The following is a 56047-nucleotide window of genomic DNA, read 5'->3' as shown; positions in this document are numbered from 1 at the left end:
AGCCTATCCTCTGGGTCCTCGCCATCAAACGAGGGATGAGCAGAATGATCACGGGCGCGAAGACCATCCCGAACATGAAGTCGCTCACCTCGTGCGAAAGCATGAACGGTATCCCAGACACGAGGGTTGCGGCGACGTGGGCGAGGGTCACGGTCGGCCAAAACTGGACAAGCGCCGTGGCGAGGTTCGTTTCCAGGTCCCAGAAGAATGCGCAGAGCACGAGGATGCTGCCGATGAATATGCTCTTTCCGGACGGAACCCCCGGGCTGCCTTTCCAGAACTTGGCAGCAAGAAACCCGGCCAAGGCGTATACGACTTCCCCCGCGATCAGGAAAGGAGCGATGTAGCCCGGCATCCCCCAGGGAGAAAGGTACGCCCAAAGGAATTCGGAAAGGATGCCGACGGAAGCGCCCACCCTGAATCCATAGACGTAGGCAGAAACGAAGACAAGCGTGTCGACGAGCTTGACGTTGGGGATGCCGGCCAGTACGAGGTCGGAACCCACTATCAGAGCTGCGAACACAGGTATGACAGCGAGGGTCCGCGTGTCGCTCATGCTGGGTGGATAATCCAGCCTGCCCTTAACCGTTTTCCTAGGCAGGACTTCTGCCGCACTTGCGACAGAAGAGGCTGCCAGGGGACAGCTCTGCACCACAGTACTTGCACAGAGCCTTGGGCGGTAGTCCCTTTGCAGACCCCTCGTTCCTGGGGAGGCTTCTTCTCCCGAGCCAGACCGCAGCTTCTACCATGGTTATTACCGGGATGAAGATCACCAGGTCCAGGAGAGGGCCGCCGTCGGGGGTCAGGAAGAGGCCGGTGACTGCCCAGACAGCGAACCAGATTATGACCCGGTTCCGGGAAAATGTGTTCGGGTCGAGCACCCTGAGCCTGATGAGAGCGTAGACGAAGACCGGAGAGGTGAAGGAGACGCCTGTGGCTCCGACTATGAGGAAGACGACATAGTAGAAGGCGGCTCCGTCGATTTGGAACGAAATGTTGGCGGCCTGGAGGAATGGCGCAAGCGCTATCACCAGGAACTTCGCTATGACGAAGAAGCCGAAGAGGACCCCGACTGCGAACAGGGTCGAAGTCGAGATTACGAAGGGGTAGAGCAACTTCCTCTCGCTCTCCTTCAGGGCAGGGTCGATGAACTTGTACAGCTCAAAGGCTGCGACCGGCATGGTGATGACGGCCGAAAGCAGCAGGGCGGCTACGAAATAGATCTCCATCCCTTCCCCGAGGCCTCCTGCGGCTATCAGGGACCATCCCGAAGGGAGGATGTAGTCGTGGACCGCGTGGATGAAGGCTGCGATGACTGTGTTGTTGAGGAATTGAAGAGTGAGGTAGTCTCCCAGGCGCTGGAACTGTTGGACTGGGTTGGCCGGAATGAAAACGAGGATTATGAGAGCGACCACAAAGGCAAGGAAGACCTTCTTGAGCCGAGCGCTCAGCTCCTTCAGGTGCTCACCAAGCCCCATGACCTCTCGGCTCATTCTTACGTAGTTCTCGCCCGGTGGTGGGCTTATTACGTTTGGGGCTTGGCTCTTGCCACTATTTCCTGTGAAATCTGTTCCCTGGTCTTGCCCTCAGTGCTTATTCCAAGCGTCCTGGCCGTGCTCACCAGGACCTCGTCGCCCGTAGCTGGACCCGCCTGGGGTGTCGTGATGCTTGAGACCGTGCCAGCCATCGCGTTGTTCATTTCTTTGGAGGCTGAGTCGAACTCGCGCCTGGCTTTGCCAAGGGCCCTTGCCATTTCGGGGATCTTCTGAGGACCCCACAGGAAGATGATGACAGCGATGATACCAACCACTATGATTTGCAGTGGGTCTCCGAGTGCCATCCTATCTCAGGGTCAGTTGGCTACTCGGGTTTATAGGTTCTCAGTAAGATTCGCATCGGGGAGACTACGGCGCGCGATCTGCAGTAGGATTGGACGTCATCTGAGAGGCCCTGGCCTCCCTCTCGGCTGGTTTCATCTCCGTCGACTCCATTATCGCGGACTTCCCCAACACCTCCCTTGCCAAAGGTATGATGACTAGCATCGCGACGAAGACAACGACGGCCAGATAGAAGACGTATTGGAAGGCTGCCAGTGTCGGGAGGGAAGCGGGGAAGGTCCTGCCCCCCTGCGAGACGACGACGACTGCCGTGTAAGTGCTGAGAATCGAACCAGCTATGGGGGCCCCTAGGCTCGCACCCAGGTTCCGGAAGACGGTGTTCAGGGAGGTGGCAAGGCCCATGTCGCGAAGCTCCACCGTCAGGGTGAGTAGGTTGATCACTGAGGACTGAAGTATTGATAGCCCTGCCCCGGCGACGAACATGCCGCCTAGGTATTGGTAGTAGGTGGTTGCCCAGGTAGTGTAGTAGAAGCCCAACGCTGACAGGATTGCTCCGACGGCAGCTACGCGCTTTATGCCCGTCCTCGACACGATGATCCCGGTCAGCGGAGCGAAAATGATGAAGGCGACGGCGAGCGGGAAAAGAGAAAGGCCTGTGTTGAATATGTCGAGGTGGAACCCGATCGGGCTGAACAGTTCGAACTTGTATACGTAGGCCTGGAACGCCAGGAACATTCCGAGGCTAGCCACAAGGATCAGGACATTTGAGGCGAGGACGTTCCTGATGCTCAGCAGCCTGAGGTTCAATATGGCCTCGGTTCCCTTCGATGAATACCAACGTTCGAAGAGGAAGAGCGGTGGGAGGATCACCAGAGACCCAGCAAGTAGGCCTAGGGTCGAGAACGAAGTCCATCCCCAGCTGGGTCCCTCCGCTAGGGCGAGGACGAACATGACTAGGGACGCACCGAGGATTGCGGCTCCGATGAAGTCGATCTTCTGGTTGGGTCGGATGTAGTGCGACTCCTTGACCTTCCAGATGATCATACCCGTCCCAATCAGGACGAAGGGAACTGCGGTGTGGTATGTCGTGCGCCAGCCGAAGTCGTTCGAGATGAGAGCTCCCAGGGGGAGGGAGACGGCGAAGCCGACCCCGAACATTCCGCTAATTATCCCCTGTGCCTTCGGGACCATATCCCTGGGGAACTCTTCCCTGACCAGGCTGAAGACGAGCGGGAAGATGGCCAGACCGATCCCCTGAACGGTCCTCGAAGCGAGCATGAACTCGAAGGTCGGAGAGAATCCGGTCACAGTGACAGCAGCTGCATAGATAAGGAGCACGTAGGTCAGTATCTTCTTCTTTCCATAGACGTCTCCAAGCTTCCCGACGATCGGGTTGAGGGCTGTTCCGGAGACAGAATAGAGGGCCAGGACTAGGCTGACCTGGGCTGGACTGACTGCGAATTCGGCTGCGATGGTAGGGAGAGACGGCGTGAGCATTCCCTCCACGTAGAGGATCGTGATTACGAGCCCGGCGAATAGGAAGAGGGTCCTGTAGGCGTAGGCTGTGTCGTATTCCTTGGGAGCCTCAGTCGGAGTGGACAAAGGTTGATTTCGGGGTCTCAATTTCTCTGGTTTGTAAAGAATTCCCCGGAGGAGGAGCAATGAATCCATGCACGTTGACCTAGGAGTTCAACGGGTGCTTTGAACCATGAAAAGGATTCAGCAGCATCCTACCAAGGGACAAAGGGAAGAATCAATAATGGCGATTCGCGCTCACTAGACTAGGTTGCCGAAGCAAGGTGAGACGCTGTGACCGAAGAATCATCAACGAATGAATACGAAGCCCCCGCCCTACAGGCAGAAGATGTGGTCATCTTTCCCCATACAGAGGTCTCCATAACCTCCCGGGACCAGAGGAACATGACGGCCCTGCTCCAGGCGTCCAAGGAGCGTCAACTCATTGTTGCAGTGCCTAGGTATGATTCAAAGGATTTCACGGGTTCGATAGGCACTCTCGCCCACGTTCGAAAGACAGCCATAGTCAGGGGAGGAGTGAACGCGTCCGTGAAGGGGCTGTGGAGGGTGCGTGTCGAGAAGGTCCTTGAGGAGACGGCATACGCGAGAATCCGCTTCACCAAAGTGAATGAAATCGATGATGCTTCCGCAGGGGAATCGAAAGCCATGCAGGTCGTGCTTGACCAGATCGAGGAGTTCGTCAATCTGATCCCAGGCATCCCTTCCGAGATAACCGACCGCTTGCTTAGCGCGGAGACGCCTGGCAAATTGGCTGACCTGTGTGGTTATTCCCCTACCTTCACCTCTGAGGAAAGGATTGACCTGTTGAAGACCCTGGGGGCGGAGGAAAGGCTTGAGATAGTCAGGAAGAACTTTGAGAGGCAGCTAGCCGCCCTTAAGGAGATCTCAAAATTCAAGCCGATTCCCGAATGTGAGACTTGCGCGGAGCTTGCGGACAGGGCATTCGAATCTGGACCGAACCAGAGCGGGGAGATAGCTTCAGAGTTTCTGAGTCACGTCGTCCAAGAGCACCCTGGGGAGCTTTTGGGGCTCATCTCCGAAAAGTATGGGTCCACGTTCATGAGAAGAAGGGCCATGAAGTGAGGTCCCCTGCTTCGACTAGAACCCCACCCTGGTGAGCAACGGGGTGCCCCGACCGGGACTCGGGGTTCAGTCGGCGCCCGATCTTTGGATAGCCCTGGTCATCTCAAGGTTTCAAGACCTCCTTGGCGGTCGGAAACCCGATTCTCTATACGTATGAATGCTGGATACTGGTAAAATACTACTGTTCAACAGAGCGCTATGTGGAGTCGCCTCCTGATGACCTGAAGAACATCCTGGGTCCGAACGAGCAGATTCAGCTCTACATTCAGGAGAAGATCTATCACCCGAGGATCAACATCGACTCGATAGTCATTACCAACGAGAGGATAATCCTCAGGCACCCTCATGCCCTGGGCCTGAAAAAGGACTATACCGACTACAACTACCAGGACGTCGCCAACGTGGTCCTGAAGAAGGGGGTCCTGCGCTCGGGTCTGAGATGCACCCTCAGGCTCGGAGGTGAGCCACTGATGCTGGACGACCTTCCCAACTCCGATGCCGAGAAGGCCTATGGGATCATCCGGGAGAATCTCGTCAGGTATCAGACACCCTTCACGGCTGTCGCTGCGGGGGTCCCGCCCGTCCTGAGGCAGTCCCCTTCTCCCAGCCCCTCCTCACCCGCGTGCAAGAACTGCGGTTCGCCCTTGGTCGCCGGGCAGAAGTTCTGCGGCACCTGCGGCCAACCTGTCTGAGACTCATCAGTTGAAGACTCGACAGGGGCAATGAGCCCTTCGGACGAAATCATGGTCGGATTTGGGCGCTAATTCGTTGGTAGTTCGAGAACCTTCATCGGACCACGAATAAATACGCCACCGATAGCAACGAGAGACATGGACGTTATCAGAGTGTCGAAGACGATCAATGCTCCCCTGCGATATGTGTATGACTGGTGCACCGACTTCCGTGATACTGACCCTCAAATCACGGGCTCGAAGAGTCAGAGGAGGATAGTGGAGAAGACAAGGAAGAGGACGATCTACGTTCAGATCTACGAAGGCGCCGACGGAAGGGAGAAGGTGGCTGTGGACATCGTCACACTGAAGCCGCATACGTCATGGCATCTAGACTATTTTGGGGAGGAGGACGACGAAACTGGCGAATATCGCCTGAAGAAACTGGGGGAGAGCAAGACCAGGCTCGACATGGTTTTCACGGAAAAGTGGAAGGACATCGCCAAGGTCCCCTCCATCGAAGAACAGATGCAGAGCACCAACGAGGTCTGGGACAAGTATGTGGCAGCACTGGAGAAGGAATACAAGTCCAGCAAGTAGTAGCAAGAACCGCAGATCCACGGTTATGCTTAATACCTGACCGACAGGAAGAGTCAGCATGCGATTTCTAGTAGTCGAAAGGATGAGCCATGGGGTCCTCAGCGACAAGAAGGAGTTCGAGAGACTCGCGAAGGCCGACCTCGAATACAAGCTGAAGTTGCAAAAGAAGGGAAGGATAGTGGGTGGTCCCTTCCTTGACATCATCGCCGCTGGCTATGTCCTGGAGACTGAGACGATAGAAGAGATGGGAGAGATCTTCTTCAACTCACCGACAAACTTCGCCGTGGAGCGGGAGGTGCACCCGCTCGGCAGCTTCAAGGACAGTCTGGAAGGACTCTCTGAGATGTCCAAGAAGAAGTAACGGCATTTCGCATTCTAACCTGTTTTTTACAATAGCCCCTGCGGGGGGCTCGTGTGTGTGCTGCGCAAAGGGTGCGCGGGCTTGCGCTAAGCTGTGCGTGCAGTGCGTGCGGCAGCTAGACTACGCCCACCGCAGTTCTCATTGCCGCTCGCACTAATCGCAATTATCATAGGAAAGCAGCCTAGTTTGTTGCTAGGCGGGGTTCTGTTAACTTGGCGGGCCATTAGGCTTGTTCCTCCGATTTCTTAGGAGTGTTAACTGGCTGGACATGCTTCGCGTATTCCTTCATTCGTTTCTCGTTCTCCGCTTGATATTGTTGGTCGCTCATCATTAGGTTTGTTTTCAACTTCGGCAGATACTCACTGATTCTCTGAAGTAAATACTCGGCCATTTTCCGCGAAATTGCCTTCTTTGGCGATTTTACCTGTTTCCCAACGCCTTTTGTGCCGACGTATACGGAGTCTTGTCTCCTTGATTCCATTGAGACAATTTGTTCGACAATCTGCTTCTTCCCTTTGACATTGACTGTGTCAGTATTGCCAGTCCGCATCAGCGTGTCGTAGACTTCGGCAACTTTCGCTCTCCCCTCCTTGTTCGCTGCTTGAGTAAGAAGGAATAGCGTGAAGAGGATTTGTTTCCCTTTGTGATGTGTCAAGAGTGGATGTTTTCCATTCTTGTCCTCAAAGACAAGTTCTTCTGGCTTGACCATTCCTTTTGCGACGAGGTCGCAGAGTTGCGACTTCTCCAACTCTTCTATTGAGGCAACGGCCAGAGTGAACGCCCTCGGAGACTCTTTCTGATGTAACAGTTTTGCTTCTTCGTAGAGGTCGACTCCATTGTCATATGCCAGTCGAGAAATCGTTCGATAGTCTGTGTTAGGGTCGGCCAACTCAGTGGGTCGCTTCCCTATGGCTCGCATTCTGTATTAGGGTTGTCCACTTATTCGGCCCGACGACCTTGATTCCTGTGAGAGCCGCGCTCCGACCTGCCTGCTTAGCGGCGATCAGCCCTCTGACACTCAAGAGAATCCTTATCAGAAGCAAACCCTAGATTTCACTTGAGTGCGTTGAAGAGCTCGACTGCGATTTTGATTGTTGTCGCGGTGTTTTTAGTGATGGTGTCGGTCTTAGGGGTGGTGATATATCTCAAGAACGGGGCTTCTATTTTTCAGGGAAATGTGAGAATCAGCGGTAGTTTCACGGCTACGACAGGATATGAACCCACTCCGACACGGATTGATTTCACTTCGGGTTCGGGAAAGAACTACTCAGCCTACGCCATGAATATTCAGGGCAGCACAGCCCAGTACGCGGTAGACCTACCTAACAACGCCCTTTATCATGTCACAGTCGTCTCCACTCCCTACAATGGCCCTCCCAACCATTGTGACGCTGGCACCATTCACGTTTACGGATCCAATGCTGCTGAGAACGTCATCTGTTGAGCACTTCTCCACCATCTCGGTGTTAAATACGACAACCGAGCATGGCTCTTTGAGATGTCACACCGGCGCGGCGCCTTCAGGACATTCTGGCCGCCGCTTGCTTTCTCCGGCTTTGTCCTTGGGCTTTCATTCACGTATGGATGGGCAGCGTCCTTTTTCCTTCCCTCACTTGTCGCCTTCGCTCTGATCTTCGCCCTTTGGTTCAGACGAGTCACCCGTCACTAGGGCTGAGCTGCCCCTTCACCCCTCTCTCCCGCCCTCCTCCGCAGCGAGCGAGGCGGAGCCGAGCGAGCCAGCCCATTCGCTCGCTGACTCTGGCACAACGTAGCACAGCTTAGCGCAAGCCCGCGCACCCTTTGCGCAGCACACACACGAGCCCCCCGCAGGGGCTATTGTAAAACATTCTAACCTGTTCTGAAATTCTGAATCAATCATTGGTAGGGCCCTTGGCTTTGGTTGAAGTGTCGGGAACTTCTATATGGATGAGCTCAAGTGTCCAGCTGTGACATCCTGGGAGGACCTCTTGAGACGCGAGGAGGAGTAGATTTGTTCATTCTTAGTTCTCGATGGGATTTCGTCAGGATTTGGTCTTTCACAGCCTGCGTCTCAAGTAATTGTTCCCCTGCAACGGGCCTCAGAGCGAATTCCAGCCTCTGACCCCTGCCAAGCAGGAAGCTGGCGAACCTTCGAGTATCGGGGATTCTAGCCTTCAAAGAACTTCCTCGCCTAAGGGAGAACTATCCCCTTGGACCTGGCCAGAAGAGACAAGAGCCGCCCCAAGCTGTGATAACCTGGAGGCTTTGGCGTCGGCGGAAGCGGGATATTTTTCACGAGTGCTTCAAGGAAAGTCACACCACGTGGTAGCTTTAGTGGCATTTGCGGGAATAGGTCATGGAAGACTGAAGACTTCGTGTGGGGTCTTCTCGCCAAGCTGGTTGTAAAGATCTCCCATACTAGAAGCCGTGTCGCCACGATGGCTCTTTGATTCTCATTCATCAAAGGCAGCTCTTGGAAGCACCCGAACTTGTTCCAGAGGTGGACCAATCTTTCCCATCCCTTTACTGTAAGACCGTACTTGAACCACTTCCCAACCCTCTGTCGCGCTAGAAGTCCCTGGAGGTGGTACCTAGCAAGGCGCACAGAGATGTTCTCCATAGTTGCGCCCTGAAAGAAGATCTCCCTAGCACGGCTATGGTAGATACCATAGGCCGTTGCCCACCCTCGGGTTAGGAGGAAGGCTTCGAGCGTATCAACCTTCGCGCGGTTTCTTTCGGCCCTTACCAACCCTCTAACTTCCTAACCCGCGTCGGGGACATGGACGTGTTGTCCAGATTCAACAACACCTTGATGTTGTCAGCTTTGAACAACATAAACCCTTCTGACCGAAACTACACCGATCGTGACGAGGACGAAAGTCTCGTAGACAATCAGGAGCTTGAATCGTAGGTTCACAAGATTGGACCTGACTCCGAGCAAAAATCGGGAACAAACTCCCAAATATGAAGAACGCCACAGTTCAAATCAGCGGCCTCCCTTACTCTAAGCAGATGGACGTGCATGAAGGACTCTCAGCGCTCGAGCTGCTCGTATTGCGTGCGATCCCCCGCGCCAGGAACATTGAAGACCTAGCCAAGTTAACGAAGGTACCTCCGGCGACTCTCGGACGGACCTTGGCCAAACTCCAGATTGAAGGATACATAGGAGGCAGTGGTGGTCTAACCGAGAAAGGAAAGGACGCCACTGGGGTGTAGGCTGGCGGAATTTGGCAGCTCAGGCGTGCTCTCCATTCACTTCGAAATCCGCGTCGGTCTGATCTTGAGCAGAACCCTGGAGATTCCGGGCTGCCTCCACGGATACTTCGCGAGCCCCCTGTACTTCATGGCCATCTTGTCGATGTGGTCTTCGGCCCCGATCTTCGTTATCTCGACGACCGTGCCACGGATGAGGACCTTGTTGTAGGGATTTTCTTGATCGAAGATGCTGACGGCGACTCGCGGGTCCCGGGTCACGTTCTTCAGCTTGATGCGCCTCTCTGCCGTGTTCACCAGAATGAGACCTTCGTCATGATCCACCCAGACCGGGGTGACCTGGGGTGACCCATCGCGCATCAGAGTTCCGAGGTTTGCAAAGTTCTTCCCCTCGATCAACCGCACTGCGTCCTCCCAGAATTCGAGGGTCAAGGCCGACCTACCCCTTGATCCTCTTCCCGAACAGCGATAGAATCAGCTCGACCGCCAGGTCGGCGGTGTGGTTCGCCGTGTCGAGGATCGGATTGACCTCGACGAACTCAGCCGAAGAGACCTTTCCAGAGTCGTGGAGCATCTCCATGGCTAGGTGCGCCTCTCTGTAGGTCAGCCCGCCGGTGACGGGGGTGCCCGTTCCTGGGGCCTCTCTGGGGTCGAGCACGTCCACGTCGAAGCTAAGGTGCACCCCTTCGACGCCCCTGCACGCGACCTTCACCGCCTCCTCCATGACCTTCTTCATGCCCAGCTCGTCTATCTCCCTAATTGTGAAGACGGTCATCTTTGAGCGCGCAATCGCCTTTGCCTCTAGGGGGTCGAAGCTGCGCCCGCCAACCAAGACCGTGTTCCCTTCGAGAGCCTTGGGTGAGATCCCACCCAGTCGTGCCAACTTTGGGTGGCCGTAACCAAGTATGGATGCCAGAGCCATACCATGGACGTTGCCGCTGGGCGTCGTCTTGGGGGTGTTGAAGTCGCCGTGGGCGTCGAGCCAAATAATGCCTCTCCGAGTGATAGACTGGGCTAGCCCAGCAGCGGTCCCGATCGAAGTGCTCTGGTCGCCTCCCAGGACCAAAGGGAAATACTTCTCTCGAACGCAGGACGCGACCTTGTCGCCAACAAGCTCGCACTCCCTGACCACGTCTTCCAGGTAGCGGGCCCGCTCGTCTCCGAGCTTGGCCATCGACATGTCAGTGGTTTGGATGTTGCCGAAGTCAACGACGGTGTGACCCAATGCCTCGAGCCGCTCCCGAAGGCGTGCGATCCTGATTCCAGTGGGCCCCATGTCGACCCCTCTGCGCTCTTGTCCCAGGTCTACGGGCGATCCTATGATTCCAATCTTCAACGACGGCTCATGCTCCAGCGTGGGTTGATATTAACGGGACTATGGCCTTTCTTCGACCCTGGTGAGGCTCGATAGCCACGCTTTTCCCCCATGGTCATGAAAAGAAGATTCGAACGACGCGGGTTTGATGTAATCGACGCGCCACCCCTTTGCGAAGCTTTCCCGTATCTCTTCCCTGGAGACCCTTCGTGGCCCTCCCCAGTCCGCAGGTTCGCGGTCGCTGAAGCAGAGCATCAGATACCTCCCTCCGGGCCTGAGCACCTCGGAGAGACTCCTAACGTATGCCGCCCTCTGCACGTCGGGGAAGACGTGGAAGAGCCCTGAATCGATGGCGCAATCGAAGCGCCTCCCCAAAGATCCGAGGGAGAGAGCGTCCCACACGAGGAACTCGGCCGAAGAATGCCTCTGGGTTGCCTTCGACTTGGCCTTTTCAATCGCGAGCGGAGCCGAATCAACACCGAGTGTCGGATTCCCCCTCGCTGCCAAGAACAGAGAATGCTCTCCCGTCCCGCACCCGACATCGATGACCTCGCCCCGAACTTCGCCCCTTTCTGCAGCTTGGACGAACTCCGCCTGAGGCCTCCCGATGTCCCAGGGAGGTGTGCCCCGATAGCTGTCGTTGAAGGTGCTCAAGGTCGGACTAGATGCCTCGCTTGAGCGTATCCGCGAGTAGCTCGATCATCGAAGTGTTCTCCGGGACCAGCGTCTGGAAGTAGAACTTTTGGAACCCCGAGTCGATCTTTGCGCGGAGGTGCTCGACGAACTCCTCAGGCGTACCGCAGGGAGCATTTCTGGCCCTCAAACGCTTCAGGAGGTCCTGGGCGGAGATGCCCGACCCGAACTTCGATACCTGAAGCCCCGCGCTCTCCTCGAGCTCCGCATGGTTCTTTCCGATCATGAAAGGCCCCATCTCCGAGATCTGGACGCGCCTTGAATCGGATGCTTCGTCGAAGACCTTCCTCAGGCCCAGGTACGACTCATTGCTGGAGCCTAAGAGGTTCCATTCGTCGGCCTGCCGGGCGGCGAGCCTCACTACAGGCTTTGACTTGCCACCAATTATCAGGTGCAAATCCCCCGCTGGCCTGGGCAGACAGTCGGTGTGCGCTGAGAAATACTTCCCGTCGAAGTCGGCCCTACCCTGGCGGACAAGGGCGACGACGATAGTCAGTGCCTCCCGGAACTGAGCGAGTCGTTCGGAATACGCCGGGAACGGGTATCCGTGGGCTCGGAACTCTGCCTCATACCAGCCCGCACCCACTGAAAGCTGAAGCCTTCCGCGGGAATACGAGTGTAAGGTGGACGCCATCTTGGCCAGCAGCGCCGGGTTCCTGAAGCCGACTGGTGTCACCATGGGTCCGAATCTTATTGAGGAAGTCGAAGCGGCGATGGCGCCCAGGCTCGTCCAGCACTCGGGCGAATCTATTCCTCGCCTGTCGTCAGTGGGGAGGAGATGGTCTGACCTGAAGAGGTAGCCGAAGCCCAGGTTCTCTGCCAGCATCGCGGTTTGCACGAGTTGATCCATACTCATGCCGAGCTGGGGCTCAAGCATCAGCCCACAATCCTTAATCGATAACATACGATAGTGATTCCAGTGCAATTGGCATAAAAGCTGTATAATAGACCTACGGATTCTGGGCCTCTTGCATTTTCTCGCTACGCGTCTTGCTGTGCAAGAAGGGTTAAAGGAATCTCAGGCCCGCAATCCAGCCATGAATAAGGCAGCGAGGAATGTGGACGAATACATATCGGCAGCCCCCGAAGAAGCGCAGGCCAAACTGAGAGAGGTTCGAGCAGCAATCAGAGAAACGGCACCAACCGCCCACGAAAGCATCAGTTACAGGATGCCATACTACGCCTACAAGGGGCGGCTGGCTTGGTTCGGTCTTCACCAAGCGCACATTGGACTCTATGTTCGTCCTCCTGTCATTGAGGAACACAAGAATGAGCTGGCGGGTTACGTGACTACCAAGTCAGCTGTCCGCTTTCCGCTGAACAGAAAAGTCCCCGTTGCACTGGTAATGAAGCTGGTGAAAGCCCGGATGAAGAAGAACGAGGCCGAGGAAGTCTTCAAGGCTTAATATCGTCCTTCGAAGAGCGGGACCATGAACAAGTGGAGCATCGTGGGGGTGCTCATGTTGATTCTGGGCTTTGCCGTCCTGATTCTGCTTGCGAGCTTCCTGGTTGCGGTTATCGTAGTGCTTCTGGAGTTCATCGCGGTCGCGGTCGGAATAATTCTGATCCTGGGAGGCCTGGCTCTCCTGTTTGGCCGCAGGTGGATGAGGAGAGGCTGGCGAGAAGGTCCCCATCCCGCTAGCACGTAGTGTTGATCCATCTATCAGTTCAGTTCGCCGATCTTCTCGTTAAGTGAACTGCGATCTGATTGCGATTCACGGACAGATACGAGCTTTCTACCGGTATCCCTGTTGACCGCTGCCGTATCGCCTGAGCTCGGGGGATTCAGACGGCTTGAGACTGAGCCTCCCCGTGGAGCCCATACGGTTGATGTCGAGTCCGACGAAGCCGCCCGGGGGAATCTTGGAGAGCGCGAAGAGGAGGTCCTTGGTATGCCTGACCTCGGCCCCGTCGGCACTGATGATGACGTCCCCTGACCGGAGGCCCCCTACGCTCGCGGGACTCCCCGGTGTGACGTCAGCCACTAGGAAACCGGACGCCGCCTGGACCCCGTATCTCCGGGCGAGAGGTGGCGTGAGGTCGACTCCTGAGATTCCTATCCAGGGCCTCCTGACCCGGCCCTTCTCCAGTATCTCCTGTGCTATCCTCTTGACTGTGTTGATTGGTATGGCGAACCCCATGCCTTGGGCGTAGGGTATCATCATCGTCGTAATCCCGATGACCCTGCCATCGAGGTCTGCGAGGGGGCCTCCGCTGTTCCCTGGATTCACAGCTGCGTCCGTCTGCAGTAGGCCCTCGAAGATGAAGTCCGACCCAGGGAGAGGCCTCCCTTTGGCGCTCACGACCCCGGTCGAGACGGTCGGCCCGCCTGGAAGCGCGAGGGCGTTCCCTATCGCTAGGACGAACTGCCCCACCTTCAATGCTTCTGAGTCTCCCAGGTCGGCAGCTGGAAGGTCACTGGAGTCCAGTCTGATGACGGCCACGTCGGTCGCCTCGTCCGAGCCAACGACTTCGCCAACTAGCGTCCTCCCGTCCTTGAAACCCACGTGAACCTGGCTCGCCCCGTCGATTACATGGTTATTCGTAACGATCAAGCCCTTCTTGTCGAGCACTATCCCCGACCCCTGGCCCTCTAGGGGGACTACCCCGTAGAAGCGCCTCTCTAGGCGCGTGCTGCTCACACTGACTATGCTCTCGCTCACTTTCTCGACGGCCTCCGTGACCCGATTCTCGAATTCGGATGGTATGCTCGTCACCTTAGTCCCCAGCTCCTGACCTTTTCGGGGACCACCCTGACAAAAGTGAGGCCCTCTTCTGACTGGACGGCCTCGGCCCGACCGCGAATCTCGACACCTTTGACTTTCCAAGGATTGGCAGAAGCAACCACGTCTACCACGAAAGCAACCTTGTTGTTCCCTGCGAGGTTCCTGAACTTTAGACTTTTCGTGAGGTTGCGTCCTCCAAACGTTATCCCACTGCCGTCGAAGCTGTATCCAACGGGGACGACGTGCGGTTGGCCAGACAGCGAGACAGTGGCGACCCTTCCCAGGAAGTTCTCTGCGAGGAACTCGGCCTCGCTTTCAGAGAAGGTTGGGGCTGCGTCCTTCTTCTTGGACTCCGAAATCAATTCTTCTGATGCCTCGGTCGGACAGGTTTATATGACTAGTAGTAAGACGCTACTTAGTAGGTTGGGTAGACTTGAGTAAGTCAATTGAAGCAGACATGGAAATCAACAGTTCGTGCAAGGTTGTGCACGCTACGTGGAATGAGATTACGCGGACCTGGACGCTACCCACCATTCATGCTCTCGGCCAGAAGGAACCGGCTCGGTTCAACGAGCTGAAAAGGAGGATCAACGGAATCAGCGCCACCTCGCTAGCCGAAAGGCTCACCCAACTTGAGAAGTTCGGAGTGATTCAAAGGAAGGTCATCACCGAGACCACGCCTCCCCGCGTGGAGTATTCGCTCACCGTAAAGGGGCACGAGGTCTACAAGATACTGTGCGACCTTGCAACCTGGTCGGAGCGCTGGGCAGGGAAGGAACCGAACAGCAGGGAAATCCTGGTCCCGCAGTAGTCCATCACACCACAATTGGTCTCTGGGTCAGTAGAGGATCACATGCTCGGGCTGGAGCTCATTAGGTCAGTCCCTCGCGAGCTTACTGGTCGAACTCCGGTATAGAACCAGACCCAACACAAGGGCCAGAACGACAGGGATGAAAGCGAGCAAGGGTACACTCGCCGGGCCCGAGGTCAGAACGTTACGCTGCGACGCCTCGACCCCAGCTGTGCTCCCGTTGGAGAGGGATGAGTAGAGAGCGTCAAGCGGAGCCGCATTCTGCACGTTCGATTGCGGCCCATATTGGGCGCCGGCTGTCGTCGAGTTGGTCCCGATAGTCACCGGCGGAGGAGAGCTGCCGCTGGAAGTGCCCATCGTAGTGGTCGTCGACGACGATGTAACAGTAGTTGTCGTCTGGCCCTTCTCTGTTAGCTGGGCGTTGCTGGCGGAGAAACTTCCGAAGGTTCCGTAGGAAAGTCCTGCTGATGCGACAACCGCGAGCGCGAGAACGACCCCCACAAGCAGCCCCAAGCCGAACCGTTTTCCAGCCATGGTCATGAGACACGTTTCCCCCCGTAGTTAGTTCTAGTCCTCAGAACGGTTTCCGTCTCCAGACCCGCCACGCTTCGTACCAGAAGACCGCGGCCCCGCCGACCGTCCCTATCACCGCGTAGAGGTCCAGGAACCCCCGGTCGAAGTACAGATAGGAAGCGGTTATCGTTGTGAAGAAGGCCGCGTAGAAGCCAAGCCGAGGAAGAGTAAGGCCTGCGATGCTCACGAATGAATGGAGGATACCCGAGTCGACCTTGTGTGCGAGCACGTAGCGCTCGTACTGGTCCTTTTCGACCACGCCCAGGCTGAGAAGCTTGTCGAGGTGATGAAACGCGACGCTGGGGCTAGAGAAGCCAAGCTCCTTCTGAATCTCGCGCACCCCGGCCGCCTTGCCGTACCTGAGAAGGTAGAGATAGACCTGGAGGGTCTTTCCTCTGAGCTCGTAGTCGACCCTGTCGCGCTGAGCCTCAGACAACGTGTCTCATGCACGGGCTGCCATGATAAGGGCTTTGTTCGCGCGCCGAGAACAGTTCGTTCTCCGCAATGGGACTAATTCGGTGCCTGTGATACCCCAAGCCGATGAACCGGCTCGGAAGCACCTCTGCCAGGACTGTGATCGCCCTCTTCGGCGCATTCATAGTGATCAGCGGTTTCGGGCTGGCTCTGCTCTCCAACACTTCAGGCACTTTTGGCACCTTCAGCCCGGCGGGGTCCGCACCCAGCACCCTGCCCCTGGGCGCAAATGGCTCGCTGAACGATCTGGCCTCTGTCTATGGAGGATCGTCCTACTCCAACGGGCCCTCACCCGTAGGCGGCACCCAGGTCATCCAGACCGTTACGGAAATGTCGACCACGACCGCCACATTGCCCCCATCCGTCAGTGGGTCGAGCTCGAGTCAGGGTTCAAACCCGACGCAAGTCAACTCGACTCTAGGGACCGGCGCGCTAATCGAGTTCTCCAGCGACGTCACCGTAGAGTCTGCGACCCCACAGCAGGCCGCAGCGCGAGTGGTCGGGATGGCCTATTCGGTCGGAGGATACGTGGCCTACCAGTCCACCTTCAAGGACGCAGCCTACGTGGTGATCCGGGTCCCGGCCTCCGAGTACCAGGCGGTCCTCACTCAGGTCGAGGGAATCGGAAACGTCACAAGCCTCGTCTCGAACTCCAACGACGTAAGGGTCCAATACACCGACCTCAATGCGTCGCTCGCTTCTTTGCGCACCGAGCAGGCCGCACTTCTGAGGCTCCTCAACCAGTCGACCACAGTCAACTCGACCCTGCAGATTGAAACGCAGCTTCAGGGAGTGAACCAGCAGATCAATTACATTCAGAGCCAAATCCTACAGACCAAGACTCTGATTGACTTCTCCACAATCGATGTTACGTTTTCAAGGAGCGCACAGAAGACTCCGCTGTCCATGACGTTGAGCGCGACGCCGACCAACGGGACAGCCCCGTTGAGCGTCACCTTCAACGCCATCGTCAAGGGAGGAGCACAACCCTACATTGTCAACTACAACTTCGGAGATGGGACCTCCTATCAGGGACAGATCCTAATCCATACGTTCGACGGGTCTGGCGACTTTAGGGTCACTGTCACCGCAACCGACCAGAACGGCACCGTCACCATGACATCGACCAAGGTCCACATTGTGGCAGCCCCCAACCAATTCGGAGCGGTCGGCTTCCCGACCACTATTGCCAACCTCTTCGTCAACGTCCTGGAAGGGATAGTCGAGGTCGCGGTGGTTGTACTGCCGCTTGCGGCAGTGGCCGCTGTGGTTGTGATCCCCCTCAGGCGTCGAACCAGGTCTCAGAAGACCGTCAAGCAGAGCCAGTAGGCGAAACCGCTTTCGTCTTTTTTATTTTCCTGTAATAGTAATACACTATGAAAGGTCCTGAAAGAAGGAAGAGCGCGACCACGGCAAGCATCGAGTAGGAAAGGAAGTTGGCGGTGCCCGCCGGGACGTTGGACAGGATGGAACCCATCAAGGTAACCGACGACAGCGACCCTGCGCCTCGGGTTATAGAGCCTTGCCCTTCGCCGGCAATCGATATTAGTCAGCGGCAGAAGTACGGTCACATGCGAAGTTCCAACGTCGAGCCGGCCGATGTTCTGAAGAAGTACAAAGTGGTGGCAGTCGTCGGCGCCTCAAAGAATCCGGATAAGGAGGCGAACAGCGTGCCCGCCTACCTCATGCAACATGGCTACACCGTAATACCAGTCAACCCGACGGCCGAGGTCATCCTGGGGGCAAAAGTGTACCCCGAGTTGGCAAGTATTCCCGAGGAGTTGGCGAAGAGCGTGGAGGTGGTCGAAGTGTTCAGACCTTCGGAGGAGTTCCCCGACGTCTCCCGCCAAGTGGCCGCAATGAAAGAGAAGTCAGGACGCCCCTTCGTCTTCTGGGGGCAGCTAGGGCTTGAGAACGACGAGGCGAAGCAGATTCTTCAGGAGGCCGGAGTGGATTACGTCATGAACGCCTGCATGAGGACGGAACACAAGATGATCGGGATTAGATGAACCCCGGGAGCAAGGTCAATGCAGTGTGGCACGCAGACAATCCCATGCCTAGGAACCCTAGCAAGGATGAGCGTGTCAGGTGGCACTACGAGCACGCCCGGGCATGTGGGTGCAGAGAGGTCCCCGAAAACCTGGCAGAAGATGTCAGGGCGCTGGGAAAAAGGACAGACGCCGCTCGGTCTAATTAACAGGCGAAGCGCTCCACTGGCCTCCGATTGATCAATCCAATCTATGCCCTGATACCGGCCTTCATCTGGTCGTTCTGTCCCATCTACTACAGGGGCTTCATGAAGAAGCTCGGTTTCCTCAGCCTGAACCTGGTCAGGACCTCCCTGTCCGCTGCGGTCCTTCTCCTACCCGCGGTCTACTTCGGATTTAGCGGGGGCCTGGTGTATGCCATCCTGAGCGGCCTGGTGACCCTGGCCGTCGGGGACAGCCTCTTCCTCCTGTCTATCAGGGAGACGGGAGCATCGGTCGCCACGCCCGTGGTCTACTCCTACGTGCTTCTCGTACAGCTCACTTCATTCACCCTGGGACAGGCTGTCCCGGGGGCCAACATTGTAGCATCGATTATGGTCGTGGCAGGGGTGGCGGTGCTTTCCAGAGGGGGTGGTGGACAACCAAGGACCAAGGGCATCGCATTCGCCCTCGGCGCCGCCGTGGCATGGACAGCAGGGCAGGAGTCCATTCAGCTGGCGACCGGGGCTGGGACGAACGTTTTCGCTATTGCATTTGGGAGGACCGCAGCCGCGGCCGTAGCACTTGGAGTTGTCACACTGCTGACTCGGAAAGGCCAGAAGTGGCCTTCCGACCTCGGAGGAAAGGAATGGGGGTTCGTTGCACTGATTGTAATCAGCGACCTGGTCGTTGGTTCGCTCTTCTTCGTCTACTCGATCGCGCTGATCGGTGTTGCTCTGACCGTAATCATCACAAGCCTGAATCCACTTCTCACCCAGGTCTTCTCGCGGGCCCTGGGCAAAGAAGCCCCATCAGGCTGGGATTTCACGGGCGGGGTACTAATCGTCGTAGCAGTGATTATTTCAATCTCGCTCTGATTCCAGTCATTTCTTGAGGTAGGCGTCAAGTACCTCTTCATTATTCTCCGCATGGAAGAAGACCGGGATGTTCTGGGTCGCCGTGGCCTTGAAGCTCGTGAGCAGCCAGTCGCCGTTCTGGAACGCGAGGGTCCTCTCCATGAACGCGTCGTCGATGGCGAAGGTGTCCGAGATGAGCTGGCGGTCGTAGGGGCGGGGCATTGTTGAGACGAAGTAGCTGTGGAGTTGCTGGAGGGCGTTGGTATTCAGGTGTGCGACCCTCTGGGTGCTGATCCAGCAGTTCAGGTGGTACTTCCTGCCGTGGCGGAGGAGCCGCTCCACAGCCCTGCTTGACTGCTCCGTCCCGTCCTCCTTCCTGACCACCTGAGGTATGAACTCTTGTGCCTCGTCGATGATGAATAGCACCCGCGGCGTCAGTGTGAAGCTGTGCTTCCGTTTCCTGAAGACCTCGTTGATGACATTGGCGGTCTCGAGCCTGGCGTCCTCGGCCTCTGGGAGGTTCACGACGAATACCTTGGGAGATTCCTTGCCCGTCGAGAGGATCTCGTCAGCGAGCTTGGACCAGGAGTAGCCTTCTCCGTCGATCTTGGTCTCTGGGATGGCGTCCACTACCTTCCCAAGGCTATCGAAGGTCTTCTTCAGGGAGCTGTTCGTCCCCAGGTCCACCAGGAGGGGGTCGATCCTCGATATCAGCTCCCGCGTCTTGGCGCTGAACCTTGCCTCGAGCTCCAGCCTGTTCTCCTTTAGGAACTGTTTGATCGTTTCGACAACCTGGGGCACTAGGATCTTCTGTTGGACGGCGCCATACCTATCGTTCAATGTGTTGGACAGGACCTCGACTAGACCTTCGTAGGTGCCGAACCTGGCCACTTCCTCTTCACCTGCCAGGCGACTCTGGAGGAACTCGACCTTGCCGTCCCTGAAAAGAGTCGAGATCTTCGGATAGAATTCCTCCTCCCTTGTAGCGAGGCCTTCCGGAGTAGCGTGACGCTTGAAGTACTCGGCCGGGAGGTTCTTGCTGTCCTTGAACGAGTCGGTGAAAAGTATCCTGCTTGGGAGTTCGTTCAGAACGTCGAGAATGTGGATACCGTACTCCGCGGACACGTCGAAGATGACCACCTTCAGGTCGGGGATGACCCTCAGGGCCTTCCTTACCACCGTAGCAGTCAGATTGCTCTTCCCGCTCCCCGTGAATGCAAAGACCCCTCCCATGTAGTGGATGAGGCTCTCGAGGTTGACCGAGAACGGGATAGACCCTTCAGTGAACCCGAGCAGGCTGCCGAGGGTGTATCCTTCGGTGTCTCCCTTCGGAGGCTTGTAGCAGATCAATTGCTGGATGGACTCCTTGCTAAGGAGTTTGACCGTGCTCCCAGTCAGTGGGGCTATTGCCCTGCGCTCGTAGGTCACTTCTTCGGTGGCCTTCATGACATATCCGATTGGGGCCGCGACTACCTCGATCCAAGTGCTCTTCGACCCTTTCTCCCACTCCTTCTGTATGAGGTCCATGAACTCCTTTCGGATGGCCGCGGGCTGCGACTTGTCGAGGGTCAGCATGGAGTAGTGCATGGGGTACACGTCTGCGATCTCGTAAAGAGAATAGGAGCTTTTCGACCCGAGGGCCTGGACGTTGGGAATCGCCACTAGCTGCCCCATGGCGAGCCGTTTGATCACGTTGGGAGTGTAGTCGCATTCGATGTGAGCAGTCCGGAAGGTGACCGAACTCCCATCGACGGTGTTGCGGGTGGTCGAGACAATGTCTCTGAGCCGGGCTTGGAATTCTCCTCCTATGTCGTCGAAGGCCTGCAGGGTCAGACCCTCCTCTTCCCCTCGACCTGGCTGCGGTAGTCCCGGAACCGCCTAGAGAACAGAACCTGCTGGTCGAGGTCCGACTTCGCCATCTCTATCGCGACGGCCCCCAAGTATGCCTGGCGAGTCTCGTTCAAGACGGACTTCGCCTTCTTGTCAGCGAGAAACAGAGGGTAGTTGTGCCCGAGAGCCTCGGGTATCACTTCCTGGGCCATCTCCGTCAGCATGGCCATGACCATGTTCGTCATGAGGGAGCCCCTCTTGGAGTTCAGTATGGGTCTGATTTCCTCGTCCACCGCCCCGTCCCTATTGTGAAGGAGGATCTCGTCCCAGTGGTCGAACGCGGGATAGACAGGCCTGTCGTAGGTGAACACATGGCTTCTAACCTCCGGGCTCGAGTCACTGCTCCAGAGCTGAATGTAGGTCTTGACGTACACGCGCTCGGGATAGATTATGTTGCCATATGCTCCATTGACTCTGGCTTCCCCCTGAGCAAGGGAGGCGTCGGCATAAGGCGCCATCGTTCTAAAGGCCGCGTCGATATCGGCGGTGTGCCAGGGAGTCGGGATTTCGGACGCGTTGACCACGCTGTTCGTCTGCAAGAGCATCTTGTCGCTATTGAAGTTGGGAATCTCGCGCGTGGGTTTCATCAATCCTGCCGAAATCATAAGAGGGATTGCAGCCTTGACGAGCTCGAAGGCGTTCGTGTCCTTGATGAACCCGATCGGCAGGATCCCGTCGGCCCATGCTTTCCGGGTCAGAGCTTGGATGAAGACCAACACCATGAAGTCGAGGTCGTCGGCTGTGACCCAGACTTGTTTCCCTGACTTGTCGATGCGCAGTGGGTGGCCTCCTTCTGGGTCGAATATGTGTCCGCTGACAGTAAGCGTGGCGTTGAGAACCCTTTCCCAGAAACGGGCGACCTCTGGCCGGAGCTTGAAGCTCACGCCCGATCGCTCGAAGATGCCGAAGCGTCTGTCGAGCTCCATCAGATCGTCCTGTAGGTTTGATTGTCTGCCGGGGTCCGCTCCGGTCTTCTGAATCAGCTCAGTCGCGGTGAGTTCATCTCCCCCGAATAGGCGCATGACAGCAGCGAACTTCAGTAGCTGGCTCCGAGGCGCCGGGAGAGATAGCCCAGCGTTTGAGATGAGCATCCGTGCCAGCTCCAGGTCGAAGGCCGTGACCCTTCCACTTGCAGTCTCCACCCCTTCGAGGGCACAGAGGTGCCCGGCGATGAGGTCCCGGGTGCTCCACACTAGGTGAGATACGTCTCCCGCCAGGCTCCGGTCGAGGAGGAGTATCTTCGTGCCGAGGTTTCCAGCCACTGCCTTGTAGGCGAGGTAGTATTCCGCCAGATGCATTACGGCCGTAGGTAGGCGCTCCGAGTCCACCTCGATACCGGACTCCCGTTTCTGTCCAAACACCTGAGCGGCGTCTTCTTCTGAAAGGGGGATTGCGACCGATACCGAGAAGCTTGCCATCTCTGGCCTAGGCTCTCCCACTTCGACCGCACTCGGTGTGAAATGGACAGTCCCGGAGTAGGCGAAAGCCCCGACATAGAATACCATAAGGTCGAGCTGAAGGTCGACCGAGACCGTCCCATCGATGGCCAAGTACCCAACGGTCTGGGAACCGAAAAATTCCTTGGCCGTAGAGTTGGCAGAGGGGAGGTCAACCCCGAAGCGGAGGAGACCCAGCAGGTCCGGGCCGCAGTCCCTGAGGCCCGCCATTTTTGCCTTGAAGGAGTTGAGGATAAACCTGGTCGACGCCTGGACCTCCGAAATGGTGCGAGATTCGGCGGTGGCTTCAGAATCGGACAATGGGGCGCACTGCCGAAGTTCCGACTTTAAACGTTGAAGCTCCCAGCGGAAAAAGGGGAGGTCGGATTCCTGAAAGTGATTTGAAGGGAACGCTAATTAGGTTCCTTGAGGACGAATCTCTTGGCTTGAAGTTCCTGCTAGAACACAAGTTCCCACGAAAGCTAAGGTATGCAAGGGTCTTCCTTGAGGCCGGGTCTGCTGAGATGTTCTTCTCACTTGACGGCTCCAGCGCCGACTGGCACGCGAGCATAGGAAGGAGGAGGACGGAGGTGGAGATGACAGACGGGGAATATGCTAGGTTGCGGAAATCAGTTCCTGCGCTCGAGATGCTCGATGACAATGGTCACCAGGTCGTCATCAGAAACGCTGCGGGATACGAAGAACAATGGCGGAAACCTCGCTGGGTGCTCACCGGAGTCCGCAAAAGACCACAGAGGGGTCCATGAGGCCGCGACGGAAGAGGAATTCGCATTTTGCTGCGTATTGACACGTCGATGCGAAAGACAACTTAAATCCAAAGAGAGGAACTTTTCTTCGTCGGCATGGAAAGTGTAATGATGGTCCCAGCGAACGGACTAGAAGCAGCGACGCAGATCGTAGATCTGGCCGAGACAAGGGGAGTACGACTTAGACTGCTGGGGGGACTCGCGTTCAAGAAGCTCTGCCCGAGCTCAAATGAGCCCAGGTACTATCGCGAGAACAAGGATATCGACCTGATGGGCAGGCGAGAAGATTCGAAGGAGATTGTGAGAATAATGGAAACGCTCGGTTACAAGCCAAGAGAGGTCTTCAACAAGCTCAACATGGGACAGAGACTCATCTATTACGACATGGGAAACAGGCGCAGGGTCGACCTCTTCCTGGACGAGTTCGTCATGTGCCACAAGTTCAACTTCAAGGAGAGCATCCTCGCCGGGACGTACACCCTGCCCATAACCCAGCTTGTGATGACAAAGCTGCAGGTCGTAGAGAAGACGGACAAGGAGTACAACGACCTCATCGCAGCGTTTCACGACTTTGACGTGACCGATGGGAAGGGCGACGTCATGGGCGACGAAATCGCAGAGCTATGCTCCAAGGATTGGGGAATCTACACCACTTTCTGGAAAAGCCTCGAATCACTTCGCGATCGAGCTGAGACTATTGGCAGTGACGACCGAAGTGTAGTAGTCCCGCGAATAGAAAGGTTGATGTCGATGATGGACTCCAAGCCCAAGAGTTTTTCCTGGAAGATGCGGGCCAGGATTGGGGAGAGGGCGAAGTGGTACGACCTCCCCGAAGTAGACGGCGACTCGATGCTGAGCTAGGCCTTCCTTATCCTGACTATCGCTCCGCCTTCTTTGCCCACTGCATAGTAGGCTTTGGAATGGGAGATTCTGAGCACCTTGCCGACGCCGGCTGCTGTCGTCTTGAATTCCTGGACCCGATCCCCTTCTACGTAGATCGCCAAGGGAGATCCTTTCCTGACGTGGAGTCTTTTTGCGGCATCGGTGGTCAATGTGACTCCCTCATCAGCATCTTCAAACTCGACGTCGATTCTCTGCCCGCCTAGGCTGGTGGAACCGATGAAGCCCTTCTGTGTGAAAGATGAGACGTCGACCACGAGTACGAGTTCGCTTTCGGAGACTTCGGGCACCTTTAGACAGGCTCCGCTTCGGCCTCCTCACCTTCGTCTGAACCTTCGTCTGAAGCCGCCTCTTCTTCTAGAGGAATCTCTTCTTCCACTATCTTTTCCCCTTTTTCCCCAGCAAGGTCGTCGATTGGATACCAGTGCTTCTTTCCATCAAGGCTGGACATCTCGACCTCACAAAACCCCGCAAGCGTGAGGCCTGTCATCAATCCGGCCCTGTTTCCGTCGTTCAGGTTCACCTTATGGACGGAGACTGATTCGTCGCCGAACACCGCCTCCCGCTGCGTGTTTACGAACACTTTGATTCCCTTGGCCGGCTTTAGATCCATCTGCCCTTTTCAGAGGGCCTTTTGGGATACTTAAAGTGTGAATGACTGGATATCGCGCAGAATCTTTCGCGTCTCCTGCGCAAGATGTCCGAGGTTGGCTGGATCCCTTCGCTTGAGGGCATAGGAAGAAGCGAGAAGTGCTACGCCAGGGATGCCTGTGATCGGGTCGGGCGCAGCGATCAACGCTATTCCGACCTTTCTTGCTGTGCTGCTAAGTGATTTCGGTTTTGTGATTCTGTCAAGGTGGACTTGGACCTGTCCCATCTCGACCTTCTCAGAGACGTCCGTTTCCGCGTCGGCCAAGCGGGAAACCGATGCGATCGAAGAACGTATGAGCTTCTTTTGTGACTCTTGCAATATCCCTTAGGATATCCATGCAGTGCCGGCCCGTTAATGGACGTTGTCAAAAGACATTGCTCGTTGGCTAAACTAAATAGCAACCCGACGCGGGATTGCCCCATGCCACGCCTCCTGACGAAAAAAGAAATTGAAAAACGGATCGCCAACCTTGATGGCTGGAACTACCAAAAAGGATTCATCACGAAGAGCTTCGAGTTCGGTCGATTCCTGGAAGGAATAAGGTTCGTCGACCAAATTGCGACAGTCGCCGAGGAACAGGAACACCATCCAGACATACATGTAAGATACACGACGGTAAGGCTTTCATTGCAGACCCATTCGCAGGAGGGAGTCACCGTATGGGACGTTGAGCTCGCGGAGGCGATCGACAGATTGCCCGTGAGAGGGCTGGTCGGCGGGAAGAAGAGCAGATAGCTTTCGCGCCTGCAAAACATATATACACCACTCGGTTGTATACCCATCGAGTTAGATGTCTTCAACAGCCTATTCAGCGATGACCTCTTCGGGACAGCCTGTACTGATTTTGAAAGAAGGGTCGAGCCAGAACAGAGGAAGGGAGGCTCAGAAGAACAACATCAATGCCGCCAAATTGATTGCGGAAATCGTGAAGACCTCGCTTGGGCCTCGCGGCATGGACAAGATGCTCGTGGACTCTCTGGGCGACGTGACGATAACCAACGACGGAGCCACCATGCTGAAGGAGATTGATGTTCAGCACCCGGCTGCCAAGATGCTGGTTGAGGTTTCGAAGACGACTGACAACGAGGTAGGGGACGGCACCACGTCAGCTGTGGTCCTGGCGGGAGCGCTCCTCGAGAAGGCCGAGGAACTCCTGGACAAGGATGTGCATCCGACCGTGATCGTGGACGGCTACTCGAAGGCGGCGCGGAAGGCGACCGAGGCTCTGGAGGCGGTAGCGGAGAGGGTTAAGCCCGACGACAAGGAGTGGCTGGTCAAGGTCGCACGGACGAGCATGCAGACGAAGCTCGTATCCCGAGAGGCGCAGGAGCTGGCCAACCTGGTCGTCGATGCCACCATGGCGGTGGCCGAGAAGACAGAGAAGGGGTACAAGGTAGACATTGACAACGTGAAAGTAGAGAAGAAGCCTGGAGGGTCAATGAGAGACACCAAGCTCGTTCAGGGAATCATCCTCGACAAGGAAGTGGTCCACTCAGGGATGCCCAAGAGGGTCGAGAAGGCAAAGATTGCACTGGTGAGCGCGCCGTTCGAAATCGAAAAGACCGAGTTCGACGCTAAGATCAACATCAACGACCCGTCCATGATGAAGAAGTTCCTGGACGAGGAGACCAAGATGCTGAAGGGGATGGTGGACAAGGTCGCCCAGGTAGGCGCCACGGTTGTAGTGTGCCAGAAGGGGATTGATGACATCGCGCAACACTACATGGCGAAGGCAGGGATACTTGCGGTCAGGAGGGCCAAGGAGAGCGACATGACGAAGCTCGGGAAGGCAACGGGCGCAAGGGTGGTCAACAACTTCGAAGACCTGTCCGCAGGGGACCTAGGTTATGCTGCCCTGGTGGAGGAGAGGAAGATAGAGGAGGACAGATGGGTGTTCATCGAGGGGTGCAAGAACCCGAAGGCGGTCACTATCCTCCTCAGAGGAGGAACCCAGCGCATCGTCGACGAAGGGGAGAGGTCGCTGCACGACGCGCTAATGGTGACCAAGGACGTCATAGAGAAGCCGGCAGTGGTGGCGGGCGGCGGGGCTGCCGAGGCCGAGGCTGCCTACCAGGTGATGAAGTGGGCGGAGAAGCTCTCAGGGAGAGAGCAGCTCGCGGCTCAGAAGTTCGCCGAAGCCTTGGAGTCGATTCCGATCGCACTCGCCCTGAACGCGGGCATGGACCCCATAGACGCACAGGTCGAGTTCCGGGCGAAGCACGCCGAGGGCGGCACATGGTTCGGGGTTGAGGCGAGCGACGGGAAGGTCAAGGACATGTTCCAGCGCCAGGTCTTCGAGCCTCTGGCGGTGAAGGTCCAGATCATAAAGTCGGCCACCGAGGCAGCGTCAATGATCCTGAGGATCGACGACGTAATAGCCGCGGGCAAGTCGAAGGGCCCATCCGGACCCCCAGGCGGAGGAGGCATGGGCGGGGACGGCGGCGGCGACTTCGACTAAACTCGGACGATAGCACCTCCTTACCACGCGCAGAGACTGCCGTTAATCTGATGCCCTCAAGCAGACTTTGACAGATAGACCGAGTCGGCAAACCACCAGACAACGAGGACTGCGATGAAGAGTCGTTCGGCGAGTCCCGAGGCGCCTAGAGATAGGGCCGTGACAAGGGCGAAGAAACCTCCCGCTGTCAGCCAGGCGACCAAGGTCGCTAGGAATGGCCTGCGGCCCACTGCGTATGAAATCAGGACCATCCCAATCGGTCCAGCCGAGAAGACGACCTGCGAAATGACGCTATGCATGATTCCATGGAGCGTTGCGGGTGTGCCTTCAAGGTCCGTGGGGAAAGCCCCCACGGTGAAAAGGGCGATTCCCGCAAGGAAGAGAAGAGCAGACCCGACCTTGGAGGATCTGGCCTTCGCTGAGAGGTAATTGAGAACCCCAAGGGTCGCCAGCCCTATCCCTCCGATGTAGAACCCCAGCTGCATCTCCCATGCGAACGAGCCGACGGCGTAGTCGCTGACAGCCTGGGTCAGCGGATTGTAGCCGGTTGGCTCGAAGTGAAGAACAAATATTACCAGAGCAAAGAAGCCGATGCCACCTGCTGCGATGAACGCGAGAGCCTTGTTACGCAGGGCCTTGTTCGGAGGCTCGTCAACCTCGAGGTATGCGTTTGGGAACGCTTCGACGGGTCGTTTCACTTCAGTTTCATGGCGTCGGGATGAAGGGTATATCCCTTGCTAAGGCATGAACCTCGCAGAAGCTGGTCTTGGCTACGTCAGACTTAAAACGGGAACCCGCCACAAACTCGTTTCGGGGTCGACGTGGAAGAATCAAAGGCACTGGACATCCCTTTCTTCAAGGACCTCATCCCCGGGGGGGTCGAATACGGCACCGTCTTCCTGGTCGAATTCGAACCCCAGTCCTGTTGGTACGACGTCGCCTATACCATGGCCGCCCAGGCCCTGCGCAAAGGGCTGAAGACTGACCTGCACATCTTCCAACACAACCCGAAGGCGGTGAGGGACGCCGTGAAGGGCATGGGGCTGGATGTGAAGGAGCTCGAAGGGCAAGACCTTCTGCGGTTCATCGACAGCTACTCGGTCCAGATAGGGGTTAATCCGGCCGACCTGCCCAAGGGGGCTGACGCGTTCAAGACTTCGTCGGTCAAGCTCGAGGATTGGGCCAAGGCTGCAGCACAGCAGATGTCGGAGGTGATTCCCGAATCCGAGCGGAACCGGCTTCACATCGACGACAACACGGCCGTCCTTTCGCGCTACAACAAGGAAGACGACGTGATTGACTACTGGAGGACGAAGATCATCCCGTTGTACAAGACGAGGGAGGGGGTGCTGATGAACGCAGTGGCTCTGGGAGTGGCTTCGGATTGGTTCTACAAACAGCACGAGTCCCTCGTCGACGGCATAATCGACTGCCGGAGCGTGGAAGCGAACGGGGTGGTGGAGCATCAGATCAGGGTGAGGGCGTTCAGGGGAAAGGCCCCCGATTCGAGGTGGCGGCGGATCAGGATTGTGAACGGTCAGGCGGTGCTCGAGATGGGAAAGGAGCAGCCCGACCAGTCCGGACAAGGGAGTACAGTCCGACAGGAGGAGGGAGAGAGGAGGCTGGCCGCAATAATGTTCACAGACATGGTGGGGTTCACCGGAATGGCCCAAAGTAACGAAACCCTTGCCATGGAGTTGCTGGAGGAGCAGAGGGTGTTCATGCGGCCATTCTTCGCGAGGTTCAGAGGCAGGGAAGTGAAGACCATAGGAGACGCTTTCCTGGTAGAGTTCAGCAGTGCTTCGGAAGCGGTCAGTTGCGCCGTGGGCATCCAGACCGCGCTGAAGGAAGAGAACCTACAGCGACCGGCAGAGAGGAAGATCGCAGTCAGGATTGGGGTCCACCTAGGGGACGTGATTCATTCAGGATCGGACGTCGCAGGGGACGCGGTCAACGTGGCATCGAGGATTGAACCCCTTGCGCTCCCAGGGGGCGTCTGCGTGACAGGTCAGGTGTATGAAAGCGTGGTGAACAAGGTCGGTTGCGAGTTCGAGGCGATGGCGTCGCCGCAGCTCAAGAACGTCACCTCCGCGGTCGTCGTCTACAAGGTTGTCGGCCTTGGGGAGGCGAGGGTGAAGAAGCCTGACCAGGAAATCGGGTCCACAAGATATAGGGTCGCAGTCTTGCCGTTGAGCAATATCAGCCAAGAGAGAGAAGACGATTATTTCGCGGATGGGATGACTGAAGAGCTGATTTCTTCCGTGTCGAAGGCTGAAGGCTTGAGGGTCATCGCAAGGACCTCGGTCATGAGGTACAAGGGGACCAGCAAGCCAATCTCAGAAATAGGCAGAGAGCTCGGCGTCGGAAGCGTCCTCGAGGGGAGTGTAAGGAAGGCGGGGGACAAGGTCAGGGTCACGGTCCAGCTCATCGACACATCTACCGAGGAACCGAAATGGTCTCAGGAATACGACAGAGACCTCAGTGACATATTCGCAATCCAGAGCGATATTGCCCAAAGGGTCGCCGGGGCGCTAAGGGAGAAGATGCTCGGGGGCATCACAATCCCGGAGGCAAGGGCGAGCACCAGCCCAGAGGCCTACGTCAGCTACCTCAGGGGGAGGCAGGCCTGGAACACCAGGAACGAAGAGGGGCTGAAGAAGGCAGTCGGGTTCTTCGAGGGGGCGCTCAGAATCGATCCGAACTACGCCAAGGCCTACACCGGACTCGCGGATAGCTACGCCACCCTTGCGCTTTTGGAGTTCGTTGCGCCCAAGAGCGCCTACCCATTGGCCAAAGAGGCTGTGGGAAAGGCCCTCACCCTCGACAGTCGCCTGGCCGAGGCCCACGCCTCGCTGGGGCTCATCAGATACCAGTACGATTGGGATTGGGGAGGGTCCGAAGAGGAGTTCAAGGAGGCGATCGCGATCAACCCAGGCTACGCTCCGGCCCATCAGTACTTCGCTGATTACCTCAAGGCGATGGGCCGCTTCGGCGAGGCCCTCGCCGAGATCCGCAAGGCCCAGGAGTTGGACCCGCTCTCCCTTGCGATCAGCGCGGGAGTCGGCCACGTGCTGTATCTTTCACGCAGGAACGACGAGGCGATAGAACAGTACCGGAAAGCAGTCGAACTGGAGCCGAATTTCATGCAGACACACGTCTGGTTCGGGAGGCCATACCTCGAGAAAGAAATGTATGCCGAGGCGTTGGCAGAATTGGAGACCGGCGTCCGCCTCTCGGGGGAGGGGACCCTGGCTTTGGCGATGCTGGGACACGGCCTCGCTTCGGCGGGCAGGAAGGAGGAGGCGGCTGCGATTCTGGAGCGGCTCAAGAAACGTTCTGAGCACCAGTACGTCCCGTCCTACTGGGTTGCGGTCGTATACAACGGGATGAAGGAAAGGGACCAAGTGATAGTATGGCTGCGGAAGGCCTTCGAGGAAAGGTCGAGCTGGCTTGTCTGGGCCAACGTCGAACCGCGATTCCAGTGGCTCAGGGACGACCCGGAGTTTAGGTCGATCATGAACGCGATGAAATTCCCCTGAGATTCTCTTCAAGCGTTATATACGAACAGGCGGTATTCTTTCACGGATTGCAGGCCCAAAGGGCGACTGCAGACAAGATCCTCGACGCCTCCTCAAAACTTTTCGCGGAGAAAGGATTCTCCAACGTTTCCGTCAGGGACATCTGCAAGGCGTCGGGAACGACAGCCCCCGTGATCTACTACCACTTTGGGAACAAGAAGGGGCTCTTCGACGCGGTTGCGAGAAAGCAGATCTCGATGGAAGCCTTCATCAGAAGGCTTGAATCCGTCTCTAGGAGCGAAGACCCGAAGAGAGGACTCGCCGCGTTCATAAAGACCTACCTATCCTCCTTCCCAGAGCACGCCTTCGATACCGGTTTGTACCTCCGGGACTCGGCGATGCTGGACAAGCAAAGCGCCCGGATGGCGAGCGATGACCTCGACCGGGTCAGGAAGATGGTCTTCACACTGGTCGAAAGGGCGATGGACAAGGGATACTTCCGGAAGACTGATGCCGGAATGGCTGCCGACTGTCTCCTAGGGATGCTCAACAGGGTCATCTTTCAGCATATCCACTTCTCGCGGATATCCGACCGGGACTCCTACATGCGGTTCGTCACCGAGTTCTTCTTCAGGGCTATGCAGAAAGAGTCCTAGAGGTCAGCGACGACCCGCTGGGGGACTACCTCGATGGAGATTCGGTCCATCTTCCAGTATCGTTCCCGTGCCGCCTTCCGACCTGCTTCCTCGCCAGTGTACCTGATAGCCAGGGCCTCGATGTCCTTCATGGGGTCTCGCTCCTTTGCTATCCTCCCCTTTCCGAAGATCATCACGTAGGGGTAACCGTCGTCCACGAGGAGACACACACGGTCGTCGCGCCTGATGTTCCAGTACTTCACCCTGTCAGTTGTCGTGTTGACGATCAGCTTGTTCCCCTCGTACATGTACCAGATCGGGGTGACGTGCGGGGAGCCGTCCTTCATGACGGTAGCGAGCTTGCCGAAGTGAAGCCCTTCGAGGAAGGCTACCACCCTGCCGTCCAGTTGAATGCGTTTCTCCCCCCGCGGGCTCACTTGAGCTTGGCTGCGTAGTCCACGAGCATCTTCGTGTAGATGCTCCTCGGCGGGAAGCCGATGCTGCAAAGATAGGTGGAGAACTTCACCTTCTTCTTCGGGTCCTTGATCTTCTTCTCGATGGCCCTGATCTCCTGGCCGACTACCGCGTAGCTCGTGGCGTACCCGGGGAAGAGTCCCTCGTGCGCCGGGACCAGCTGGAAGTAGACGCTGCTCCTCGGAACCCCTGTATATTCGTGGGCCCAGTCGACGAAATCCAGAAGGTCCTTCTTGCCGGTGTTGAGCCAGACGTCTCCCACGACCCTGAGGAACCTCACTATGCGCCACCTCCTCGTCATGAACTCGACTTCGAGGTTGACCTGCTTGAGGCCACCGTACTTCTCAAGAAGCTCAACGTAGCCCTTCTCCGCCCTTGTCAGCCTCTTCTTCGTCTCCAGGGCCTTCGAGGCCTCGAAGAATTCCAGCTCCCTGTTGAAGGAAAGCCCTTCAGTAATGGGCGCGCTTGTTGGAGCTACCGCAAGAAGCTGCAGTGTAGGGAGCTTGCCGACGAACCCCACGGCACTGTTTGAGTGATGGACGCAGTGACCGTATTCCTCATGGACCAAGAGGTCGATGAGGGCAGCGACCGACTTGTCTGGGTCTCGCTTGGGGTCGGTGGTCTGGAAGAAGTACTGGAAGGGCTTCTTCGTGTAGGTGTCGAAGAACTGGGCGGCTCCCGTGGGGATGACCCCGGTCAGGTAAGGAGGAGTCTCGATCACCGTCGTCTTGTACTTTGGATTGATTCCATGGACGTCTTCGTTGACGAATTCTTGGATGACCCTGCGCATATCGAGCGTCACTTTCAGTAGCCTAGCTGGGTCGAGCTTCATCCTGGAGTTGATCTTAGCTTCGACCTCCTCCGGGGTCGCCTCGCAGCCGAACTGCTTCGCGAGTCTCTCCGTTACTTTCCTGAAGCGGGGGAGCTCCTCGTCGATCCAGGCGATCGCGTTCTTCTCAAGCCGGTCGGGGGACTCACTGTAGTCGTATCCTTTCCTCAGGACAGTCGGGTAGAACTTCTTCCTCCCCAGATCAAAGGGCTGCTTCCGGAATATCTTTTCGACGTTGGGGAACTCCCCCTTCCCCCACCCTTCGAGTTCGAACAGCTTCACGTAGTCGGATATGCTCTTCTTGAGCGCGTCGCAGGATGCCTTCACTTCGGAGTTCTTCGTTTCCTTCTTGACGGTGTCGAGTATCTCCAGGGCACCGTCGAGCCTGTAGAGTGTCAGGGCCTTTACGGCCGCCGGGATGCTCTTCCTTGAGTAACGCTTGGCGCATGCTTCGACGTCCTTCAGGGCGTAGTCGAGGAGGGAGGACATGTGGTCGTCCCTGACGCCCTCTTTCACCAAGTGTGCAAATATGGTCCCGACGATGTCGTCGAGGACGGGCTGGGGCTCGTCGAAGAGAAGGTTGACCTTCATCGAGTCCAGGAGCTTCTTCTGAAGCTCTGTCTTGGCCTTCCTCCTGAGGGCCCGGACCTTGCGCAGGGCGGCGCTAACGTTCTTCTCCGAAGCGATGAAGAGTTTGCCTGCGTACTCGTTGAACCCCATGAGGTAGGCGCCTGAAGGGCTGACCTCCTTCACGAAGCCCATTATCCGAGCGTCGAGAGGGTCTGAGGCCATGACCCGTCGGGCGGCCAGCTGCGGCTATTTCTAGTTCGCGATGTCCAGGGGCTTGAACTTCTCTACGGTCTCCGCCAGCTCCTTCCCTAGGCGCTTCTTCCAGGCCTCGAAGCCGGCGGGAGAGTCGGGGTAGGCCAGGTTGATCTCCACCAGTGCTGCGCTCTTGGTGACGGTGTAGCGAAGTCCCCTGGCGAGGGAGAGCTGGGCCAGTATCCGCACCCACATCCCCGGGTTCATGAACCTGGCCCTGTTGAATTCAGGGTGCTTGCGCTCCGTAATCGCTGCGACATCCTCCTCCGAAAGGAAATGCTTCATGCCGTAGTTGATCTCATCGTTGGTGACTGTCTGGAGGTACCTCCTGAGGACCTCGAAGCTGGCCATGGGGTAGCCGTGGGTGTTCATGTATTCCACGTTGTACTTCCAGAGGGAGGCTTCGCTGACGTCTCCGCCTTCCACGGCGTCGGCTATGACCTTGCCCAGTATCGTTCCGCTGTAGATTGCTGGGCTGATTCCCCCGGCGTCTATGGGCCTGGGCATCCATGCGGCGTCCCCCACGACCGCGAAGCCGTTTGCCACCATGCAGTCGTTGTGCCGCCTGACCGGGACCTGCCAGTTGCCTTTGGTGTTCCCCGAATCGCTGTCTGCCTTGGGCTGCCTAGGGTTCTTGATGACAGGGTTGTCGGCCACATACTTGTCGATGAGGGTCTGCAGGTTGTCGTTTAGGTGGAAGCGCCTGTTCCGCCGGTCGAGCCCCGACTTCGAGACGCCAAGGCCGATGTTGACCTTGTTCTTCCCCTTGGGGAAAACCCAGGCATAGCCCGCGGGGGCGATGAACTGGTCCAGGTGTATGATGCAGTATTCGGGGGCGAAGAAGGCCTTGTCCTCCATCGCCGGGTCGAACTCGAGGATGTATCGCCCGGTGCCCACGACGTCGTCCGGGTCAATCTCCTTCTCTATCATTGAAGGAATGGGCAGGAAGCGCCTCAGGACGGACGATGACCCGGTGGCGTCGATTACGACTTTTGCCGTGAGGCTGAAGGTCGACCCGTCTGCCTTTCGTCCCGAAACGCCGGTGATGTACCCGTCATCGGAGAGGAGCTTCTCGGCTGTCGCTCCGAACATGAACTCGGTCCCGAACTTCTTTGCGTCGGCCACCTGACGTCTTGGGGCAAGCTTCCGGTTGAAGAGATATCCCTCGCCTTCGAATAGGACCTTGGACCTCCTGTCCGGAGAGTAGACGTAGACGCCGCTTACGGGGTGCTCCAATTCTGGGGAGCCGTACCTTATTCCGATGTGCTCTGCCAGGTAGTCCAGGGAGCGCTTGCTTGTCGCGTCTCCGCAGGTCCATCCGTTGTTGGTCTTCTTGCCCGGCTCTTCTTCCTTGTTCCTGTCAACTATCAGTACCCGTGCCTTTCCCTTCGAGTTGTAGCCTATCGACGCTGCGGTGATGAGACCCGCCATGCCGCCACCTGCTATGATGACATCATAATCCCGCTTGGGAAGCATCGGTCAGAGACGGGGCCAGCACGCATTAGTTAAAGTTAGACGCGGGCCTGGTCAGAAAGCGCCTTGGGGGGACGGACGCAGACGGTCGCCTGGGAGGAAGAAAACAGAAAGAGGGCCGCCCGGCCTGGGGCCGAACAGCCTGGGTTGTCTATTCGCTTGTGAAGATGGACTCGCCCGTGGAGGTTGGTACCTCTGGGAGCGACTCGCTCATCCTCTTCTCGGCAATGGCCGCTGCTTCAGAGAGGATCTTGTTCGCCTCTTCGCTGTTCTCGGCCTGGTAGAAGGTCGTGCCAGTTATCTGGCCGACGTCCACCATGATCGAGTTGAGCTGTGCGCCGATCTCTCCGAGAGCACCCTGCGCGTCAGGCATCGCCTCGCCAAGAGTAGCGCGGACGTTCTTGATCACCCCGATGGCCGGGGCAATCGTAGCCGCGAAGTCTCCGATGTCGGTGACAGTCTGCAGCCTGGTAGTGATCTGCTCTAGGGCGATCTTGGACTGCGTGACTATCTTCTGCATCTTCCGGACTTCGGCGAGCTCGTTGGAGTACGCCTTGCTGGATTCTTGGTCGTGAGCCTGTACGGCGGTCACTGTCTTCTTGAAGATGGAGCTTTCGCGCTGCTTCAGCCTGTTGTTGGCCTGGTCCAGTCGGCTGATCTCACCAGTTAGCTGCTGAGTCGCCTTCTGGATCTGGGGCTTCATAGGCTTGGGACCGCGTACGGTGTCGCGGGTCCGCTTCCCGAAGCTCTCCTTCTCCTGAGCCTTCCATCCCTTCTCGAACTTGCTGCTCAACGTGATATCCAGCATGATATTGATAGAGGGGAATATCCCTGACCGTGGCAAGAACCTTTGACATTATGCTTAACAGATTACACTATCAAATCGGGAAAACAAGTTGGAGAGAGCTCCAACTAGTCGAGCTTGTACCGCTTCGCCAGCTTCACGATGAGGAAGATGACAAGGGCGACGATTATGAAGGTGATTACGGCAATCAGGAAGTCGCCTATGGCGAAGGTTTGACCTGCGAATGACTCAGTCAGTTTGCTGAGGTCGCCCACGCTGCTCAGCGGGATGCCGATGATTGGGAGAATCAGGTCTTTGACCAGGGCCTGTACCAGCGCGCCAAGGTAGACACCGAGTATGAACGCAACCGCGAGGCCGAGGACCTTGTAGTTGGTGAGGAAGGCCTTGAATTCTTGGGACATTCCCTTGGGAGCAGGGGGTGCCGGAGGCTTGGGAGCCGGCGTAAGGAGCTCTCTTATCTTTCGAAGTTCCGCAAGCATTTCTTCGCTTGAGGACATGGCGGACGAACCTGAGACTTGTGTTTTAAGATTATCCCGTCGAATCCCTCGCGAGCGCAGAGCTCTTCACGGTCGTAGGCTTAATCCACCCAATTTGCATGGCCAGAGGAGAACCGTTTCGTTTGAAGGAAACCTATTCCCGGGAAGTCAGGCGCGGATACCTCTACGCGTTCCTTGCGGCGGTCTGCGGCGGCGTTATCCCGACATCGAGTAAGCTGTTGTTGGCCGTTGCCAGTCCTGCTGCGATCGCCTCATGGGGATTCCTGCTTTCGGGACTGGTGCTGGTGCCTTACCGACCGAAGGCTCTTCCAGGGAGGAAGAGCCTGCCCTACGTCGTATTGTTCGGGGTGCTGGGGGGCGCCCTTGGACCCGTCCTCTATCAGTACGGCCTGAGTTCTTCGACCGCGGTCAACGCGTCGCTACTATCCAATGGAGAGGTCCTGTTCACGGCGCTGATAGCGTTCGGGCTCTTTGGAGAGAGGCTGTCAAGGAAGCAGCTCGGCTTCGGGATGTTCATAGTCGCAGGTATTGTGGCCGTGTCGACGAACCTTGAGCTCTCGGGCATCCAGTTCTTCCAGGGCCTCCTGGGGAACCTCCTGATCCTCGCTTCGACGCTGGCCTGGTCTGCGGAGAACAACCTCATAGTTAGCGCGACCCAGAGGTTCGGCCCCGGGCTGATCACGAAGTTCAGGAACATGATCGGAGGTGCCCTTGTGTTGTTGGTCGCTGCTTCGCTGGGAGTCCAGGTCGGCGTCCCATCGAGCGGTTGGGTCCCTCTTGCGGCTTTGGCTTTCGCCCTGGCAGGGACCTCCTTCCTCGCCATCGCTGCCCTCGGGAAGATTGGTGCAGTGAGGACCATCCTCGTGTTCTCGACAACTTCGGTCTTCGGAGCAGTATTCGCCCTGGTGTTTCTAGGAGAGCAGATTACCCCTGTGCAGCTTTCCGGGGGGGCGGTCATCCTGATTGGGGTGTATCTGTTCCAGAGGAACGAGCGGAAACCGGTGGCCTAGTCCCAGCCGAATTGGAAAGGTTAAGGTAGCCAGTGAAATCCAGCCGAACTCCGTTGCCCAGCCCAAGGAGCAAGCTCGCCCTGTATGGCGGTACGCCCATGAGGAGGGAGCCGCTGCCGGTGATGCATCCCGGAGGGTCGGCCATAGGAGATGAGGAGATGAGAGCGGTCGAGTCGGTTCTTAGGAGCCAATCGCTCTACCGGTTCTACGGGCCCCAGTTCAAGGACGTCACGGGGGCATTCGAATCTGCCCTCGCCAAGTATGTGGCAAGGGAATACGCCCTGGGCCTGACTTCGGGGACGGCGGCTTTGCATACCGCGATGGTCGGCCTCGAGGTCGGCAGGGGAGACGAGGTGATAATCCCAACCTACGCGTGGGTCGCGTGTCCGGACGCTGTGGTGGCAGCAGGCGGGACCCCTGTTCTGGCTGACGTGAACGACACCCTGACCATCGACCCCGCCGACGTTGAGCGCCGTATAACCAAGAGGACCAAGGCGATAATGGCAGTGCATACCAGGGGCGTGCCGTGCGACCTTTCCACCCTCATGAGGATCGCAAAGCGGAACTCCCTGTTCCTGATAGAAGACGTCGCCCAGGCGGCCGGGGGGTCGTACAAAGAGAGGAGGCTGGGGAGCTACGGGGACGTAGGCACGTTCAGCTTCCAGCTGAACAAGATGATTACGGCGGGCGAGGGGGGAGCCCTCGTGACCGACGATAGGAGGACGTACGAGAGGTGCGTGATGTTCCATGACATCGGGACGCCCTATAGACAGTTCTCGGGCCAGGGGTTTGGATTCGAGATCGAGCCGTTCCCAGGCGTGAACTACAGAATGAACGAGGTCACGGCTGCGATCCTAGGGGAGCAGCTCAGGAAGATCGACGGCGTCGTAAAGCGCGTCAGGGTGAGAAACGCGAGAATCAGAAGAGGGATTGCGGGGTTGAAGGGGATCCGGTTCAGAAGGTCGAACGACCCGGACGGTGAAGCTGGAATCTCTCTCGTATTCTTCGTCAGAGACAAATCCAAGGCCAGGCTCTTCAAGGACGCGCTCGTAGCCGAGAACATCAGGACCACCAGCGGCGGCTACCCGACTGTGGTGTACGACCCCCGGGTCGTAGACGGGCACACCTTCATGCACTGGGGGCACATCATCAAGAACATGAAGAAGATGATAGTGGAGCACGAGAAGTCCCTCGACCTTATGTCCAGAGCGGTGCACCTTGACGTAAGCCCTCTCCTATCCGACTCAGATGTTGATGACGTCATCGCAGCGGTGAAGAAGGTCGCAGCTGCGGTGCTCTAGTCCTCCCGGCGATTCAGGTTCTGGAACTTAAAAGGCCGAATCGGGTGGGACTGGATTCAATGGGGGAAGAAGTCGGTCTGGGCCTCATCGGGGCCGGAGCCATCGGGCGTGTCCACGCTGGTAATATCACCAAGAACATCAAGGACGTGAGACTCGCCGGCGTCGCGGACATCGACCGTCAGGCAGCGGAGAAGGTGGCGGGAGGGGCCAAGGTGTATTCTGACTACCACGACCTGATCAAAGACCCAGATGTCGACGCTGTCATCGTTTGCACGCCCCCATTCCTGAAGCTCGACATTACGAAGGCGGCAGCCGAGGCAAGGAAACACGTTTTCTGCGAGAAGCCGATCTCGGTGACCCTCGAAGAGGCAGAAAGGATGGCGTCGTTGGTCGATGGAGCAGGGATCAAGTTCCAGGTTGGCTACCAGAGGCGCTTTGACAATTCGTATCTCAGGGCGAAGAAGTCAGTCGAAAGCGGCGAACTGGGTAGAGTGTTGCTGATCAAGGAGCACAACCGTGACCCCCCGGGTCCAATCCTGGGTTGGTCGACCAACCCCGCCAAGAGCGGCGGGATCTTCCTGGACACTGTCAGCCATGACTTCGATGCGGTCCGGTGGCTCTCACAGAGCGAGGTCGTCAGGGTCTACGCCGAAGGCGAGGCGCTGGTCTACGATGACCTGAAGAAGAACGGGGACTTCGACACCACGACCGTGGTGATGAGGCTTGCGAACGGGGCACTTGCCTACGTCGATGCATGCTACAACACTGTCTACGGATTCGACGCAAGGCTCGAAATCCTCGGGACCAAGGCCGCTGTGTCGGTCGACTTGGGTGAGAACACCTTTGCCCACGTCTACACGAGCGGGGGCACGAGCAACGAGTTCTTCGACAGCTACGCTACAAGGTGGGCCCAAGCCTACAGGGACGAGATGGCGGACTTCGCCGACCGGGTGAGGATGGGAGGGGACGTCAGGGTGGGCATAAGGGAAGGGAAGGAGGCGTTGAAGATTGGGCTGGCGGCAAGGGCATCAATCCAGCAGGGGAGACCAGTTGCCGTGCCTCAGGGCTAGAGACAGTCCTGCCTTACATAAGGCCGCTTAGGAACTCGAAGTTCTTCATGACGGACTCTTCCACGGTTATCTTGTGGGCGAAGTCGACCTCGAGCATGAGCCAACCTCCGTACTTGACCTCCTTGAGGGTGTCCATCACGGCGCGGAAGTCTACGACCCCTTCCCCCAGGTCCACGAAGTCGTGGTCGTAGTCTATCTTTTCCGGAGGGACCATCGCCCTCAGGTCTTTCAGGTGTATGAGGGCCATCCTGTCCTTGTACTTCCGGATGAACCTCGGGAGGTCCATGTTCAGCGCCTTCTGATGCGCCGAATCGAAGCAGACGTCCACGGTCGCCGGCCTGCACCGCTCGATCAGGTCGTCGAGCTGTGCATCTGATTCGACGTTGCTCCTCACGTGCGGGTGAAGAGCGACCTTGAGTCCTCTCTTCCCGAACTCCCTGAGGTGCATCTGGGTGACCGCGGCTGCCCCGGCGGCGTCTTTCTCGAAAAGGCAGAGCCACCCCGACTCGGCGCCCATCCTTGCCGCGGCCTCGGCCTGATAGGGGGTGTTCTCGTTTATCGCCATCGACGGGACGGCAAGACCGGCTTCGGTTGCGAGCTCTCTGACGAGTTCGGGCTTCTTCATCATCTCTTCCGGAAGGAGGTTGTACTCTATTCCGACCCCGGTGTACCCCGCGTCCTTGATGGAGCGGCAGACACTCCGGAATGTGGGAACGTCCTTGATCTGACCCCAGGCTATGGCACTACATGATAGTTTCATTTGTGGAGAACCTGCTGACTGTCCGGACCAATCGAGCCTAGCTGTTGAACGTCACTGTGTTGAAGACCGCGGTGGAAGACTGGCCGCTGAACACTGGGTCCACATAGAAGCCGCTGACCACGCTCTTCTGCCAGGCAAGGGAGCCTGCACCGAAGAAGGGCTTGATCGTCCCCAGCCAGATGTACGGCGCGTCGGTGTATACCTGGCTGTAGGCCGCCGTACAGAGGTTAACGAGCTGTGTCGCATCCGATATGGTGGTGAATCCGTTCACGCATTTCTGGACGGTCGGGTTCGTGTAGATGGCCCAGTTGTTCGACGAAGTCTGATTGTTGACGAACAGGAGCCAACTGTCTGCGGGCGTGTCAGCTGCCGGTGCGAAGGTTCCAGTTCCGAACCAGGTCAATTGGGAGATTGACTGGGAGACGTTAAGAGCCGAAGAGTAGGATTCCGTGCCCCCCGTAAGCGGGTAGGCGTAGGACGTGGACGGGGTCACGATGATGTTGACCTTGAAGCCCAACTGCTGCAGGTCGCTCTGTACGATCTGGGCGGCTGTGTTGCAGTAGTCACAGCCCTGGACTACCCTGAATTCCATGGCAGGAAGGTTGTGCGGGTCGATGCCTGCGTTTGTGAGTATGGTCTGCGCTGCCGCCAGGTTGTACTGGTACGGAGAAGCGCCTCCAAGGCCGTAGAACTGGCTGAATACCGGGTATTCGGGACCAATCATGGGGCTAAGCCCTCCGAAGAAGACCTTCTGCGAGATGTCAGTGTAGTTAATCGCCCTCACAATCGCCTGTCTGACCGCGGTGATGTTCGTTGGCGACCTGTGGGTGTTCATTGCGATTCCGACGAACACGGCCGAGTGGTCTGGGAACAGGAAGTTCCCGTAGGTGCTCGGGTTGCTGGTTATCTGACCGTAGTCTTGGCTCAGGATGCCTGCGATCTGGGCCTTGCCAGTGGAGAGGTCCGTGAACCTCGAAACGTCGTCGAAGTTGGCGTTTACAACTACTGTCTTTGCGTGCCCGGGGTCGAGGTACGGGTCGGCGGCGATCTGTGCGGCTGTCAGGCTATTGCCCCAGTAGTTGGAGTTCTGCTGGAACTTTACGAATGCATTCTCTTGGACCTGGGTTACGGTGTATGGCCCTGTCCCCGGAATTGGGTGTTGGTTGAAGTAGGTGTTGTATTGCGCCGGAGTGCCCCAACCGCCGTGGTCCAGTAGCCACTGTGTGTCGAAGATTAGGCCGATGTAGACTATGAGAGTTCCGGGGAAGAAGTTGAAGGGCGCGGCCAGGTGGAACACTATTGTGCTCGAGTTCGTCACATAGATCGGCCAATTAGTGTTCTGCATCATCGTGATGACCGAGGAGGATGGGTTGATCAGGCCGGTCTGGTTGATCATTTGAATCGTCGCCGGACCGAAGTGCACGTTTGAGAAGTCGAAGACGTTGTACGACTCGAGGAACGAAGAGCTGTTACCGGAGAGGTAGTAGAATCCGTACATCTCGGCCCAAACCTGGTAGGCATTCACCGGGTTGCCGTCCGAGAAGGTGACGCCGGGCCTCAGGTGGAAGGTGTAGGTCCTTCCGTCCGACGACTGAGTCCAGACGTCGGCAAGGGCCGGCTTGTAGTTCAGCGCCCCCTGGTTGTAAAGCGCGTTCGGGTCGACCGTAATCATCGGCTGGTAGACTGTGTACGTCAGCCAGTTCGGGTACGGAATCTCGCCTAGGGCGTTGAGCTGGTTGAGGTCCCCTGCGGGCCAGAATACGTCGTCAATGGTCAGGGTGTCCCTCGTTATGCCACTCGTAGTGGTAGTCGTGGTCGTCGGGGTCGTCGTCTTGCTCCCCGTCCCGAAGTACCCCAGGAAGTATGCGGCACCCCCCGAAAGTAAGATGAGGATTACTACGACGCCGACCAATACTGTGCGACCGACAGCAGCTCTGGAACTAGTAGAAAATTGCAATCTGCTTACACAAATCCTTCAAGATTGCTATTTAAGCGTGGCGATTAGGGTCATCGGTTGGAGGACGACCTAATTCCTGGGCGGTTTTCTCCACAAAATGGCAGGCGACAAAACGGTCTTCCGAGATCTCGCGAAGCGGAGGGTCGGTTACCGAACAGATTGACTCCGCGTAGGGACAGCGCACGTGGAACTTGCACCCCGACGGCGGGTTGATCGCGCTGGGGACCTCTCCTGAAATCTCGATGTGCAGCAGTGTTCTCTTCCAGGGGTCTGGCATGGGGGCCGACTTCATGAGCGTCAGTGTGTAGGGATGCCTTGGCTTCTGGAGAACCACGGAGCTCGGCCCGTACTCTGCGAGATTCCCGGCGTACATGACCGCGATCATGTCGGAGAGGTACGCGGCTACGGCGATGTTGTGGGTGATCAGCATGTAGGACAGGGAGAACTTCTTCTGCAGGTCTACGAGCAGGTTCAGAATCTGCGCCTGGACGGACGCGTCGAGGGCGCTGGTGGGCTCGTCAAGAATCAGGAGCTTGGGGCGCGTCGAGATTGCCCTGGCGATCGCGACTCTCTGCTTCTGCCCTCCGCTGAGCTGTCTGGGAAGCCTGTCGGCGAAGTCCTCGGAAAGTCCGACCGCGGCGAGGCTCGCTGAAGCGGCCGCCCTCAGTTCGGCGGGCTTCAGGTTCGTGAGTCCGCGCAGCGGCTCGGCGATGGAATCTGCGATCTTCATGCGCGGGTCGAGAGACGAGTCGGGGTCCTGGAAGACCATCTGGAGCTTCCTGTACACTTCTCTCCTGTTGACCCCCTTTCCGTCAATCCTTTGACCGTCGAAGTGTATCTCGCCTCCCGTCGGCTCGACGAGCAGAGCCAGGGTCCGGGCAAGGGTCGTCTTCCCGCAGCCGGACTCGCCGACGACGGCCAAAGTCTTGCCCTGCTCGATGGATAGGGAGACTCCGTCGACGGCCTTCACGACCCTTTCCTTGGACCTTGAGAGGGGGTTGAGGCCCCTGGTCGTCTTGAAGTGCTTTTTCAGGCTGACCGTCCGGAGGAGAACCTCACTGGCCATAGAGGAAGCACGACACCCGATGGTCCTTGGCAACTTCGGCCAGCTCAGGCTCTCTTTTCGCACAGACGTCCATTGCGTAGGGGCACCTCGGCTGGAACCTGCACGAGTTACTCGCCGTGATGAGGTCAGGTATGGTGCCCTTGATTGGAACCAGCTGCTTCCCCTCGCGCGTACCGCTTGGGATGCACGCCAGGAGCCCCTGGGTGTAAGGGTGGCGGGGCTTGGCGAATATGTCGTGGACCTCTGCGTCCTCGACAATCTGACCAGCGTACATCACTATCACCCTGTCGGCGACCTGGCTTGCGACAGCGAGGTCATGGGTGACAAGCAGAATCGTGGTCCCGAGCTTGTCCCTTATCTCCTTCATCAGCTTCAGGACCTGGGCCTGGGTAGTCACGTCCAGGGCGGTGGTTGGTTCGTCGGCTATCAGAAGCGCCGGCTGCTGGGACAGCGCCATGGCGATCATCACGCGCTGGCGCATCCCCCCGGAGAGTTCGAAGGGATATCGCTCTACGATGTGTTCGGGGTCTGGAATCCTGACCAGGTTCAGCATCTGCTCCACCTCGGACTTCAGTCCCTCGGGGAGCTTCCACTTCCGGCCAGGGAGCCTGGGCGGGCCCATCCGAGCGGGGTCAGACTCCTTCCTCTGTTTGCGGAGGACGATCGCTTCCGCTATCTGCTCCCCAACCCGGCGCAGCGGGTTGAGGCTGGTGAGGGGCTCCTGGAATATCATGGCGATCTCGGACCCCCGGTACTTCTTCGTCTGGTCCATGGTCAGGCTTGCGAGGTCTACCCCCTTGTAGGTCATCGAACCCCCTGTGACCCGAGCGCTCCCCTGGGGCAGGAGGCCGATCATGGCAAGCCCGAGGGTGGTCTTTCCGCACCCCGACTCTCCCACCACGGCTAGGAATTCCTCTTCGCGCACCTTGACGCTGACCGATTCTAGGGCGCGGACCGACCCCCTGGAGGTGCCGTACTCGACGCTCAGCCGCTGGATATCGAGGAGCTCTGCCAACCTATCTGACCCCCAGAGTCTCCTTGATCCCGTCCCCGAGGAGGCTGAACCCGACGACGCCCAGCGAGATGACGAGGCCAGGGATGACTGCGAGCCAGGGGGCGCTCAGGGCGAAGTCGTGGTAGGCGGCGACCATCTGTCCCCAGTCGGGGGCCGGGGGCTTGTTTCCGAGGCCAAGGAAGGTCAGGCCGGAGTAGACGAGGATCACGGTGCCCACGTCCAGCGTGGAGTAGACCAGCATCGTCCCGGAGATGTTGGGCAGGACGTGCCTCAGAAGCATCCGCCTGGGCTTCTGTCCCGAGAGGCGTGCTGCCTCGATGTAGTTCTGATGGGCCACCTTCAGGGCCTCCCCTCTCGCGAGTCTTGCATAGGGGGGCCACCACACTACCATCATGGCAATCATCATGTTCGTTATTCCCCCGCCAAGGATCGCCCCCACCACCATGGCGATCAGGAGGACGGGCATGGCGAAGAAGACATCAGTGAAGCGCATCAGCAGTTCGTCGAGGATCCCTCCCCGAAGGCCCGCGTAGCCGCCGAGGAGCGCGCCCACGAGCACAGCCGACCCGACCACGATGAAGCCGACCATGAAGTCATAGGGGGTCGCCGAGACGACCCGGCTGAACAGGTCCCTCCCGAGGTTGTCGGTTCCGAAGAGATGAGCGATGGAAGGAGGGAGGAAGGTGGCGCTGACCTGGTCGGGTGGGGGGTTGGGCGCGTAGGGCGTCACCTGGACGTTCAGGAAGCTTGCAGCCTGGACCACGACGGCCGTGACGACGAAGGCGAGGACGATGACGAGTCCGGCGATGGATTCTTTGTTCCTGGTCATAGTTCTCAGCGCGCTACGCAAGCCCGCAGTGAGTGATGACGACGTCGAACGCCTCGCCGGAGTGACGCTATCCAAGCCGAATCTCCGGGTCGACGTAGGCGTACAGCAGGTCGGCCACCAGGTTCGTCGTGACAATCAGGGCCGCAAAGACGAAGACCGTCGCCATGATCGCGGGGTAGTCCTGCCCGAGCAGGGCGTAGAAGGCGTACTGGCCCATCCCAGGATAGTTGAAGAGATACTCGACGAAGACCGACCCGGTCAAAAGGAAGGTCATCACCAGTGATGAGACGGTGATAAGCGAGACCGAGGCGTTGGGAAGGGCGTGGCGATAGAAGATCGAGTTCTCGTCAAGGCCCTTGGACCTGGCAGTCCTGATGTAATCTGTCTGCATCACCTCCAGAAGAGAGCTCCTGGTGACTCGGGTGATCACGCCGAAGGTCACGAGGGCGAGGGTCAGGCTTGGGAGAATCAGGTGGATGAAACCGTTCTCGAAGAAGGCGAAGTTGCCCTCGAGGAGGGAGTCGAAGAGCGGGAACCCTGTTATCGCGGACGGGGGCGTGACGAGCAGGGGATCGTAGGCCTGTCCCGTCGGAAGCAAGCGCAGGTACAGGGACCCTAGGACGAGAATCAAGATCCCGATGAAGTATGGCGGCGATGAATATCCCCCGAGGTAGACGATCCGTATCAGCTTGTCGACCCAGGTGGAGTGATACCTCGCCGCCAGGACCCCCAGGACGAGCCCAATGACGACACAGAGGATGAACGAGAAGAAGACTATCTGCAGGGTCAGAGGGAGCGTCTGGACGATTACAGTCGAGACCGGGACGAACCCCCTAGACGGGGAGATCCCGAGATTACCCTGGAGCATTCCGGCAAGGTAGTAGAAGTACTGGACGATGACCGGGTCGTTGAGGTGGTACTTCTGGGCGTAGGCCTGGGCGAGGTTCGGGTAGAGGGCGGCCGCCTTCCCCAGCCACGCCTGCAGCACGTTTCCGGGTATGAGGTGCGACAGTGCGAACGTCAGGGTGAGGACGGAGAAGAGGACGAAGACTGCGAATCCGAGGCGCCTCAGGACGAACCTAAGCAGGTTCACAGAGCCAGCCGAGGCCCCACCCGCATAGAAAAGGATTGTTCGCCAGATAGGGGAGTTTGCATGAAACACGGCTCGACAACCCGCTAAGTTCTAAAGCCCCTCCGGAGGTCGGGAGAAGGTGCGTGGAACACGGTTCGCTGCTCTTGAGTTCCTCCCCCAGGAGCTCTACGCCCGAGCTGCGGATTCGAGGGTGGGCGACCCTGGACTCCCAATCAGGCTCGCGTCAAAGAGGGTCAGGAGGCGCGCACTTACCAAGGACGGGAAGCTGACTCTGCTGGCGGCGGACCATCCTGGCCGGATGGTGACCCGGATCAGGGAAGACCAGCTGAGGATGGCCGACAGGCATGAGTTCCTCTCCAGGGTCCTGAGGGTCATGGCCTGCTCCACCTTCGACGGGCTCCTCGCGACAGCAGACGTTTTCGATGAAATGAACCTGATCCAGCACTTCTCAAAGGGGCGTCGGTTCATGGACGGTAAGCTGGTCATAGGCAGCGTCAACCGCGGCGGAGTAGCCGGATCTGCGTTCGAGCTTGACGACAGAGTCACAGGGTACGACGTCGACGGAATCGTGGAGATGCGGCTGGACGGGGCAAAGTTCCTCCTTAGGTTCGACCCTGAGAGTCGCGACTCGGCAGCCGCTCTGGGGTACTGTGTCCAGCTGGTCCGCGAATGCGTCGCGAGGAGGATTCCAATCTTTGTGGAGCCGCTCCCTGTGAAGAACTCTGGCGGGAAGGTGGAACTTGAAAGGGACGCGGGGAAGCTTCAGAAGCTCGTCGGCGTGGTCAGCGGGCTCGGGAACTCCTCGTCCGGAGTCTGGCTGAAGCTCCCCTACTGCGAGGGCTTCGACAAGGTCGCGGGCTCAACCACCCTTCCCATTCTCCTCCTCGGTGGGGAAGCGGGAGACGACGTGACAGGGCTCCTCCGCGAAATAGAATATGCCATGAAGGCTGGCCCGAACGTAAGGGGGGTCCTGCTCGGGAGGAACCTTCTCTACCCTCCCGGCGACGACCCACTTCCTCTGGCGCGGGCCATAGAGGCCATCGTCCACGGCGGACTGGGGGCAAAGAAAGCAGAAGCAGTCATGGGCAGGTGGGTGGGGAAGGACGCCGACCTCTTCAGCGCCAACGATTAAAATAGCCTGAGAAGGATCGCCGCGACGATGCGTCCCGCCTCCCGCAACGGTGCCCAGTTCGTTGCGGAGTTCCTGAGGAAGGCGGGCGTGAGGTATCTTTTCGGGATCCCCGGCCATGGCAACGTTTCGCTCTTCGACGCCGCCCGGGACATGGCTCCGCGGCTGAACATTGTGGCGATGAAGCACGAGCAGTGGGGCGGCCACATGGCCGACGGATACTTCAGGGCGAACAGGCGTGTCCCGGCTGCCGTCACGACTTCGGTGGGGCCCGGGGCGACGAACCTCGCGACCGCCATGGCCACCGCCTATGTCGATTCCTCCACTTTCCTCGCCTTCACTGGCCAGATTCAGACATACCTTTTCGGCAGGGGGATCTTCCAGGAGATCGAACGGCGCCACTGGGTGGACTACGCCAACGCCATGAACCATCTTGTCAAGGCCTCCTGGACGGTCACCAGCGCCTCCCAGCTCCCCAGGGTTCTCCCCGACGCAATGAGGACCGCGCTCGGGGGAAGGCCTGGGCCGGTGCTGGTGGACCTGCCCATGGATGTCCAGGTGGAGAGGACGGACGCGGAAGTGCCTAGCCCGCAGCTTCACCTCTCGGACGGGCGGGTCAGACCTGATTCGGAGAAGGTCACGGCCGCCGCAAGGCTCCTCCTGGCTGCAGAAAGGCCCGTGATCCTTTTGGGAGGAGGGGTCGTCATGTCGGACGCAGGCAAGGAAGCGGTCCGGGTGGCCGAGTTCCTCGCAGCACCCGTCCTTTGCACCTTCAGGGGGGATTCGAAGGGGGGGTTCCCCGAGGACCATGAGCTCTATGCTTTCCATCCTGGGAACATCGGAAACGCGGTCTCCAACGAGGTGGCCAAGAACGCGGACGTCCTCCTCGCAGTCGGGGCGACCTTCACCGACGAGACGACCAGCTCCTACGCCAGGGGAGTGACCTTCAGGATTCCGCCGACGAAGTTAGTCCACATCGACATCGACCAGCACGAGCTTGGCAAGAACTACCCGACCGCGGTGGGTATGGTCGCGGACGCCAGGGCAGGCCTCGGGGACCTGCTGGAGGCAATGAAGTCAGTAGGGAAACGCAAGGGAACCCGGACATCGGCCTGGGTTAGGAGGGTCAAGGAGCTGAAGGACGCGTGGCATGAGGAGGTGCAGAAGCTCCGGAAGGAGGCACCCATGGGAATCCCGAACGTCGTTGCGTTGATGCGAGAGAACCTTCCGAGGAGCACGATCGTGACTGTCAGCGCAGGCCTTCCCCAGGAGATAATGTCCCAGCAGTGGGTGTCGTATCGGCCGCGCACGTTTCTGAGTTCCGGGGGCTTCTCCACCATGGGATTCGCCCTCCCGGCCGCCATAGGAGCGAAGCTGGCCCAGCCGAAGACACCGGTGGTCGCAGTGGAGGGAGACGGCTCCTTCATGATGAACAACGTCGAGCTTTCGACGGCCGTCCAGCTTCAGATTCCCCTTGTGGTTGTGGTCCTGAACAACCGGGGATGGATCTCCATTCGAGACCTTCAGATCAGGTCGTTCAGGAAGCGGCTCGTCGGCACGGAATTCAGGAAGAAGGACGGCGCGGAGTATGCGGTCGATTTCGAGAAGATTTCAGGGGGGTATGGAGCTGGCTATCAGCTCGCATCGACTCCAGGAGAGTTCAGGAAGGCCTTGAGGGAAGCCACGGGCTCCGGGGGGACGCACGTCGTCGAGGCCGCGGTGGAGAGGAACTTCCCGAAGAGCGGGACCAAGGCCTACGGCTACTGGGACATCCCTTCCCCCTACGCCTAGGAGCTGATAGCGACGCTCGACCTGGTGGCCATTGGGAGGGCGGGGCTCGACTTGTATTCCCTTGACTACGGCGTCCCCCTGGAGAAGGTCAGACATTTCGCGAAGTACGTCGGGGGAACGGCGGCCAACACCGTGGTCGGGGGAGCCCGCCTCGGGCTGAAGTGCGCCCTTGTCACCCGGGTCAGCGACGACGAGATCGGCGCCTTCGTGTTGGGCTTCCTCTCTCAGGAGGGAGTCGATGTCAGCCACATCAGGAGAGACCCGCGAAGGAAGACGGGCGTGGTCTTCGCCGAAGTGGCACCCGGAAGGGACGGAAAGTTCGTCTTCTACAGGGAGAACGCCGCCGACCTCCACGTGACCAGGACCGATGCCCCTCGGACCCTCCTTGCCGACGCAAAGGTGCTCCTCGTGACGGGCACGGGCCTCAGCGCCGAGCCATCCATGGGGACGAACCTCTACGCAGCCGCCGAGGCGGGGAAGCTCGGGAAGACCGTTGCCTTCAACCTCGACTGGAGGCCGTCGCTCTGGAAGTCAACTCCGGCCGTCAGGATCGCGAGGTATGCGAAGATGCTCGCCCTGTCTGGCATCGTAATCGGGAACGAGGGGGAGTACCTCGCGGCCACGGGGCGAAAATCACTGACGGACGCCATGGCCTCGATCGCTGGCGGGAGGGATAAGCTCCTGGTGGTCACGCATGGTGAGAATGGGTCCGAGGTGGTGGCTGGAGGAAGGAAGGAAAGGGCTCCCGGGTTCAGGGTCCCGCTGCTTAAGGGGCTGGGCGGAGGAGACGGGTTCATTGCGGGATTCCTGGCAGGGTACATTCGAGGCTGGGGGCCCCTCGAATCGGCTGTGTTTGGGAACGCGGTGGGTGCGATTGTCGTGACCGGGCACGCGTGCTCGGAGTCCATGCCCAAGGAAGTCGAAGTGCAAAGATTCCTGGCGAAGAACGGATACTCGTTCGACCCAAGGTCTGGACCTTCCAAACGCTAAATACCGTGGGCCGCTTTCCAAGAGGAGCAATCAAGATTGTTCCACAGGAACACGGGAGAAACGGACGCATTCGAGACGCTGTGCTCCATACCAGCCATGAGCGTCAGCCGTCTGCGTATGAGGAAGGTTCTGAGGGTGGCAGGGTTGAAGGGGGAGGGTTCCGAATCTGTGGTTACGCCTGTGGCCGGGTCGGTCAGGGTCAGGACTGACCAGGGCCAGCTCCTTGAGCTCGGGGAGAAGGACGTGTGCTACCTGCCTTTGGGGTCGGTGTTCAGTTTGGAGGCGGACGCGCAGGCTGACGTGATATGGGCGAGGGCCCCCGGGACGGAGAGGTTCGCTCAGTACGTGCGACGATTCGCGGATGTGAAGCCCGTTGTCTCAGGCGCCGAGTCCTACCGGAGACACATCTATACTTCCATCGGCGAGAAGGAACCGGCGAACAGGCTCATCGTAGGATTCGTGGAAGGCGACGCCGGGAACTGGACGAGCTTTCCGCCCCACAAGCACGACGGGAAGCCTGAGGTCTACGTCTACTACGGCATGGGGGCTAGGTTCGGTGTCCAGATAGTGGCCGCAGAGGAGGACGAGGCATACGTTGTAAGGGAGGGTGACGCAGTCCTCTTCGAAAGGGGATACCATCCGAACGTGGCCACCCCGGGGGTGGGGATGAAGTTCGTCTGGATCATCAGCGCTGACCCCCGCGAGAGGAATCTTTCGGTCGAGCTCCATCCGGACTACAAGGAGATGCCGATGGGCCAGACTCACCTTTCGACGAAGTAGGCCCTACCAGCGCGAGATTGTGACCTTCCTGTCCGTGAAGAAGTCGACCGAGTCCATCTGGGGGTGAAGCGTCCCGAAGAAGGAGTCCCTCATCCCTCCGAACGGGAAGTAAGCCGAGGGGGCCGCTACTCCGATGTTGATTCCGATGTTGCCCGCCTTTACCCTTCGGCGGAATTCCCTGGCCTCTGCTCCCTTTGTTGTGAAGATGCTCGCCATGTTCCCGAACTTGGTACCTTTGTTTATCGCCTCCATCGCCTCGTCAAGGCTCCCGGCGTGCATAGAGCTTGCGACTGGGCCGAAGATCTCCTCCCTCGCGATGCTCATTTCAGGAGAGACGCCGGTGAAGACTGTGGCGCCGAGGAAGTATCCGTCTGGGTACCCGTCTACTGACACACGCCTCCCGTCGGTCATGAGCCTGGCTCCCTCGTCGATTCCCTTTTGGAGCATTCCTTCGATTCTTTGTTTCGAGGCCCTTGAAACCACAGGTCCCATTTCTGTCTCAGGAAGCATTCCGCTTCCGACCCTGAGGGCGGATGCTGACCGAGAGAACTTGTCGAGGAGGGGGCCAGCCACATCACCTACAGCCATGAGGTTTGCCCCGGCCAGGCATCTTTGGCCTGTGTTGCCGAAGAAAGATGAGACTATCGCGGGGACCGCCTTGTCGAGGTCAGCCCCGGGGGTGACCACTATGGTGTTCTTGGCACCGCCATTCGCGATGGCGCGCTTGCCTGCCTCCCCCGTCAGACGGTAGACCCTCTGCGCGACGGGGGTCGAGCCGACGAAAGTGACTCCCTTGACGCCTGGGTTCTTGATGAGGGATTCGACGACGTCAGCGCCTCCGTGGACCATGTTGAACACGCCGGGCGGGAGCTTCACCTCGTCGCGGAGGAGCTCGGCGACCCGTTGCATTGGGACTGGGGTCACGTCGCTGGGTTTGACGACTACTGTATCACCGAGGACTATAGCGTAGGGCAGGAACCAGAATGGAATCATCAAAGGGAAGTTGAACGGGCAGATGATTCCGAATACGCCAAGAGGCTCCTTGGAGACCTGCGTGTCCACTCCCCGGGAAATCTGGTCTAGACTTGACCCCTTTGCCAGGGTGTAGGCCACCGAAATCGCAGCCTCGACGTTCTCGATGGTCCTCCTGACGTCCCCCCGACTTTCGGCCAGCGTCTTGCCGTGGTTGAGAGTGTTGAGGTGGGCGAGCTCTTCGGCGTTCGCTTCCATAATCTGCTTGAGCTTGAAGAGGTACTGCGCTCTTTCTCCTATCGGGACGTACCTCCAGGATTCGAAAGCCACTTCCGCTGCCAAAACGGCCGAGCCGACCTCCTCCTTCGTGCTGAAGGGGACTTCGGCTATCGGCCTGCCTTCCGCCGGGTTGAAGACCTCGTGAACTTCCTGAGTCTGCGAGTCGACCCAACCCTCCCCAACGAGGAGCTTGAGCTTCCCGAAGCTATGCGGGCCTTCTGTATTGGCCATTGGGAGGCGATGGCGAGAGTCGAGGGTAATAAAGTTCGGAAAGATGATTCTATGTACAGAGTTGGCGCTGAGCGGACCTACCTATCCGCTTCGAGCGGCCAATAATTCAAACTCCAATAGATTATTGGAATGTCTGCCACATGGACGTTCCTCAGAAGGTGGGGGAGTACCCTGAGATTCTTGAAGCTGGGGCTCCCAATCTTCAGGCGGTACGGCCTCGGGGAACCGTCGGATATCAGGTGGTAGCTCATCTCGCCCCTTGCGGCCTCGGTGCGCGCGTAGACCTCCCCGGCTGGGACCCTGGGCTGGGGGCCAAGCTTGAGCCGGACAGGGCCCTGAGGGATGTTCTTGAAGGCCTGCCTGATTATCTTCACGCTCTGCCTCATCTCGAGGAGGGCCATGTACGCCCTGGACCAGGCGTCGCCGCCGTCGAGGGACGGGACTTCGAAGTCGAAATCTTCGTAGTGGCTGTAGGGCTCGTCCTTCCTGACGTCCATCTTTACCCCGGAGGCGCGCAGGACCGTGCCAACGGCGCCGAGGCGGATTGCGTCCTCCTTTGAGAGGACCCCGACCCTCCGCATCCTGGTGAGGACCATGGGGTTCTTGAAGAATATCTTCTCGTACTCGTCCATGCGCTTTTCGAACCAGTCGCAGGTGTCCAGGGCCTTCTCAGTGAGCCCTGCCGGCATGTCGTTTCTGACTCCCCCGGGGATGATGTAGGCGAAGGTTACCCTGGCGCCTCCGATCCTTTCGGCCAGGTCGATCCAGAAGTCTCTGTCCCCCATGCACCAGGTGATCATCGTGGTGTGGCCGGTGAACAGCCCCTCGATGGCGATGAAGTACATGTGGGAGATGATGCGGTTCATCTCGGCCATTATGACCCTGAGGTACTGGCCGCGGTCGGGGATCTTGTTGTTCATCAGCTCGTCCACCGCCAGGGCGTAGGGGAAGAGGATGCCGCAGCTGTCTAGGATGACCGGGCGTTCCAGGTGCGGGACGTTCTGGATATAGTTCCGGTATTCGCTCATTTTCTCCTCGCCCCGGTGGATGTAGCCAGGGTCGGGCTCGGACCGGACCAGGTAGTCGCCGTCGAGCCAGAGCTTGATTCTGAAGTGCCCCGCCCCAGGGTGCTGGGGGCCGAAGGAGACGGCCATTATCCTGTCCGAATCCGGGTCGTATTCTGTCTGGATTGTCATGGCTATCTCCCCGGAGACACGTAGTCCTTCCTCAGTGGGGGCATGTCGTTCCAGTCCTCGGGAAGGAGGAAGTGGCCCTTGAAGGGGTTCCCCTTGAAGTCGATGCCGAGCATCTCCTGGCTCTCACGCTCGTGGTATTCGACCCCCGTCCAGACGTCGATTAGGGAAGGAGCGACCGGGGACGCGCGGGGCACCCTTTCGGCGATGGCGAGGACGAAGTCCCTGAGCCCTTCTCTGGTGAGGGAGCCGATGAAGTAGATTATCTCGATCTCATTCTTGGCGATCCAGTCGACCCCGCTAACGGCGCTGGGGTGGTCGAAGCCGAGGTCGTCTCTAACCATGGTAGCGACCGCTTTGATCGTAGCGCTTGAGACTGTGACCTTGAGCCGCTTCTCCCGAAGGTAGTCGACCTTCGCGTCTGGGAACTGCGCGGTGATGGTCGAGGCGAGCTTCTTCGCACGGGCGGGTTCGGGCTTCGGCTGGCTAGGGGGAGAGGGAGGGGCGGCAGCAGTGGGTGCTGCGGGCTTCGCAGGTTGTTGGGTCCCTGGAGTCGGCTTGCTCATCCCGGGGTCACGCACCACTAAGGCTGGGAGCTTTCCGGATCTTTTCCTGGAGGAGAACGATTCCCTGGAGGAGGGCCTCAGCCCTGGGGGGACAGCCGGGGACGTAGACGTCGACCGGGATTATGTCGTCGATGCCCCGGAGGACGTTGTAGGAATCGAAGTAGAGTCCGCCGGTGATCGAGCACGCGCCCATGGCGATGACCCACTTTGGCTCGGCCATCTGGTCGTAGATCATCTTGAGCCGGGGAGCGAGCTTGCGTGTGACGGTGCCCATCACTATGATTAGGTCGCAGGCGCGGAGGGAGCCGAAGGCCTCCAGGGCTCCGAAGCGCTCCATGTCGAAGCGTGACCCTGCGGCGGCGCCCACTTCCACGGAGCAGCAAGCGGTCTCGAGGTGGACGGGCCAGAGGGAGTAGAGGCGCCCCCAGTTGGCGAGGTATCGGAGGGGGTCTCCCACAGAGTACTGGAGGATGCCGTCGAACTTCCCGACCAGGACCTGGAGGGCACCGGACTTTTGGACGGTCACCATATCTCGCGCCTTCCGGCCAGGACCAGGGCGAAGCCCATGGGGACGAAGACGAGGCCCATGAAGAGCGTGAGCATCCAGTCGGACGACAGGCCGAGGGCCATGGGCTTGTAGGCCGCGGCCCAGGCGTAGAGGAACATCGAAAGGACGTCGAAGACTATGAACATCAGAAGATAGGCGTAGTACTGCATCATGAAGTGCGCCTTGCCTGAACCTACCGGGACCTGGCCGCACTCGAAGGGCGCGTTCTTGATGGGGTTGGGGCGCCTCGGGGCGAGGAGTCGGGGGGCGATGACTACCGGCAGGGTGAAGACTACTCCGACGAGTCCCATGATGAAGACTGAGCCCAGGTCGCCAAAGAGGGCCATGACGAGAGCTTCGGAACGTTTTACGCTATTTAAGATTGATGATGAATCGTTTCACGAAACGAAGACAGGAGGGACTCTCAGTCTATGCCGTGGACGTCCTCGGCTTCGTCCTTCAGGAAGCTCTGCAAGAGTTTGTTCTCCCTGAAGAAGTCGCGGATGGAGAGGACACCGAAGAGCGTCCCGTCGTCGTTCTCCACCACGAGGTGGCGGATGCCCTTCTCCATCATCAGCTTCACCGCCTTCGACGGGCGGTCTGAGCGCTTGACGCTGACGAGCTTCTTGCTCGAGATGGACTCGAGGAGGCCGCTTAGCAGAGTCCCCTTGGCCACGGCCCGGACGACGTCCCTCTCGGAGATGACAGCTTCCGCCTTGACGGGGCTGACTGAGGAGGCGACGACGAGGAGCCCTATCTTCTCGCGCGCGAAGACCTCGGCCGCCTGCTTGATGGTCGCGTTGGCGCTTATGGTGACCGGAGTCCGCCTGACGAGAGCCTCTACCCTCATCGCTTGCTCACGGGCGTGGAGGAGCGCTTCTCGATTGGGACGTACTGTGTCCTCGGGGGGCCGATGTAGTCTGCCCTCGGCCTGATTATTCGGTTGTCAGAGTACTGCTCCAGGATGTGGGCGAGCCAGCCGGGGGACCTCCCGACTGCGAATACGGGGGTGAAGAGGTAGCTCGGGATCCCCACGCGGTTGAGCACCAGCCCGGAGTAGAGGTCGACGTTAGGGTAGAGGTTCTTCCAGGTCAGCATCATCTCCTCGGTCTTTTCGAGGATCTGGAACACCTTCTTCTCCTTCTCGCTGCGAATGAACTTTTGGGCCATGTCCTTCAGAATCCGGGCCCTGGGGTCCATGGTCTTGTAGACCCTGTGACCGAAGCCAGTAATCTTCTGTCTCTTGGCGAGGAGGGCGTCGACGTAGGACTCGGCGTTTTCGGGATTCCCAATCTCCATGGTCATCTCGATTACCTTCTCGTTCGCTCCCCCATGGAGGGGACCCTTCAGGGCTCCCACGGCGCCGGTCACTGCAGAATACACGTCCGATAGAGTC

Annotated in this window: 64 protein-coding genes (1 of these 64 cut by a window edge); 25 read left to right on the top strand and 39 right to left on the bottom strand. The window is 58.4% G+C overall.

Features of this window, described 5'->3' with window-relative positions; all coding sequences use genetic code 11:
* From OK438_05825 to OK438_05810, 4 genes are all read right to left on the bottom strand, one after another.
* On the bottom strand, nt 1-556 hold the 5' portion of the coding sequence (locus OK438_05825) for a hypothetical protein (GenBank protein ID MDA4124951.1). It extends 32 nt beyond the left edge of the window; the window shows 556 of its 588 coding nt (coding positions 1-556); it begins with the start codon at nt 554-556; the stop codon falls past the left edge of the window.
* Between the two features lie 37 nt (nt 557-593).
* Nucleotides 594-1493, bottom strand: a complete 900-nt coding sequence (locus OK438_05820) for a twin-arginine translocase subunit TatC (GenBank protein ID MDA4124950.1) — start codon at nt 1491-1493, stop codon at nt 594-596.
* 32 nt (nt 1494-1525) lie between these two features.
* Nucleotides 1526-1840 carry a twin-arginine translocase TatA/TatE family subunit gene (locus OK438_05815; protein ID MDA4124949.1) on the bottom strand — a complete coding sequence of 105 codons (315 nt, stop codon included), beginning with the start codon at nt 1838-1840 and terminating at the stop codon, nt 1526-1528.
* 64 nt (nt 1841-1904) lie between these two features.
* A complete protein-coding gene (locus OK438_05810; protein ID MDA4124948.1) occupies nt 1905-3440 on the bottom strand; it encodes an MFS transporter in 1536 nt (511 codons plus the stop codon).
* A 207-nt stretch (nt 3441-3647) separates the two neighbouring features.
* Between OK438_05810 and OK438_05805 the strand changes: the two genes are divergently transcribed.
* From OK438_05805 to OK438_05790, 4 genes are all read left to right on the top strand, one after another.
* Entirely contained in the window at nt 3648-4457 is an 810-nt protein-coding gene (locus OK438_05805; GenBank protein ID MDA4124947.1) for an LON peptidase substrate-binding domain-containing protein, read from the top strand.
* A gap of 200 nt (nt 4458-4657) precedes the next feature.
* Nucleotides 4658-5149 (top strand): PH domain-containing protein, encoded by a 492-nt coding sequence (locus tag OK438_05800; GenBank protein ID MDA4124946.1) that lies wholly within the window; start codon nt 4658-4660, stop codon nt 5147-5149.
* A gap of 138 nt (nt 5150-5287) precedes the next feature.
* Nucleotides 5288-5728 carry an SRPBCC family protein gene (locus tag OK438_05795; GenBank protein ID MDA4124945.1) on the top strand — a complete coding sequence of 147 codons (441 nt, stop codon included), beginning with the start codon at nt 5288-5290 and terminating at the stop codon, nt 5726-5728.
* A 58-nt stretch (nt 5729-5786) separates the two neighbouring features.
* A complete protein-coding gene (locus OK438_05790; GenBank protein MDA4124944.1) occupies nt 5787-6089 on the top strand; it encodes a hypothetical protein in 303 nt (100 codons plus the stop codon).
* A 223-nt stretch (nt 6090-6312) separates the two neighbouring features.
* Here OK438_05790 and OK438_05785 read toward each other — a convergent pair whose 3' ends face one another.
* Nucleotides 6313-6978, bottom strand: coding sequence for an AbiV family abortive infection protein (locus OK438_05785; protein MDA4124943.1), 666 nt, complete (start codon nt 6976-6978; stop codon nt 6313-6315).
* Between the two features lie 177 nt (nt 6979-7155).
* On the opposite strand from OK438_05785, the gene OK438_05780 reads away from it, so the two are divergent.
* The gene (locus OK438_05780) at nt 7156-7533 is read left to right on the top strand and encodes a hypothetical protein (protein ID MDA4124942.1); all 378 of its coding nucleotides are present in this window, start codon (nt 7156-7158) and stop codon (nt 7531-7533) included.
* Nucleotides 7534-8259: 726 nt separating this feature from the next.
* On the opposite strand, the gene OK438_05775 is transcribed toward OK438_05780, so the two are convergent.
* On the bottom strand, nt 8260-8817 hold the full coding sequence (locus OK438_05775) for a hypothetical protein (protein ID MDA4124941.1): 558 nt from the start codon (nt 8815-8817) through the stop codon (nt 8260-8262).
* A 263-nt stretch (nt 8818-9080) separates the two neighbouring features.
* Between OK438_05775 and OK438_05770 the strand changes: the two genes are divergently transcribed.
* Complete coding sequence (locus tag OK438_05770) at nt 9081-9284, top strand: MarR family transcriptional regulator (protein ID MDA4124940.1); 204 nt, start codon at nt 9081-9083, stop codon at nt 9282-9284.
* A gap of 36 nt (nt 9285-9320) precedes the next feature.
* Here the strand turns inward: OK438_05770 and OK438_05765 are convergent, their stop codons facing one another.
* From OK438_05765 to OK438_05750, 4 genes are read right to left on the bottom strand one after another with little or no spacing between them, the layout of a single operon-like run.
* A complete protein-coding gene (locus OK438_05765; GenBank protein MDA4124939.1) occupies nt 9321-9713 on the bottom strand; it encodes a PPOX class F420-dependent oxidoreductase in 393 nt (130 codons plus the stop codon).
* A gap of 7 nt (nt 9714-9720) precedes the next feature.
* Nucleotides 9721-10617: an arginase gene (gene rocF / locus OK438_05760; protein ID MDA4124938.1), complete on the bottom strand. Its 897-nt coding sequence runs from the start codon at nt 10615-10617 to the stop codon at nt 9721-9723.
* 39 nt (nt 10618-10656) lie between these two features.
* Complete coding sequence (locus tag OK438_05755; GenBank protein ID MDA4124937.1) at nt 10657-11250, bottom strand: class I SAM-dependent methyltransferase; 594 nt, start codon at nt 11248-11250, stop codon at nt 10657-10659.
* Nucleotides 11251-11257: 7 nt separating this feature from the next.
* On the bottom strand, nt 11258-12166 hold the full coding sequence (locus tag OK438_05750; protein MDA4124936.1) for an LLM class flavin-dependent oxidoreductase: 909 nt from the start codon (nt 12164-12166) through the stop codon (nt 11258-11260).
* Nucleotides 12167-12326: 160 nt separating this feature from the next.
* Here OK438_05750 and OK438_05745 point away from each other — a divergent pair, with 160 nt between their 5' ends.
* Together OK438_05745 and OK438_05740 are read left to right on the top strand one after the other, a co-directional pair.
* Complete coding sequence (locus tag OK438_05745; GenBank protein ID MDA4124935.1) at nt 12327-12695, top strand: DUF1801 domain-containing protein; 369 nt, start codon at nt 12327-12329, stop codon at nt 12693-12695.
* A 24-nt stretch (nt 12696-12719) separates the two neighbouring features.
* A complete protein-coding gene (locus tag OK438_05740) occupies nt 12720-12938 on the top strand; it encodes a hypothetical protein (GenBank protein MDA4124934.1) in 219 nt (72 codons plus the stop codon).
* 87 nt (nt 12939-13025) lie between these two features.
* On the opposite strand, the gene OK438_05735 is transcribed toward OK438_05740, so the two are convergent.
* Together OK438_05735 and OK438_05730 are read right to left on the bottom strand one after the other, a co-directional pair.
* Complete coding sequence (locus OK438_05735) at nt 13026-14006, bottom strand: trypsin-like peptidase domain-containing protein (protein ID MDA4124933.1); 981 nt, start codon at nt 14004-14006, stop codon at nt 13026-13028.
* Nucleotides 14003-14377 carry a PPOX class F420-dependent oxidoreductase gene (locus OK438_05730; protein ID MDA4124932.1) on the bottom strand — a complete coding sequence of 125 codons (375 nt, stop codon included), beginning with the start codon at nt 14375-14377 and terminating at the stop codon, nt 14003-14005. The genes OK438_05735 and OK438_05730 overlap by 4 nt, the downstream gene beginning before the upstream one ends.
* A 71-nt stretch (nt 14378-14448) precedes the next feature.
* Between OK438_05730 and OK438_05725 the strand changes: the two genes are divergently transcribed.
* Entirely contained in the window at nt 14449-14826 is a 378-nt protein-coding gene (locus tag OK438_05725) for a helix-turn-helix transcriptional regulator (protein MDA4124931.1), read from the top strand.
* 66 nt (nt 14827-14892) lie between these two features.
* Here the strand turns inward: OK438_05725 and OK438_05720 are convergent, their stop codons facing one another.
* Entirely contained in the window at nt 14893-15360 is a 468-nt protein-coding gene (locus OK438_05720; GenBank protein MDA4124930.1) for a hypothetical protein, read from the bottom strand.
* Nucleotides 15361-15400: 40 nt separating this feature from the next.
* Nucleotides 15401-15835 (bottom strand): hypothetical protein, encoded by a 435-nt coding sequence (locus OK438_05715; protein ID MDA4124929.1) that lies wholly within the window; start codon nt 15833-15835, stop codon nt 15401-15403.
* A gap of 104 nt (nt 15836-15939) precedes the next feature.
* Here OK438_05715 and OK438_05710 point away from each other — a divergent pair, with 104 nt between their 5' ends.
* Entirely contained in the window at nt 15940-17202 is a 1263-nt protein-coding gene (locus OK438_05710; protein MDA4124928.1) for a DUF4349 domain-containing protein, read from the top strand.
* Here OK438_05710 and OK438_05705 read toward each other — a convergent pair.
* The gene (locus OK438_05705; protein MDA4124927.1) at nt 17186-17353 is read right to left on the bottom strand and encodes a hypothetical protein; all 168 of its coding nucleotides are present in this window, start codon (nt 17351-17353) and stop codon (nt 17186-17188) included. The genes OK438_05710 and OK438_05705 overlap by 17 nt on opposite strands.
* Before the next feature lie 91 nt (nt 17354-17444).
* Between OK438_05705 and OK438_05700 the strand changes: the two genes are divergently transcribed.
* Both OK438_05700 and OK438_05695 read left to right on the top strand, forming a co-directional pair.
* A complete protein-coding gene (locus tag OK438_05700) occupies nt 17445-17882 on the top strand; it encodes a CoA-binding protein (protein ID MDA4124926.1) in 438 nt (145 codons plus the stop codon).
* A gap of 215 nt (nt 17883-18097) precedes the next feature.
* Nucleotides 18098-18937 (top strand): DMT family transporter, encoded by an 840-nt coding sequence (locus tag OK438_05695; GenBank protein ID MDA4124925.1) that lies wholly within the window; start codon nt 18098-18100, stop codon nt 18935-18937.
* A gap of 6 nt (nt 18938-18943) precedes the next feature.
* Here the strand turns inward: OK438_05695 and OK438_05690 are convergent, their stop codons facing one another.
* Together OK438_05690 and OK438_05685 are read right to left on the bottom strand one after the other, a co-directional pair.
* Nucleotides 18944-20590 carry a DUF87 domain-containing protein gene (locus tag OK438_05690; protein MDA4124924.1) on the bottom strand — a complete coding sequence of 549 codons (1647 nt, stop codon included), beginning with the start codon at nt 20588-20590 and terminating at the stop codon, nt 18944-18946.
* A 155-nt stretch (nt 20591-20745) separates the two neighbouring features.
* Nucleotides 20746-22563 (bottom strand): hypothetical protein, encoded by a 1818-nt coding sequence (locus OK438_05685; protein ID MDA4124923.1) that lies wholly within the window; start codon nt 22561-22563, stop codon nt 20746-20748.
* On the opposite strand from OK438_05685, the gene OK438_05680 reads away from it, so the two are divergent.
* Both OK438_05680 and OK438_05675 read left to right on the top strand, forming a co-directional pair.
* A complete protein-coding gene (locus OK438_05680) occupies nt 22563-23009 on the top strand; it encodes a hypothetical protein (GenBank protein ID MDA4124922.1) in 447 nt (148 codons plus the stop codon). The genes OK438_05685 and OK438_05680 overlap by 1 nt on opposite strands.
* 96 nt (nt 23010-23105) lie before the next feature.
* On the top strand, nt 23106-23870 hold the full coding sequence (locus tag OK438_05675; GenBank protein ID MDA4124921.1) for a nucleotidyltransferase family protein: 765 nt from the start codon (nt 23106-23108) through the stop codon (nt 23868-23870).
* On the opposite strand, the gene OK438_05670 is transcribed toward OK438_05675, so the two are convergent.
* From OK438_05670 to OK438_05660, 3 genes are read right to left on the bottom strand one after another with little or no spacing between them, the layout of a single operon-like run.
* Nucleotides 23867-24199 (bottom strand): hypothetical protein, encoded by a 333-nt coding sequence (locus OK438_05670; protein MDA4124920.1) that lies wholly within the window; start codon nt 24197-24199, stop codon nt 23867-23869. The two genes, OK438_05675 and OK438_05670, sit on opposite strands and share 4 nt — an antisense overlap.
* 2 nt (nt 24200-24201) lie before the next feature.
* On the bottom strand, nt 24202-24522 hold the full coding sequence (locus OK438_05665; protein MDA4124919.1) for a hypothetical protein: 321 nt from the start codon (nt 24520-24522) through the stop codon (nt 24202-24204).
* Between the two features lie 30 nt (nt 24523-24552).
* A complete protein-coding gene (locus OK438_05660) occupies nt 24553-24825 on the bottom strand; it encodes a hypothetical protein (protein MDA4124918.1) in 273 nt (90 codons plus the stop codon).
* A gap of 156 nt (nt 24826-24981) precedes the next feature.
* On the opposite strand from OK438_05660, the gene OK438_05655 reads away from it, so the two are divergent.
* Both OK438_05655 and thsB read left to right on the top strand, forming a co-directional pair.
* Entirely contained in the window at nt 24982-25296 is a 315-nt protein-coding gene (locus OK438_05655) for a 4a-hydroxytetrahydrobiopterin dehydratase (GenBank protein MDA4124917.1), read from the top strand.
* 55 nt (nt 25297-25351) lie between these two features.
* Nucleotides 25352-27019: a thermosome subunit beta gene (gene thsB, locus OK438_05650; protein MDA4124916.1), complete on the top strand. Its 1668-nt coding sequence runs from the start codon at nt 25352-25354 to the stop codon at nt 27017-27019.
* A 56-nt stretch (nt 27020-27075) separates the two neighbouring features.
* Here the strand turns inward: thsB and OK438_05645 are convergent, their stop codons facing one another.
* The gene (locus tag OK438_05645; protein ID MDA4124915.1) at nt 27076-27717 is read right to left on the bottom strand and encodes a DUF998 domain-containing protein; all 642 of its coding nucleotides are present in this window, start codon (nt 27715-27717) and stop codon (nt 27076-27078) included.
* Nucleotides 27718-27840: 123 nt separating this feature from the next.
* Here OK438_05645 and OK438_05640 point away from each other — a divergent pair, with 123 nt between their 5' ends.
* Both OK438_05640 and OK438_05635 read left to right on the top strand, forming a co-directional pair.
* Nucleotides 27841-30558, top strand: a complete 2718-nt coding sequence (locus tag OK438_05640) for a hypothetical protein (protein ID MDA4124914.1) — start codon at nt 27841-27843, stop codon at nt 30556-30558.
* Between the two features lie 47 nt (nt 30559-30605).
* Nucleotides 30606-31193: a TetR/AcrR family transcriptional regulator gene (locus OK438_05635; protein MDA4124913.1), complete on the top strand. Its 588-nt coding sequence runs from the start codon at nt 30606-30608 to the stop codon at nt 31191-31193.
* On the opposite strand, the gene OK438_05630 is transcribed toward OK438_05635, so the two are convergent.
* The 5 genes from OK438_05630 to OK438_05610 form a co-directional block, all read right to left on the bottom strand.
* Entirely contained in the window at nt 31190-31609 is a 420-nt protein-coding gene (locus tag OK438_05630) for a PPOX class F420-dependent oxidoreductase (GenBank protein MDA4124912.1), read from the bottom strand. The two genes, OK438_05635 and OK438_05630, sit on opposite strands and share 4 nt — an antisense overlap.
* Complete coding sequence (locus OK438_05625) at nt 31606-33267, bottom strand: hypothetical protein (GenBank protein MDA4124911.1); 1662 nt, start codon at nt 33265-33267, stop codon at nt 31606-31608. Before OK438_05625 ends, OK438_05630 begins: the two co-directional genes overlap by 4 nt.
* 30 nt (nt 33268-33297) lie before the next feature.
* Nucleotides 33298-34773, bottom strand: coding sequence for an NAD(P)/FAD-dependent oxidoreductase (locus tag OK438_05620; GenBank protein ID MDA4124910.1), 1476 nt, complete (start codon nt 34771-34773; stop codon nt 33298-33300).
* Nucleotides 34774-34921: 148 nt separating this feature from the next.
* Complete coding sequence (locus OK438_05615; protein MDA4124909.1) at nt 34922-35563, bottom strand: Snf7 family protein; 642 nt, start codon at nt 35561-35563, stop codon at nt 34922-34924.
* Nucleotides 35564-35682: 119 nt separating this feature from the next.
* Complete coding sequence (locus tag OK438_05610; GenBank protein ID MDA4124908.1) at nt 35683-36072, bottom strand: MscL family protein; 390 nt, start codon at nt 36070-36072, stop codon at nt 35683-35685.
* 122 nt (nt 36073-36194) lie between these two features.
* Between OK438_05610 and OK438_05605 the strand changes: the two genes are divergently transcribed.
* Genes OK438_05605 through OK438_05595 form a run of 3 tightly spaced genes read left to right on the top strand, consistent with a single transcriptional unit; the run spans nt 36195 to nt 39453 of the window.
* Complete coding sequence (locus OK438_05605) at nt 36195-37082, top strand: DMT family transporter (GenBank protein MDA4124907.1); 888 nt, start codon at nt 36195-36197, stop codon at nt 37080-37082.
* 53 nt (nt 37083-37135) lie between these two features.
* Nucleotides 37136-38383, top strand: a complete 1248-nt coding sequence (locus OK438_05600; GenBank protein MDA4124906.1) for a DegT/DnrJ/EryC1/StrS family aminotransferase — start codon at nt 37136-37138, stop codon at nt 38381-38383.
* A 59-nt stretch (nt 38384-38442) separates the two neighbouring features.
* On the top strand, nt 38443-39453 hold the full coding sequence (locus OK438_05595) for a Gfo/Idh/MocA family oxidoreductase (protein ID MDA4124905.1): 1011 nt from the start codon (nt 38443-38445) through the stop codon (nt 39451-39453).
* A 13-nt stretch (nt 39454-39466) separates the two neighbouring features.
* Here OK438_05595 and OK438_05590 read toward each other — a convergent pair whose 3' ends face one another.
* From OK438_05590 to OK438_05565, 6 genes are all read right to left on the bottom strand, one after another.
* Nucleotides 39467-40213: a sugar phosphate isomerase/epimerase gene (locus OK438_05590; GenBank protein MDA4124904.1), complete on the bottom strand. Its 747-nt coding sequence runs from the start codon at nt 40211-40213 to the stop codon at nt 39467-39469.
* A gap of 37 nt (nt 40214-40250) precedes the next feature.
* A complete protein-coding gene (locus OK438_05585) occupies nt 40251-42170 on the bottom strand; it encodes an ABC transporter substrate-binding protein (GenBank protein ID MDA4124903.1) in 1920 nt (639 codons plus the stop codon).
* 31 nt (nt 42171-42201) lie between these two features.
* Complete coding sequence (locus OK438_05580) at nt 42202-43236, bottom strand: ABC transporter ATP-binding protein (GenBank protein ID MDA4124902.1); 1035 nt, start codon at nt 43234-43236, stop codon at nt 42202-42204.
* The gene (locus OK438_05575; protein MDA4124901.1) at nt 43226-44251 is read right to left on the bottom strand and encodes an ABC transporter ATP-binding protein; all 1026 of its coding nucleotides are present in this window, start codon (nt 44249-44251) and stop codon (nt 43226-43228) included. Before OK438_05575 ends, OK438_05580 begins: the two co-directional genes overlap by 11 nt.
* A gap of 1 nt (nt 44252) precedes the next feature.
* Nucleotides 44253-45080, bottom strand: coding sequence for an ABC transporter permease (locus tag OK438_05570; GenBank protein ID MDA4124900.1), 828 nt, complete (start codon nt 45078-45080; stop codon nt 44253-44255).
* Between the two features lie 67 nt (nt 45081-45147).
* On the bottom strand, nt 45148-46173 hold the full coding sequence (locus OK438_05565) for an ABC transporter permease (protein MDA4124899.1): 1026 nt from the start codon (nt 46171-46173) through the stop codon (nt 45148-45150).
* A gap of 118 nt (nt 46174-46291) precedes the next feature.
* Here OK438_05565 and OK438_05560 point away from each other — a divergent pair, with 118 nt between their 5' ends.
* Genes OK438_05560 through OK438_05545 form a run of 4 tightly spaced genes read left to right on the top strand, consistent with a single transcriptional unit; the run spans nt 46292 to nt 50863 of the window.
* On the top strand, nt 46292-47305 hold the full coding sequence (locus OK438_05560; protein ID MDA4124898.1) for an aldolase: 1014 nt from the start codon (nt 46292-46294) through the stop codon (nt 47303-47305).
* Between the two features lie 27 nt (nt 47306-47332).
* Nucleotides 47333-49093, top strand: a complete 1761-nt coding sequence (locus OK438_05555; GenBank protein ID MDA4124897.1) for a thiamine pyrophosphate-binding protein — start codon at nt 47333-47335, stop codon at nt 49091-49093.
* 24 nt (nt 49094-49117) lie between these two features.
* A complete protein-coding gene (iolC, locus tag OK438_05550) occupies nt 49118-50083 on the top strand; it encodes a 5-dehydro-2-deoxygluconokinase (GenBank protein MDA4124896.1) in 966 nt (321 codons plus the stop codon).
* A 36-nt stretch (nt 50084-50119) separates the two neighbouring features.
* Nucleotides 50120-50863 (top strand): 5-deoxy-glucuronate isomerase, encoded by a 744-nt coding sequence (locus OK438_05545; protein MDA4124895.1) that lies wholly within the window; start codon nt 50120-50122, stop codon nt 50861-50863.
* A 3-nt stretch (nt 50864-50866) separates the two neighbouring features.
* On the opposite strand, the gene OK438_05540 is transcribed toward OK438_05545, so the two are convergent.
* The 7 genes from OK438_05540 to OK438_05510 all read right to left on the bottom strand — a co-directional run.
* Nucleotides 50867-52345, bottom strand: a complete 1479-nt coding sequence (locus tag OK438_05540) for a CoA-acylating methylmalonate-semialdehyde dehydrogenase (GenBank protein MDA4124894.1) — start codon at nt 52343-52345, stop codon at nt 50867-50869.
* A gap of 77 nt (nt 52346-52422) precedes the next feature.
* Nucleotides 52423-53541, bottom strand: a complete 1119-nt coding sequence (locus OK438_05535; GenBank protein ID MDA4124893.1) for an NADH-quinone oxidoreductase subunit D — start codon at nt 53539-53541, stop codon at nt 52423-52425.
* A 2-nt stretch (nt 53542-53543) separates the two neighbouring features.
* Nucleotides 53544-54104: an NADH-quinone oxidoreductase subunit C gene (locus OK438_05530; protein MDA4124892.1), complete on the bottom strand. Its 561-nt coding sequence runs from the start codon at nt 54102-54104 to the stop codon at nt 53544-53546.
* A 7-nt stretch (nt 54105-54111) separates the two neighbouring features.
* Nucleotides 54112-54633: an NADH-quinone oxidoreductase subunit NuoB gene (gene nuoB / locus OK438_05525; GenBank protein ID MDA4124891.1), complete on the bottom strand. Its 522-nt coding sequence runs from the start codon at nt 54631-54633 to the stop codon at nt 54112-54114.
* Entirely contained in the window at nt 54627-54998 is a 372-nt protein-coding gene (locus tag OK438_05520) for an NADH-quinone oxidoreductase subunit A (GenBank protein MDA4124890.1), read from the bottom strand. The genes nuoB and OK438_05520 overlap by 7 nt, the downstream gene beginning before the upstream one ends.
* A gap of 77 nt (nt 54999-55075) precedes the next feature.
* Nucleotides 55076-55501, bottom strand: a complete 426-nt coding sequence (locus tag OK438_05515; protein MDA4124889.1) for a CBS domain-containing protein — start codon at nt 55499-55501, stop codon at nt 55076-55078.
* On the bottom strand, nt 55498-56047 hold a 550-nt coding region (locus OK438_05510; protein MDA4124888.1), incomplete at its 5' end, for a citrate synthase. The genes OK438_05510 and OK438_05515, both read right to left, overlap by 4 nt.

The sequence above is a fragment of the Nitrososphaerota archaeon genome (genome assembly GCA_027887005.1).
GTDB lineage: Archaea > Thermoproteota > Nitrososphaeria > Nitrososphaerales > Gagatemarchaeaceae > UBA183.
The sequence above is the reverse complement of the archived record's forward strand: the minus strand, read 5'-3'. Positions and strand labels throughout refer to the sequence as shown.

Coding starts and splice junctions, on each gene's coding strand:
- OK438_05595 (MDA4124905.1), top strand. CDS start 38,443: ATGGGGGAAGAAGTCGGTCTGGGCCTCATCGGGGCCGGAGCCATCGGG.
- OK438_05590 (MDA4124904.1), bottom strand. CDS start 40,213: ATGAAACTATCATGTAGTGCCATAGCCTGGGGTCAGATCAAGGACGTT.
- OK438_05620 (MDA4124910.1), bottom strand. CDS start 34,773: ATGCTTCCCAAGCGGGATTATGATGTCATCATAGCAGGTGGCGGCATG.
- OK438_05580 (MDA4124902.1), bottom strand. CDS start 43,236: ATGGCCAGTGAGGTTCTCCTCCGGACGGTCAGCCTGAAAAAGCACTTC.
- OK438_05680 (MDA4124922.1), top strand. CDS start 22,563: ATGGGGCGCACTGCCGAAGTTCCGACTTTAAACGTTGAAGCTCCCAGC.
- nuoB (MDA4124891.1), bottom strand. CDS start 54,633: ATGGTGACCGTCCAAAAGTCCGGTGCCCTCCAGGTCCTGGTCGGGAAG.
- OK438_05540 (MDA4124894.1), bottom strand. CDS start 52,345: ATGGCCAATACAGAAGGCCCGCATAGCTTCGGGAAGCTCAAGCTCCTC.
- OK438_05610 (MDA4124908.1), bottom strand. CDS start 36,072: ATGTCCTCAAGCGAAGAAATGCTTGCGGAACTTCGAAAGATAAGAGAG.
- OK438_05720 (MDA4124930.1), bottom strand. CDS start 15,360: ATGGCTGGAAAACGGTTCGGCTTGGGGCTGCTTGTGGGGGTCGTTCTC.
- OK438_05665 (MDA4124919.1), bottom strand. CDS start 24,522: ATGGATCTAAAGCCGGCCAAGGGAATCAAAGTGTTCGTAAACACGCAG.
- OK438_05570 (MDA4124900.1), bottom strand. CDS start 45,080: ATGACCAGGAACAAAGAATCCATCGCCGGACTCGTCATCGTCCTCGCC.
- OK438_05750 (MDA4124936.1), bottom strand. CDS start 12,166: ATGCTTGAGCCCCAGCTCGGCATGAGTATGGATCAACTCGTGCAAACC.
- OK438_05625 (MDA4124911.1), bottom strand. CDS start 33,267: ATGGCCTCAGACCCTCTCGACGCTCGGATAATGGGCTTCGTGAAGGAG.
- thsB (MDA4124916.1), top strand. CDS start 25,352: ATGTCTTCAACAGCCTATTCAGCGATGACCTCTTCGGGACAGCCTGTA.
- OK438_05795 (MDA4124945.1), top strand. CDS start 5,288: ATGGACGTTATCAGAGTGTCGAAGACGATCAATGCTCCCCTGCGATAT.
- OK438_05815 (MDA4124949.1), bottom strand. CDS start 1,840: ATGGCACTCGGAGACCCACTGCAAATCATAGTGGTTGGTATCATCGCT.
- OK438_05700 (MDA4124926.1), top strand. CDS start 17,445: ATGCGAAGTTCCAACGTCGAGCCGGCCGATGTTCTGAAGAAGTACAAA.
- OK438_05655 (MDA4124917.1), top strand. CDS start 24,982: ATGCCACGCCTCCTGACGAAAAAAGAAATTGAAAAACGGATCGCCAAC.
- OK438_05820 (MDA4124950.1), bottom strand. CDS start 1,493: ATGAGCCGAGAGGTCATGGGGCTTGGTGAGCACCTGAAGGAGCTGAGC.
- OK438_05555 (MDA4124897.1), top strand. CDS start 47,333: ATGCGTCCCGCCTCCCGCAACGGTGCCCAGTTCGTTGCGGAGTTCCTG.
- OK438_05675 (MDA4124921.1), top strand. CDS start 23,106: ATGGAAAGTGTAATGATGGTCCCAGCGAACGGACTAGAAGCAGCGACG.
- OK438_05790 (MDA4124944.1), top strand. CDS start 5,787: ATGCGATTTCTAGTAGTCGAAAGGATGAGCCATGGGGTCCTCAGCGAC.
- OK438_05520 (MDA4124890.1), bottom strand. CDS start 54,998: ATGGCCCTCTTTGGCGACCTGGGCTCAGTCTTCATCATGGGACTCGTC.
- OK438_05530 (MDA4124892.1), bottom strand. CDS start 54,104: ATGAGCAAGCCGACTCCAGGGACCCAACAACCTGCGAAGCCCGCAGCA.
- OK438_05710 (MDA4124928.1), top strand. CDS start 15,940: ATGAACCGGCTCGGAAGCACCTCTGCCAGGACTGTGATCGCCCTCTTC.
- OK438_05770 (MDA4124940.1), top strand. CDS start 9,081: ATGGACGTGCATGAAGGACTCTCAGCGCTCGAGCTGCTCGTATTGCGT.
- OK438_05740 (MDA4124934.1), top strand. CDS start 12,720: ATGAACAAGTGGAGCATCGTGGGGGTGCTCATGTTGATTCTGGGCTTT.
- OK438_05535 (MDA4124893.1), bottom strand. CDS start 53,541: ATGACAATCCAGACAGAATACGACCCGGATTCGGACAGGATAATGGCC.
- OK438_05745 (MDA4124935.1), top strand. CDS start 12,327: ATGAATAAGGCAGCGAGGAATGTGGACGAATACATATCGGCAGCCCCC.
- OK438_05515 (MDA4124889.1), bottom strand. CDS start 55,501: ATGAGGGTAGAGGCTCTCGTCAGGCGGACTCCGGTCACCATAAGCGCC.
- OK438_05690 (MDA4124924.1), bottom strand. CDS start 20,590: ATGGGGCAGCTAGTGGCGATTCCCAACGTCCAGGCCCTCGGGTCGAAA.